This window comes from Nioella ostreopsis (genome assembly GCF_004000255.1).
GTDB classification, from domain to species: Bacteria; Pseudomonadota; Alphaproteobacteria; order Rhodobacterales; family Rhodobacteraceae; genus Nioella; species Nioella ostreopsis.
The window spans coordinates 448,574-502,060 of sequence record NZ_RCIQ01000001.1; the positions used below are offsets into that span (position 1 = coordinate 448,574).

56 protein-coding genes (1 of these 56 running past the window's edge) are annotated in these 53,487 nt (G+C 64.7%); 34 read left to right on the top strand and 22 right to left on the bottom strand.

What is annotated here, in order from left to right; all coding sequences use genetic code 11:
• The 4 genes from EP237_RS02300 to EP237_RS02315 all read left to right on the top strand — a co-directional run.
• Window positions 1-237, top strand: partial view of an RNA polymerase sigma factor gene (locus tag EP237_RS02300; protein WP_127557654.1) — the final stretch only. 348 nt of this gene lie to the left of the window's left edge; only the last 237 of its 585 coding nucleotides appear in the window; the start codon falls outside the window, past its left edge; its stop codon occupies window positions 235-237.
• A complete protein-coding gene (locus EP237_RS02305; RefSeq protein ID WP_127557656.1) occupies window positions 227-574 on the top strand; it encodes a hypothetical protein in 348 nt (115 codons plus the stop codon). Before EP237_RS02300 ends, EP237_RS02305 begins: the two co-directional genes overlap by 11 nt.
• A gap of 3 nt (window positions 575-577) precedes the next feature.
• Window positions 578-1,075 (top strand): periplasmic heavy metal sensor, encoded by a 498-nt coding sequence (locus tag EP237_RS02310; protein WP_127557658.1) that lies wholly within the window; start codon window positions 578-580, stop codon window positions 1,073-1,075.
• A gap of 226 nt (window positions 1,076-1,301) precedes the next feature.
• Entirely contained in the window at window positions 1,302-2,009 is a 708-nt protein-coding gene (locus tag EP237_RS02315) for an IS1595 family transposase (protein ID WP_127557660.1), read from the top strand.
• Window positions 2,010-2,175: 166 nt separating this feature from the next.
• Here EP237_RS02315 and EP237_RS02320 read toward each other — a convergent pair whose 3' ends face one another.
• The gene (locus EP237_RS02320) at window positions 2,176-3,543 is read right to left on the bottom strand and encodes a diguanylate cyclase domain-containing protein (protein ID WP_127557662.1); all 1,368 of its coding nucleotides are present in this window, start codon (window positions 3,541-3,543) and stop codon (window positions 2,176-2,178) included.
• Window positions 3,544-3,634: 91 nt separating this feature from the next.
• On the opposite strand from EP237_RS02320, the gene EP237_RS02325 reads away from it, so the two are divergent.
• The gene (locus EP237_RS02325) at window positions 3,635-3,913 is read left to right on the top strand and encodes a DUF3572 domain-containing protein (RefSeq protein WP_127557664.1); all 279 of its coding nucleotides are present in this window, start codon (window positions 3,635-3,637) and stop codon (window positions 3,911-3,913) included.
• Between the two features lie 11 nt (window positions 3,914-3,924).
• Here the strand turns inward: EP237_RS02325 and EP237_RS02330 are convergent, their stop codons facing one another.
• The gene (locus EP237_RS02330) at window positions 3,925-4,374 is read right to left on the bottom strand and encodes a MarR family winged helix-turn-helix transcriptional regulator (protein WP_127557666.1); all 450 of its coding nucleotides are present in this window, start codon (window positions 4,372-4,374) and stop codon (window positions 3,925-3,927) included.
• A 105-nt stretch (window positions 4,375-4,479) separates the two neighbouring features.
• On the opposite strand from EP237_RS02330, the gene EP237_RS02335 reads away from it, so the two are divergent.
• The 4 genes from EP237_RS02335 to EP237_RS02350 all read left to right on the top strand — a co-directional run bounded on the left by EP237_RS02335 (window position 4,480) and on the right by EP237_RS02350 (window position 8,542).
• On the top strand, window positions 4,480-5,199 hold the full coding sequence (locus tag EP237_RS02335; RefSeq protein ID WP_127557668.1) for an HAD family hydrolase: 720 nt from the start codon (window positions 4,480-4,482) through the stop codon (window positions 5,197-5,199).
• A 92-nt stretch (window positions 5,200-5,291) separates the two neighbouring features.
• Window positions 5,292-6,848, top strand: a complete 1,557-nt coding sequence (locus EP237_RS02340) for a trimethylamine methyltransferase family protein (RefSeq protein ID WP_127557670.1) — start codon at window positions 5,292-5,294, stop codon at window positions 6,846-6,848.
• A gap of 99 nt (window positions 6,849-6,947) precedes the next feature.
• A complete protein-coding gene (locus EP237_RS02345; RefSeq protein ID WP_127557672.1) occupies window positions 6,948-7,535 on the top strand; it encodes a heme NO-binding domain-containing protein in 588 nt (195 codons plus the stop codon).
• On the top strand, window positions 7,532-8,542 hold the full coding sequence (locus EP237_RS02350) for a GGDEF domain-containing protein (RefSeq protein ID WP_127557674.1): 1,011 nt from the start codon (window positions 7,532-7,534) through the stop codon (window positions 8,540-8,542). The genes EP237_RS02345 and EP237_RS02350 overlap by 4 nt, the downstream gene beginning before the upstream one ends.
• A gap of 54 nt (window positions 8,543-8,596) precedes the next feature.
• Here EP237_RS02350 and carB read toward each other — a convergent pair whose 3' ends face one another.
• A complete protein-coding gene (carB, locus tag EP237_RS02355) occupies window positions 8,597-11,938 on the bottom strand; it encodes a carbamoyl-phosphate synthase large subunit (RefSeq protein WP_127557676.1) in 3,342 nt (1,113 codons plus the stop codon).
• A 195-nt stretch (window positions 11,939-12,133) separates the two neighbouring features.
• Here carB and EP237_RS02360 point away from each other — a divergent pair, with 195 nt between their 5' ends.
• Window positions 12,134-13,264 (top strand): aminodeoxychorismate synthase component I, encoded by a 1,131-nt coding sequence (locus EP237_RS02360; protein WP_127557679.1) that lies wholly within the window; start codon window positions 12,134-12,136, stop codon window positions 13,262-13,264.
• Window positions 13,219-13,866 carry an aminotransferase class IV family protein gene (locus EP237_RS02365; RefSeq protein WP_240661452.1) on the top strand — a complete coding sequence of 216 codons (648 nt, stop codon included), beginning with the start codon at window positions 13,219-13,221 and terminating at the stop codon, window positions 13,864-13,866. Before EP237_RS02360 ends, EP237_RS02365 begins: the two co-directional genes overlap by 46 nt.
• Here EP237_RS02365 and EP237_RS02370 read toward each other — a convergent pair.
• Complete coding sequence (locus EP237_RS02370; protein WP_127557681.1) at window positions 13,851-15,047, bottom strand: SAM-dependent methyltransferase; 1,197 nt, start codon at window positions 15,045-15,047, stop codon at window positions 13,851-13,853. The two genes, EP237_RS02365 and EP237_RS02370, sit on opposite strands and share 16 nt — an antisense overlap.
• Before the next feature lie 198 nt (window positions 15,048-15,245).
• Between EP237_RS02370 and aspS the strand changes: the two genes are divergently transcribed.
• The 4 genes from aspS to EP237_RS02390 all read left to right on the top strand — a co-directional run bounded on the left by aspS (window position 15,246) and on the right by EP237_RS02390 (window position 20,538).
• Window positions 15,246-17,021: an aspartate--tRNA ligase gene (gene aspS / locus EP237_RS02375; RefSeq protein WP_127557683.1), complete on the top strand. Its 1,776-nt coding sequence runs from the start codon at window positions 15,246-15,248 to the stop codon at window positions 17,019-17,021.
• A 130-nt stretch (window positions 17,022-17,151) separates the two neighbouring features.
• Window positions 17,152-18,513, top strand: a complete 1,362-nt coding sequence (locus tag EP237_RS02380) for a DUF1800 domain-containing protein (RefSeq protein ID WP_127557685.1) — start codon at window positions 17,152-17,154, stop codon at window positions 18,511-18,513.
• Between the two features lie 4 nt (window positions 18,514-18,517).
• Complete coding sequence (locus tag EP237_RS02385; protein WP_127557687.1) at window positions 18,518-19,753, top strand: DUF1501 domain-containing protein; 1,236 nt, start codon at window positions 18,518-18,520, stop codon at window positions 19,751-19,753.
• A 65-nt stretch (window positions 19,754-19,818) separates the two neighbouring features.
• On the top strand, window positions 19,819-20,538 hold the full coding sequence (locus tag EP237_RS02390) for a GNAT family N-acetyltransferase (protein ID WP_127557689.1): 720 nt from the start codon (window positions 19,819-19,821) through the stop codon (window positions 20,536-20,538).
• On the opposite strand, the gene EP237_RS02395 is transcribed toward EP237_RS02390, so the two are convergent.
• Complete coding sequence (locus EP237_RS02395) at window positions 20,535-21,254, bottom strand: response regulator (RefSeq protein ID WP_127557691.1); 720 nt, start codon at window positions 21,252-21,254, stop codon at window positions 20,535-20,537. The genes EP237_RS02390 and EP237_RS02395 overlap by 4 nt on opposite strands.
• A 150-nt stretch (window positions 21,255-21,404) precedes the next feature.
• Here EP237_RS02395 and mce point away from each other — a divergent pair, with 150 nt between their 5' ends.
• Window positions 21,405-21,809: a methylmalonyl-CoA epimerase gene (gene mce / locus EP237_RS02400; RefSeq protein WP_071688526.1), complete on the top strand. Its 405-nt coding sequence runs from the start codon at window positions 21,405-21,407 to the stop codon at window positions 21,807-21,809.
• Window positions 21,809-22,087 (top strand): DUF1467 family protein, encoded by a 279-nt coding sequence (locus EP237_RS02405; RefSeq protein ID WP_127557693.1) that lies wholly within the window; start codon window positions 21,809-21,811, stop codon window positions 22,085-22,087. Before mce ends, EP237_RS02405 begins: the two co-directional genes overlap by 1 nt.
• Here EP237_RS02405 and EP237_RS02410 read toward each other — a convergent pair.
• The 3 genes from EP237_RS02410 to topA all read right to left on the bottom strand — a co-directional run bounded on the left by EP237_RS02410 (window position 22,059) and on the right by topA (window position 26,076).
• Window positions 22,059-22,763 (bottom strand): EI24 domain-containing protein, encoded by a 705-nt coding sequence (locus tag EP237_RS02410; RefSeq protein WP_127557696.1) that lies wholly within the window; start codon window positions 22,761-22,763, stop codon window positions 22,059-22,061. The genes EP237_RS02405 and EP237_RS02410 overlap by 29 nt on opposite strands.
• The gene (locus tag EP237_RS02415; RefSeq protein ID WP_420812497.1) at window positions 22,760-23,365 is read right to left on the bottom strand and encodes a nitroreductase family protein; all 606 of its coding nucleotides are present in this window, start codon (window positions 23,363-23,365) and stop codon (window positions 22,760-22,762) included. The genes EP237_RS02410 and EP237_RS02415 overlap by 4 nt, the downstream gene beginning before the upstream one ends.
• 110 nt (window positions 23,366-23,475) lie before the next feature.
• Window positions 23,476-26,076, bottom strand: a complete 2,601-nt coding sequence (gene topA / locus EP237_RS02420; protein ID WP_127557698.1) for a type I DNA topoisomerase — start codon at window positions 26,074-26,076, stop codon at window positions 23,476-23,478.
• 120 nt (window positions 26,077-26,196) lie between these two features.
• On the opposite strand from topA, the gene EP237_RS02425 reads away from it, so the two are divergent.
• Window positions 26,197-26,628, top strand: coding sequence for a hypothetical protein (locus tag EP237_RS02425; RefSeq protein WP_127557700.1), 432 nt, complete (start codon window positions 26,197-26,199; stop codon window positions 26,626-26,628).
• On the opposite strand, the gene dprA is transcribed toward EP237_RS02425, so the two are convergent.
• The 3 genes from dprA to tldD form a co-directional block, all read right to left on the bottom strand.
• On the bottom strand, window positions 26,595-27,788 hold the full coding sequence (dprA, locus tag EP237_RS02430; RefSeq protein WP_127557702.1) for a DNA-processing protein DprA: 1,194 nt from the start codon (window positions 27,786-27,788) through the stop codon (window positions 26,595-26,597). The two genes, EP237_RS02425 and dprA, sit on opposite strands and share 34 nt — an antisense overlap.
• A 44-nt stretch (window positions 27,789-27,832) precedes the next feature.
• Window positions 27,833-28,324, bottom strand: coding sequence for a GNAT family N-acetyltransferase (locus tag EP237_RS02435; RefSeq protein ID WP_127557704.1), 492 nt, complete (start codon window positions 28,322-28,324; stop codon window positions 27,833-27,835).
• Between the two features lie 85 nt (window positions 28,325-28,409).
• A complete protein-coding gene (gene tldD / locus EP237_RS02440) occupies window positions 28,410-29,834 on the bottom strand; it encodes a metalloprotease TldD (RefSeq protein WP_127557706.1) in 1,425 nt (474 codons plus the stop codon).
• 183 nt (window positions 29,835-30,017) lie between these two features.
• Here tldD and coxB point away from each other — a divergent pair, with 183 nt between their 5' ends.
• From coxB to EP237_RS02500, 12 genes are all read left to right on the top strand, one after another.
• Window positions 30,018-30,905, top strand: coding sequence for a cytochrome c oxidase subunit II (gene coxB, locus EP237_RS02445; RefSeq protein ID WP_127557708.1), 888 nt, complete (start codon window positions 30,018-30,020; stop codon window positions 30,903-30,905).
• Window positions 30,906-30,976: 71 nt separating this feature from the next.
• The gene (cyoE, locus tag EP237_RS02450) at window positions 30,977-31,915 is read left to right on the top strand and encodes a heme o synthase (protein WP_127557710.1); all 939 of its coding nucleotides are present in this window, start codon (window positions 30,977-30,979) and stop codon (window positions 31,913-31,915) included.
• Window position 31,916: 1 nt separating this feature from the next.
• The gene (locus tag EP237_RS02455; RefSeq protein ID WP_127557712.1) at window positions 31,917-32,111 is read left to right on the top strand and encodes a hypothetical protein; all 195 of its coding nucleotides are present in this window, start codon (window positions 31,917-31,919) and stop codon (window positions 32,109-32,111) included.
• The gene (locus EP237_RS02460) at window positions 32,108-32,683 is read left to right on the top strand and encodes a cytochrome c oxidase assembly protein (RefSeq protein WP_127557714.1); all 576 of its coding nucleotides are present in this window, start codon (window positions 32,108-32,110) and stop codon (window positions 32,681-32,683) included. The genes EP237_RS02455 and EP237_RS02460 overlap by 4 nt, the downstream gene beginning before the upstream one ends.
• A gap of 20 nt (window positions 32,684-32,703) precedes the next feature.
• Complete coding sequence (locus EP237_RS02465) at window positions 32,704-33,519, top strand: cytochrome c oxidase subunit 3 (RefSeq protein WP_127557716.1); 816 nt, start codon at window positions 32,704-32,706, stop codon at window positions 33,517-33,519.
• Window positions 33,520-33,663: 144 nt separating this feature from the next.
• Complete coding sequence (locus tag EP237_RS02470; RefSeq protein ID WP_127557718.1) at window positions 33,664-34,341, top strand: SURF1 family protein; 678 nt, start codon at window positions 33,664-33,666, stop codon at window positions 34,339-34,341.
• A gap of 16 nt (window positions 34,342-34,357) precedes the next feature.
• Complete coding sequence (gene thrC, locus EP237_RS02475; protein WP_127557720.1) at window positions 34,358-35,746, top strand: threonine synthase; 1,389 nt, start codon at window positions 34,358-34,360, stop codon at window positions 35,744-35,746.
• Entirely contained in the window at window positions 35,743-37,005 is a 1,263-nt protein-coding gene (locus EP237_RS02480) for a M16 family metallopeptidase (RefSeq protein WP_127557722.1), read from the top strand. The genes thrC and EP237_RS02480 overlap by 4 nt, the downstream gene beginning before the upstream one ends.
• Window positions 37,005-37,589: a GNAT family N-acetyltransferase gene (locus EP237_RS02485; RefSeq protein WP_127557724.1), complete on the top strand. Its 585-nt coding sequence runs from the start codon at window positions 37,005-37,007 to the stop codon at window positions 37,587-37,589. Before EP237_RS02480 ends, EP237_RS02485 begins: the two co-directional genes overlap by 1 nt.
• An 11-nt stretch (window positions 37,590-37,600) precedes the next feature.
• Window positions 37,601-38,134 (top strand): DUF1697 domain-containing protein, encoded by a 534-nt coding sequence (locus tag EP237_RS02490; protein ID WP_127557726.1) that lies wholly within the window; start codon window positions 37,601-37,603, stop codon window positions 38,132-38,134.
• Window positions 38,131-39,552 (top strand): FAD-binding oxidoreductase, encoded by a 1,422-nt coding sequence (locus EP237_RS02495; protein WP_127557728.1) that lies wholly within the window; start codon window positions 38,131-38,133, stop codon window positions 39,550-39,552. Before EP237_RS02490 ends, EP237_RS02495 begins: the two co-directional genes overlap by 4 nt.
• Before the next feature lie 245 nt (window positions 39,553-39,797).
• Window positions 39,798-40,574 (top strand): hypothetical protein, encoded by a 777-nt coding sequence (locus EP237_RS02500; protein ID WP_127557730.1) that lies wholly within the window; start codon window positions 39,798-39,800, stop codon window positions 40,572-40,574.
• Here the strand turns inward: EP237_RS02500 and EP237_RS02505 are convergent.
• From EP237_RS02505 to EP237_RS02515, 3 genes are all read right to left on the bottom strand, one after another.
• A complete protein-coding gene (locus EP237_RS02505) occupies window positions 40,571-41,110 on the bottom strand; it encodes an adenine phosphoribosyltransferase (protein WP_127557732.1) in 540 nt (179 codons plus the stop codon). The genes EP237_RS02500 and EP237_RS02505 overlap by 4 nt on opposite strands.
• A 79-nt stretch (window positions 41,111-41,189) precedes the next feature.
• On the bottom strand, window positions 41,190-41,858 hold the full coding sequence (locus EP237_RS02510) for a DUF2927 domain-containing protein (RefSeq protein ID WP_127557734.1): 669 nt from the start codon (window positions 41,856-41,858) through the stop codon (window positions 41,190-41,192).
• Window positions 41,859-41,948: 90 nt separating this feature from the next.
• Window positions 41,949-42,578 carry a LysE family translocator gene (locus EP237_RS02515; RefSeq protein ID WP_127557736.1) on the bottom strand — a complete coding sequence of 210 codons (630 nt, stop codon included), beginning with the start codon at window positions 42,576-42,578 and terminating at the stop codon, window positions 41,949-41,951.
• Between the two features lie 339 nt (window positions 42,579-42,917).
• Here EP237_RS02515 and EP237_RS23020 point away from each other — a divergent pair, with 339 nt between their 5' ends.
• Entirely contained in the window at window positions 42,918-43,076 is a 159-nt protein-coding gene (locus EP237_RS23020) for a hypothetical protein (protein ID WP_164744595.1), read from the top strand.
• 5 nt (window positions 43,077-43,081) lie between these two features.
• Here EP237_RS23020 and EP237_RS02520 read toward each other — a convergent pair whose 3' ends face one another.
• The 4 genes from EP237_RS02520 to EP237_RS02535 are packed head-to-tail and all read right to left on the bottom strand — an operon-like array spanning window position 43,082 to window position 47,076.
• Complete coding sequence (locus EP237_RS02520) at window positions 43,082-43,555, bottom strand: DUF2269 family protein (RefSeq protein WP_127557738.1); 474 nt, start codon at window positions 43,553-43,555, stop codon at window positions 43,082-43,084.
• Entirely contained in the window at window positions 43,555-44,838 is a 1,284-nt protein-coding gene (locus EP237_RS02525; RefSeq protein ID WP_127557740.1) for a DoxX-like family protein, read from the bottom strand. The genes EP237_RS02520 and EP237_RS02525 overlap by 1 nt, the downstream gene beginning before the upstream one ends.
• The gene (locus EP237_RS02530; protein WP_127557743.1) at window positions 44,835-45,704 is read right to left on the bottom strand and encodes an S-methyl-5'-thioadenosine phosphorylase; all 870 of its coding nucleotides are present in this window, start codon (window positions 45,702-45,704) and stop codon (window positions 44,835-44,837) included. The genes EP237_RS02525 and EP237_RS02530 overlap by 4 nt, the downstream gene beginning before the upstream one ends.
• Window positions 45,705-45,759: 55 nt before the next feature.
• A complete protein-coding gene (locus EP237_RS02535; protein WP_127557745.1) occupies window positions 45,760-47,076 on the bottom strand; it encodes a serine hydroxymethyltransferase in 1,317 nt (438 codons plus the stop codon).
• A 73-nt stretch (window positions 47,077-47,149) separates the two neighbouring features.
• On the opposite strand from EP237_RS02535, the gene EP237_RS02540 reads away from it, so the two are divergent.
• On the top strand, window positions 47,150-48,076 hold the full coding sequence (locus EP237_RS02540) for a LysR family transcriptional regulator (protein WP_240661454.1): 927 nt from the start codon (window positions 47,150-47,152) through the stop codon (window positions 48,074-48,076).
• Here EP237_RS02540 and EP237_RS02545 read toward each other — a convergent pair.
• Window positions 48,051-48,656, bottom strand: coding sequence for a flavin reductase family protein (locus EP237_RS02545; RefSeq protein ID WP_127557747.1), 606 nt, complete (start codon window positions 48,654-48,656; stop codon window positions 48,051-48,053). The genes EP237_RS02540 and EP237_RS02545 overlap by 26 nt on opposite strands.
• A gap of 85 nt (window positions 48,657-48,741) precedes the next feature.
• On the opposite strand from EP237_RS02545, the gene EP237_RS02550 reads away from it, so the two are divergent.
• Window positions 48,742-49,218 (top strand): GNAT family N-acetyltransferase, encoded by a 477-nt coding sequence (locus EP237_RS02550; RefSeq protein WP_127557749.1) that lies wholly within the window; start codon window positions 48,742-48,744, stop codon window positions 49,216-49,218.
• 139 nt (window positions 49,219-49,357) lie between these two features.
• Here the strand turns inward: EP237_RS02550 and EP237_RS02555 are convergent, their stop codons facing one another.
• On the bottom strand, window positions 49,358-50,284 hold the full coding sequence (locus EP237_RS02555) for a hypothetical protein (protein ID WP_127557751.1): 927 nt from the start codon (window positions 50,282-50,284) through the stop codon (window positions 49,358-49,360).
• 97 nt (window positions 50,285-50,381) lie between these two features.
• Complete coding sequence (gene ptsP / locus EP237_RS02560; protein ID WP_127557753.1) at window positions 50,382-52,625, bottom strand: phosphoenolpyruvate--protein phosphotransferase; 2,244 nt, start codon at window positions 52,623-52,625, stop codon at window positions 50,382-50,384.
• A 224-nt stretch (window positions 52,626-52,849) separates the two neighbouring features.
• Here ptsP and EP237_RS23025 point away from each other — a divergent pair, with 224 nt between their 5' ends.
• Window positions 52,850-53,020 carry a hypothetical protein gene (locus EP237_RS23025; RefSeq protein WP_164744596.1) on the top strand — a complete coding sequence of 57 codons (171 nt, stop codon included), beginning with the start codon at window positions 52,850-52,852 and terminating at the stop codon, window positions 53,018-53,020.
• Window positions 53,021-53,059: 39 nt separating this feature from the next.
• On the opposite strand, the gene EP237_RS02565 is transcribed toward EP237_RS23025, so the two are convergent.
• The coding region (locus EP237_RS02565; protein WP_127557755.1) for an ACT domain-containing protein at window positions 53,060-53,487 on the bottom strand (428 nt) is incomplete at its 5' end.

The following is a 53,487-nucleotide window of genomic DNA, read 5'->3' on the forward strand; positions in this document are numbered from 1 at the left end:
GAGGAACAACTGGTTCAGGCTGGCCGCATGGCGGCGCTCGATGCGGCGCTGGCCCGGCTGCCGGAACGGCAGCGCCAGGCGGTGGTGCTGCGCCATATCGAGGGGTTGTCGAACCCCGAAATCGCTGACGCGCTGGAGATCAGCGTCGAGGCCGTCGAAAGCCTGACCGCGCGCGGCAAACGCGCCCTGGCGCAGGCCCTGGCCGGACAGAAGGAGGCCCTAGGCTATGACACATGATCTGGATGATCTCTTTGCGGCGGCCCGTGGGGCCGAGGTGCCGGGCGACGATCTAGTGGCCCGGGTGCTGGCCGACGCGGCGGCCGTGCAGGCCGAGGTGGCGACGAGAGCCGCGCCTTCGGGGGGCGGTTGGATGTCGGGTCTGATGTCCGGGATAGGCGGCTGGTTCGGCGCGGGGAGCCTCGTGGCCGCCACCACGGCGGGACTTCTGATCGGATTCTACGCGCCGGACACCGTTGACACTGTTCTGGGCGGGCAATTGTCCGAACTGGGGCTGGTGACGCAGGACGATCTGATGCCGGGGCTGGCCTATCTGCTGCCCGGTGAAGGGGGATAAGAGATGACCGAACCCACCCAAGCCAAACCGCGCACGCGCCGGGGGATCAAGATTGCCCTGGGGCTGAGCCTCGCGGTCAACCTGCTGATCCTGGGCGCGGTTGGTGGGGCCATGCTGAACGGGCGGCCCGACGGGTCGATCCGCGATCGGATGGACCTTGTGCGGACTCTTGGGCTCGGCCCGCTTGGCCGGGCACTGGACCGGGAGGACCGCAGCCAGATCGTGGCCCGTGTGGGCCAGGACCGGGCGCAGGTGCGGGCAGAGCGCGAGGCGCTTTTGGCCGCGACCCTCGCTTTCGTGACGGCGGTGGAGGCCGATCCATTCGATCGCGAGGCCACCGCAGCGGCGCTCGCGCAGCAGCGCGACCATGTGCGCGGGTTGCAGGAGCGCGGGCATGGGGCGCTGATGGAACAGCTGGAACGGATGTCACCTGCCGCGCGGGCCGAATTTGCCGCCCGTTTGCGCCAGTCGCTTGAGCGTCATCGCAACGATCGCCGGTAACCCTTGCCGTTTCGCCGCCTGCCGGCGTCGACCCGGGAGCGTCCCGTCTCAACCCCCGGCTTGCGCCGGAGGCCTCGACGGGCCGCGTTGCCACGGACTCGTGGCACGGTCGGCTCTGCAGGGGGCGCGGGCAATGCGGGTGTGAGTGCGGGACGCCTCCGGCGGAGGTATTTTTGCCAGGGTCTATTCCAGCTGAGTAGTTCTGAGAGTATGCTAAGGTGCTCTTATGGCTCAGAAAAACCGATATCTGTTTCGGGGGAGAATTTCGGAGCGGAAATTCCGCGATCTTCTGCGGCTTTTCGCGCTCGATATCACCGCCGACCGGGCGGCGGTTCTGACCGGTTTGAACCACAAGACGGCGGCCACCCTCTATGGGCTTCTGAGGCGCAGGATGGCGGAGTTGGCGCAGCAGGACTGCCCCTTCCGCGGCCAGGTCGAGTTGGACGAAAGCTACTTCGGGCCGACCCGTCAGCGCGGCAAGCCCGGCCTCGGGAAGGGGCGTGGTGTGAGGGGCAAGGTGCCGGTCTTCGGCATCCGCGAACGGGGCGGGCGGGTGCATTGTCAGATCGTCAAAAACTGTTCGAAAACAACGCTCTTGGCCATCATTGAGGGGCGCGTGGAGATCTCGGCCGAGGTCGTCACCGACGGCTTCCGCAGCTATGACGGGCTGGTTGAAGCCGGCTTCAAGCGCCACCACAGGATCAACAAATACTGGCAGCGCGATCGCCCGGTCTTCTCCGAAAACGGCGTCCACATCAACGGCATCGAGAGCTTCTGGAGCTACGCCAAACGCCGCCACGCAAAGTTCAACGGGCTGAGAAAAACCAGCTTCCCAACCTTCCTCAAGGAAACCGAATTCCGCTTCAATACGCGCGAAAAGGACCTCTATAAGATCCTCCTCAGATCGTGCAGAATGAAACCGCTCAGACGCTGAGCTGGAATAGACCCTGGTGCCAAGATGAAAGGGGTGGCGCATCATGCCTGGCCCGGTCTAAGGCCGCGTTCGTTTCGGAGACCGGGTGCCTTGCTTTTTTGCGGCTACTTTCTTCGGGCGACTGTGATAGGCGACACCCTGCGCGTCCTGACTGTCTCGATCCGGGTCAGGCTGCCGAGGCCGAGAGCGTTACGAGATTTCGGCCGTCCGATTTGGACCCGTAGAGCGCCATGTCGGCTTTCTGGATCAGCTGTTCCGCCGGATCGCCGGATTGCTCCGTGATGGTCAGTCCGACGCTCATCGTGACGGCGATTGCGCGGGCCGGGCCGTCAATGCTGATCGGGCTGCCACCGATGGCCTCGCGCAGCCGTTCGGCGCAGTGCAGCGCCGTGGCGGCGTCGGTGTCCTGCAGGGCCACGAGGAATTCCTCACCTCCGAGGCGGGCCAGAAGATCCTGCGGGCGCAGCACCGCGCGCAGGCGCTTGGCCACCGATGACAGCACCGCGTCGCCCGCCGCGTGGCCATGGCGGTCATTCACGGCCTTGAAGTGATCGAGATCGAGCATCATCACCGCGACCCCGCGGCCCGGCTCCTGCAGCATCCGGTCGAGCCGCTTGAGCGCGTAGCGCCGGTTGTGCAGACCAGTGAGGCTGTCTGTCACGGCCAGTTCCAGACCCGCTTCGACGGTGGCGCGAAGCCGGTCGGACTGACGCTTGCGGCGCAACTGGGTCTGGATGCGGAGGGCCAGTTCCTCGGGGTCGATGGGATCGTAGAGGATGTCGCCAGCGCCGAGGTCCAGCGCCACGGCCCCGCGTTCGCTGTCATTGCGGGGCAGGACGGTCAGGGCTGCGGCATGGCGCGTCGCGGGGCGGGAGCGCAGGTCGGAGAGCAGGCGCAGCCCCTCATTGCGCATGGTGAGGTCAGCGGCGATCACGAAGACATCCGGGGCGCTGCCGGTGTCGCGGGCCTGAAGCACCCGTTCGCGCGGCATCACGAGCAGATGTTCGTTCAGCCGGGGATCCAGGGCACGTTTCCAGGCCAGGCCGGTGACCGCGTCGGGGGCGACCAGCGCCACCTTGCCCGGCGTTTCATAGGCCGGGGCGGGTTCCGCAAAGCCGAGCCCGGCATAGGACTCCTCTCGCAGGCGCAGTTCGCGCTGGATTTCATGGGCGCGCAGCAGCGACCGGACACGGGCCAGCAGCGTGACCTCGTCGACCGGCTTTGACAGGAAATCATCGGCGCCGTGCAGCAGCCCCTGCATCTTGCTGTCGCGGTCGGCCAGCGCGGTCACGAGGATCACGGGAATATCGGCGGTGTCGGGGTCGGACTTGAGCTGTTCGCAGACGCTGACCCCGCTGATGTCGGGCATCATCACGTCCAGCAGGATCAGGTCCGGCTGTTCCGATTTCGCCAGGCGCAGCGTGGCCTGCCCGCAATCGGCTTGCAGCACCGAATAGCAGGCCGCCGCCAGCTTGACCTTCATCACGATGCGATTTGTGGCCACATCGTCCACAACCAGTATGCGCCCTGTCATCCTATGCTCCGCCACTGTTTATCTCGGGGCTTTCTTCATCCATGCTCCCGAAAGGTTAACAAAGCCTTTAACAAGAGGGATTCGCGGGCATATGAATGCAACCCGGGCGGAAGAAGTTGCGCTTTTGGCGCTAGGCTGGCTGGTGGGAAACGATGACCTTCTGCCGGTCTTTCAGGGCGCCAGCGGAGTCTCGGCCGATGATCTGCGCGCAGGCGCACAAGACCCGGCATTCCTGGCATCTGTCCTTGATTTCCTGCTGATGGACGATGCCTGGGTGATCGCGGTCTGCGATCACCTGGGGGTGCCTTACGACACGCTTTACAAGGTCCGCCAGATGCTACCCGGCGGGGATTTGCCCAACTGGACCTGAGAAACCGGCAGTCAGTCGCTTCCGCCTTCGCCGGCACAAAGCTTTGCAAGCAGGCGTTTCAACTCGCTGCGTTCCGCGACGGTGAGCTTGGCGTTGAAGTGGTTCATGTTCTCGGAGCAGATCGGAACCGCCTGGATCATCCGGTCATATCCCGCGTCGGTCATGCTGACCTCGGTCATGCGCCGGTCTTCCTTGCCGATGGCACGGGTGATCAGCCCCTCGGTTTCCAGCGCGCGAAGGGCGCGGGATGTGGCGGTTCTGTCGATCCCGACAAAGGCCGCGATGTCAGAGGGGTTTTTCAGCCCCTCTTCCGCAACGGCCAGAAGGATGCACCAGCCAACCCGAGTCAGGGCGAACCGCCTCAGCCCTTCTTCGACCCTGCGTTCCACAAGTCGTGCTGCGTATGACGCATGGAAGCCGATGCTGTCATGCAACCCGTATTTCAATCGCTGTCCGTCCATGAAAGCCCCAGACAAAAAAACAGAGTGTCCGGCCAACTCCAAGACACTTCATGGTGGCAATTGCTTTTCCACCATGCAGTATTTCACTACTGAGGGAGGAATTCAATGATTTCGGCAATCCTATTCGACAAAGACGGCACGCTGTTCGATTTCCAGGTCAGTTGGTCGGCCTGGGCGATGACATTTCTGCGCGATGCGGCCTCGGGGGACGAGGCCCGCGCCGCGCATCTGGGGGCTGTTCTGGGCTTCGACTGGCATGCGGGGCGATTTCGCGAAGACAGCTGCGTGATAGCCGGGACCGATGATGATATCGTCTCGGCGCTGGAACCGGAGCTACCGGGCGTCAGCAGGGCCGAGCTGAAGATGAGAATCGCCCTCGCCGCCGCCGAGGCCCCGCAGAGCGAGGCGGTCCCGCTGGCCCCGTTTCTGGACGCGCTGAAGGCGCGGGGGTTGAAGGTGGGCGTGGCCACCAATGACACCGAAGCCACCGCGCGGGCCCATCTTGCGGCGGCGGATATACTCGACCGGTTCGATTTCATCAGCGGTGCCGATAGCGGTCATGGCGCAAAGCCGGGGCCGGGCATGTGCCTTGCCTTCGCCAATGCACTTGGCCTGTTGCCGGCTGAGGTGCTGATGGTCGGGGACAGCCTGCACGATCTTCATGCAGGCCGCGCGGCGGGGATGCGCACGCTCGGGGTGCTCACCGGAGTGGCCGGGGCCGAGGTTCTGGCGCCGCATGCGGACTATGTGCTGCCCGATATCGGTGGTCTCGAAAGGTTGCTGGATCCTGACAATCGCCTGAGGCCGACCGACCTCGCGTCTTAAACGACGCAAACGGAATCGGAATCCGTCGCTATCTGAAAACTGTGCGGGCGGGCGCTACGCCAATCTGGGGCCAACAGGATTGGAGAGCCCCGATGACCGAAGACGCCCCCCGCCGCCGCCGTGCCGGCGGACGCCGCGGCCACGCAGATCGTGCCGGACATGCCGCCATCGACCAGATGCCTTGGCGCCTGCCGATAAACCCCGACCGCCCGACCGAACCGATGCCGCCAGAGGGGGTTCAAGCGATCCACAAGGGCGCCATGCGCATCCTGTCGGAGATCGGGATCGAGTTCCTGAACCCGGTCGCACGCGACCATCTTGCCCGCGCCGGCTGCAAGGTCGAGGGCGAAAATGTCAGGATGGACGAGGATTTCGTGATGGAAATGGTGGCGCGCGCGCCCGACCAGTTTTCGATCACTCCGCGCAATCCCGACCGAAAACTGATTATCGGGGGCAATCACATTGTTTTCGGCAACGTGTCCTCGCCGCCCAATGCCTGGGACATGGATCGGGGCAAGAGATCGGGTGACTTCGAAACCTACAAGGAATTTCTGAAGCTTACCCAGTATTTCAACTGCATCCATTTCGCGGGCGGCTATGCGCCGGAGCCGGTGGATGTGCATGCCTCGGTCCGGCATCTGGAATGTCTTTATGAAAAGCTGACGCTCACCGACAAGGTGGCGCATGCCTATTCGCTCGGGAAAGAGCGGGTCGAGGACGTGATGGAAATGGTGCGCATCGCGGGCGGGTTGTCGGAGGAAGAGTTCCGCGCCACGCCGCGCATGTACACCAACATCAATTCGGTCTCGCCCCTGAAGCATGACTTCCCGATGCTGGAAGGCGCGATGATCCTCGCCGAGGCGGGGCAGGGGGTGGTGGTGACCCCCTTCACGCTGGCCGGTGCCATGGCCCCGGTCACCATGTCGGGCGCGGTCACGCTGAGCCTGGCCGAGGGGCTGGCCGCAATTGCGCTGCTGCAATTCATCGCGCCGGGCTGTCCGGTGGCGATCGGCACGTTTACCTCGAACGTGGACATGAAATCGGGCGCGCCGGCCTTTGGCACCCCGGAATACATGCGCGCCACCCAGATGACCGGCCAGATGGCCCGGTTCTACGGGCTGCCGATGCGCGCCAGCGGCGTCTGCGCGGCCAATGTGCCCGACGGGCAGGCGATGTGGGAAACCTGCCATTCCCTGTGGTCGGCGGTGCAGTCGGGGACCAACATGGTCTATCATGCGGCGGGCTGGCTGGAGGGCGGGCTGATCGCGAGCCCCGAGAAGTTCGTCATGGACTGTGAAGTGTTGCAGATGATCCAGCGCTATTTCGAGCCGCAGCTTTGGGCGACGGAAGACGAGGATATCGCCATCGACGCGATCCGCGAGGTGGGGCCGGGCGGGCATTACTTCGGCGTGCAGCACACGCAGGACCGCTATCAGAGCGCGTTCTATTCCCCCTTCGCCAGCGACTGGCGCAACTATGAGGCCTGGGAAGCGGATGGCGGCACCTGGACGGCGGAGCGGGCCAACAAAATCTACAAGAAGATCATCGCGGAATTCGAGGCACCGGCCATGGATGAGGCGGTGAAGGAGGAATTGCGGGCCTTCGTGGATCGGCGGATTGCCGAGGGCGGCGCGCCGACCGATTTCTGAGATCATGGCTCTTCCCGACCTCGGAGCGGGAGGGACACCTGTAACGGCTTCTTAACCTCTTGGGGCTAGACCTGAGCGGCAGTTGAAGGGAGCCTGAGAATGCATGGTCTTGTGAACCGTGCCCTGCAGGGGTTTTTGATCGACACCTATGGAGAGGTGACCTGGGACGAAGTGTTGAGCCAGGCCGCCCTGCCTGCGGGCGGGTTCGAATCCATGCTGCACTATGAGGATCGCCTGACCGGTGAGGTGATCCTCGCGGCCTCTGCCGTGTTGCACAAGGACCGTTGCACCCTGCTGGAAGATCTGGGCACCTACCTTCTGTCGCATCCAAACCAGGAAGGCCTGCGGCGCCTGATGCGCTTCGGCGGCGACACGTTCTTCGATTTCCTGCAATCGCTGGATGATCTTTCGGGCCGGGCGCGGCTGGCGCTGCCCGATCTCGATATGCCCGACCTGACGATCCAGCATGACAGCCATAACCGTTTCGTCCTGTCGGTCCGATGGGGGTTGCCCGGGGCGGGGTCGGTGTTTCTGGGGGCATTGCGGGCGATGGCCGATGACTACGGCGCGCTGGCCTTCTTCGAGGCGGAAGAGGGCGAGGATGGGGAAGAGCGCGTGGTGATCGACCTTGTCGATCAGTCCTTCGCCTCCGGGCGCAGCTTTACCCTCGGGGGACGGGTGGCATGATCCAAGATCGGGTCATCGGACTGTCGGGGACCGCGCTGGACCAGCTGATGCCCATGCATCTCTGGGTCGGCCCGTCAGGGCTGATCAACCGGGTTGGACCGACCCTGACGCGGATTGCAGCGCGGGATCTGCGGGGGCAGCCGCTGTTTGATGTCATCGACCTGCATCGCCCCCGATCCGCCCGAACGCTGGAGGCGCTTTTATCCCTGCAGGGCGCGCGGCTGACCCTGTGCCTGCGCTGCCGGCCCGATCTGCAATTCCGCGGCATCGTGGTGGGGTTGCCCGCCGGCGTGGGTGGGCTGATCCAGATGTCGCTCGGGTTGTCCTTTGCCAAGGCCGTGGATGATTGCGGATTGACGCTGAAGGATTTTTCGCCATGCGATCAAACGGTTGACCTGCTCTACCTGCGAGAAGCCAATGCCGCCATCGCCCGCGAATCCCGCAAGCTGACCGAACGGTTGCAACGCGCAAGGCAGGCTGCGGAACAGCAGGCCCTGACCGACACGCTGACGGGCCTGGCCAACCGGCGCGCGATGGATGCGGCCCTGCTGGCGCTGACCGAGGTGCCGGTGCCGCGCTTCGGGCTGATGCATCTGGATCTCGATTTCTTCAAGGAGGTGAATGACAGCCTCGGGCATGCGGCGGGCGACCATGTGCTGACCCATGTGGCCGATATCCTGCGCTCGGAAATTCGTAGCGGCGATATCGTGGCGCGCGTCGGCGGGGATGAGTTCGTGCTGCTGTTTCGTGATTGCGATGACCCCGACCTGTTGGAGGCCATCGGCGCGCGGCTGATTTCCCGGCTGGAGGAGCCGACGATCTTCGACGGTCAGCCTTGCCGTATCTCGGCCAGTGCCGGATCGGTCCTCGCCTCGCGCTATGATCACCCGACGCCGGACCGAATGCTGAATGACGCCGATGTCGCGCTCTATGCCTCGAAGAACCGGGGGCGGGCACAGCATACGCTCTATTCCGAAGATCTCCTGGCCCCGCTCCGGCCCAATTGAAACGGCCCGCATCCTGGAAGGTGCGGGCCGGTCATGGTCTTTGCAAAAGAGAGATCAGGCGGCGGGGTTGGCCTGCAGGCTTTGCACGTTCAGATCGCCCTCACGTGCGGCGCGCATGGCCAGCGCAGCGGAATGGGCTCCCGCGGCCGTGGTGAAATAGGGGATCTTGTCATAAAGCGCGACCGAGCGGATCTCGCGGCTGTCTTCCACCGCCTGCGCGCCTTCGGTCGTGTTCATGACCAGGTGAATCTCGCCATCCTTCAGCAGGTCAACGATATTCGGGCGGCCTTCATAGACCTTATTCACCGTCTCGCAGGCCAGCCCGTGGCCTTCCAGCCAGCCAGCGCTGCCGCGGGTGGCGACGAGGGTGAAGCCGAGATCGATCAGGATCTGCGCGGCCTCCAGCATCAGCGCGCCCTTGTCGGCATCCTTGATCGACAGGAAGACGCGGCCCTCCGTGGGCAGGATGGTCCCGGCGCCAAGCTGTGCCTTGAGGAAGGCGCGGGGGAAGGACACGTCCCAGCCCATGACCTCGCCGGTCGAACGCATCTCGGGGCCGAGGATCGTGTCGACGCCTGGGAAGCGGGCAAAGGGCAGCACGGCTTCTTTCACCGAGAACCATGGCATGTTCGGGTCGGCAAGGGTCATCGGATCGGCCTCGGGCAGGGTGCCGGGCTTGGCGTTCTCCGGGTAGGGCGCGCGCATCGGGAAGGTCGACAGCGGCTCGCCCGCCATCAGTCGCGCGGCGATCGAGGCGATGGCGCTGTCGGTGGCCTTGGCGACGAAGGGCACGGTCCGGCTGGCGCGTGGGTTCACCTCGATCAGGTAGACCTCGCCATCCTTCACCGCGAACTGCACGTTCATCAGGCCGACGACGTTCAAAGCGAGGGCCAGAGCATTGGTCTGCTCTTTGATGACGTCCAGCACGTCCGAGGACAGCGAATAGGGCGGCAGCGAACAGGCGGAGTCGCCGGAATGCACGCCCGCCTCTTCGATATGCTGCATGATGCCCGCGATATGCACGTCCTTGCCGTCGCAGAGCGCGTCCACGTCCAGCTCGGTCGCGCCATCGAGATAGCTGTCCAGAAGGACGGGGCTGTCCCCCGACACGACCACGGCTTCGCGGATGTAGCGGCGCAGGTGATCCATGTCGCGCACGATCTCCATGGCGCGGCCACCCAGAACGTAAGAGGGGCGGATCACGAGGGGGAAGCCGATGTCTTCGGCGATGGCCAGTGCCTGCTCGTCCGTCGAGGCGATGCCGTTATGCGGCTGCTTCAGCCCAAGCCGGTTCACCAGGTCCTGGAACCGCTCACGGTCTTCGGCAAGGTCGATGGCATCGGGCGAGGTGCCGAGGATCGGGATGCCCGCCTCGGACAGCGCATTGGCGAGTTTCAGCGGGGTTTGTCCACCGAACTGGACGATGACGCCATGCAGGGTACCGGCCTGCTGCTCGACGCGCAGGATCTCCATCACATGCTCGAAAGTCAGCGGCTCGAAATAGAGGCGATCCGAGGTGTCATAGTCGGTCGAGACGGTCTCGGGGTTGCAGTTGACCATGATGGTTTCATAGCCCGCGTCCGTCAGGGCGAAACAGGCGTGGCAGCAGCAATAGTCAAATTCGATGCCCTGCCCGATCCTGTTGGGTCCACCACCCAAAATCACGACTTTTCTGGCACTTGTGGGACGAGCTTCACATTCCGCTTCACCCATGACGCTGTGTTCATATGTTGAATACATGTAAGGCGTCTGCGCTTCGAATTCCGCGGCGCACGTGTCGATCCGCTTGAATTGCGCGGTCACGCCGAGGTTGATGCGAGCGCGGCGCACGTTGTCTTCATCCCGCCCGGTCAGCTTGGCAAGCCGGGCATCGGTAAAGCCCATCATCTTGACCCGGCGCAGGCCCTCTTCGGTCACCGGCAGGCCGTCGCGGCGGATCACCTCTTCGGCTTCGATGACTTCGCGGATGCGGGCCAGGAACCACGGATCGAAGGCGGTGATGGCCTGGATCTCGTCATCCGAGAAGCCGTGGCGCATGGCCTGGGCGATGACACGCAGCCGGTCCGGGGTCTGTTCCGACAGGGCCTTGGACACAGCCGCCTTGTCAGGGGCGCCGGGGATGGCGATCTCGTCAAAGCCGGTCAGGCCGGTTTCCATCGAAGCCAGCGCCTTTTGCACGGATTCATGGAAGCTGCGGCCGATGGACATGGCCTCGCCCACGGATTTCATCGCCGTCGTCAGGTAGGGTTTGGAGCCGGGGAACTTCTCGAACGCGAAACGCGGGATCTTGGTGACGACATAGTCGATGGTCGGCTCGAACGATGCGGGCGTGACCTTGGTGATGTCGTTGTCCAGCTCATCCAGCGTATAGCCCACGGCCAGTTTCGCGGCGATCTTGGCAATCGGGAAACCCGTGGCCTTGGAGGCCAGCGCCGAGGACCGCGACACGCGCGGGTTCATCTCGATCACCACCATGCGCCCGTCTTCGGGGTTCACCGCCCATTGCACGTTCGAGCCGCCGGTTTCGACCCCGATCTCGCGCAGCACGGCGATCGAGCCGTTGCGCATGATCTGGTATTCCTTGTCGGTCAGCGTCAGCGCCGGGGCCACGGTGATGGAATCGCCGGTATGGACCCCCATCGGGTCGACGTTTTCGATGGAACAGACGATGATGGCGTTGTCAGCGGTGTCGCGCACCACTTCCATCTCGTATTCCTTCCAGCCCAGAAGGCTTTCATCCACGAGGATCTGGTTCACCGGCGAGGCATCCATGCCCGAGCGGCAGAAATGGATGTAGTCTTCACGGTTATAGGCCACGCCGCCGCCGGTGCCGCCAAGCGTGTAGGCGGGGCGGATAATGGCTGGCAGGCCGATCTCCTCCAGTTCTTCCAGAGCCATCTGAACGCCCGCGTCCAGATCGGCCGCGCCATTTGCCTTCTTGGGGGCGGTGATGATGGTGGCCTTGGGGTTTTCCAGCCCGATCCGGTCCATTGCCTCGCGGAACAGCTTGCGGTCCTCTGCCATTTCGATGGCATCGCGCTTGGCGCCGATCATCTCGACGCCGAACTTGTCCAGCACGCCCATTTCTTCCAGCGCCAGCGAGGTGTTCAGACCGGTCTGCCCGCCCATGGTGGGCAGCAGCGCGTCGGGGCGTTCCTTTTCGATGATCTTGGCGACAACCTCGGGCGTGATCGGTTCGATATAGGTCGCGTCGGCAAGGCCCGGGTCGGTCATGATCGTGGCGGGGTTGGAATTGACCAGGATCACCCGGTAGCCTTCCTCGCGCAGGGCCTTGCAGGCCTGGGCCCCGGAATAGTCGAACTCGCAGGCCTGACCGATTACGATTGGCCCCGCTCCGATGATCATGATGGACTGGATATCGGTTCTTTTCGGCATGTCGTTTCCCCGGCAGCAGGCAAGACGCCGGTGCGATGGCACCGTGCGCAAATTGTCCTGCGTTATAGGGATGGAGACCCCGGGCGCAAGGGGGGTCTGGAATGAATCTCAATCTGTCGCGCCCGGGGGTGTCCGTCGGCGGCAATTGCGCCTATCTGAGGGCAAGCGGAATCAAGCCACGAGTCGACATCTGACATGCGCATCACCTTCGATCACGGGCCCGGGTCTGGCCGCAGAAAGTTCGAATCCCCCCGCGCGTTGATCATCGCGCGGGACGCAGGTGACGTGGCCGGGGCGCTGCAAGAGATGGAGCTTGCCCGTGCGGGCGGGGCATGGCTGGCGGGATATGCCAGCTATGAACTGGGATATGCGCTGGACCCAAGGCTCGCGCCGCTGATGCCCGAGGCGCGCAAGATGCCGTTGCTGTGTTTTGGCATATATGATCGACCGGAGCCCGCAACATCGGGGTCGCGCACGGTTCTGCGCCCGCGAAACATTGCCCTCCGCTGGAGTGCCGCGCGTTACGCGCAGGCCTTCGAGCGGCTTCATGATCTGATCGGGGCGGGCGACCTCTATCAGGCCAACCTGACCTTTCCGATTGACCTCGATCTGGCGGGCTATTCCGCGGCCTCGCTTTACGAGGGGCTCAGCGACGGGCAGCCCGTGGGTCACGGCGCGTTGATCGAACAGATGGATGGCCCCGATATTCTCAGCCGCTCGCCTGAACTGTTCTTTCGCACGGACAGCGCGGGTCGCATCCAGACCCGGCCGATGAAGGGCACGCAACCCCGGTCTGCCGACCCTGTCGAGGATGCCGCGCGGCGCGATTTCCTGACGCATGATGAAAAGAACCTCGCGGAAAACCTGATGATCGTGGACCTGCTGAGGAACGATATCAGCCGCGTCTGCGTGGCCGGCAGCGTGCGCGTGCCGGAACTGTTCACCGTGGAAAGCTACGCGACCGTTCACCAGATGGTGTCGCTGATCGAGGGGCAATTGCGAGATCGCACAGGGCTGGCCGACATCCTGCGCGCCCTGCATCCCTGCGGGTCGGTGACCGGCGCGCCGAAGATCCGTGCGATGGAGGTGATCCGCGACCTGGAGCCATGGCCGAGGGACATTTACTGCGGTGCCATCGGGTGGGCCGCGCCCGACGGTCGGTCCGAATTCAGCGTCGCGATCCGCACGCTCATTCGCGACAAGACCGGACACGCGGTTCTGAATGTGGGTGGTGGCGTGGTCTGGGATTCGACGGCCGCATCGGAATACGAGGAGGCGCTGTGGAAAGCCCGTTTCCTGAGCCGGTTCCAGCCGGAACCCGCCTGATCGAAACCTTCGGCTGGTGGCCGGGAGAAGGGGCAAGGCGGCTCGACCGGCACCTTGCCCGCATAGGGCGCAGTGCCGGTGCGTTTGGCTTTCCCTTCGATCTGGATGCCGCGCGGGAATGGGTCGCAGGGCTGACCGGGCAGGGGGCCTTGCGCTGTCGCCTGACGCTTGGGGCGGGTGGGGATATGAAGCTTGCCGCTGTTTCTCTTCCGCCTGCCCCGGACAGGGCGTGGCGCGTGGCGATCCACCCGGAGCGGCTGCGGTCGGATGACCCCTGGCTGGGGCACAAGACCACGAACCGGGCGCTGTATGACCGGGCGCGGGCGGCGTTGCCGGAGGGTGTTGACGAGCTTCTCTTCCTCAATGAACACGGCGAGGTTTGTGAAGGGACGATCACCAATGTCTTCGTGACGCTGGAGGATGGTCACCGGATCACGCCGCCCCGGTCCTCCGGCCTGCTGCCGGGCATCCTGCGCGAGGAGATGCTGGAACGGGGGGAGGTGGAGGAAAGCCCTGTCACCCTCGACACGATGCGCAGCGCCCGCGCGATTTCCCTCGGCAATTCCCTGCGCGGAGAGATCGCGGCTCAGCTGCTCATATAGTCCCGGGTCAGGGGAACGGCCTCCTGTTGGCGTGCAAGTTGCATCTGGAACACGCATTGCTTGGCATGGCGGAACGACATTTCGCTGGCCTTGAGGTAGTAGCGCCACATCCGCACGAAGCGCGCATCGTAGAGCCGCTCTGCCTCCTCCGCGCGGGCCATGAACCGGTCATACCAGTGGCGCAGGGTTTCCGCGTAGTGCAAGCGCCAGACCTCCACATCCGTGGGGTAGAGCCCCGATGCCTCCACCGCCGCCGACATTTCCGACAGGGCGGGCACGTAGCCGCCGGGGAAGATATACTTGGTGATCCACGGGCTGGTGCTGCCCGGCGGTGTCGCGCGTCCGATCGTGTGGATCAGCGCCACGCCATCCGGGGTCAGCCGGTCGCGCACCGTGTCGAAATAGTCCCGGTAGTGGGGCACGCCCACATGTTCGAACATCCCGACGGACACGATCCGGTCGAACTGTCCGGTAACGGCGCGGTAATCCTTCAACTCAAAGCGCACCTTGTCGGCCATCCCTGCCGCCTCCGCCCGCGCGCGGGACCAGTCCAGCTGTTCGGTGGACAGCGTCACGCCCAGAACCTCGACCCCGAAATCCTGTGCCAGTGTCAGGGCCAGTCCACCCCAGCCCGAGCCGATCTCGAACACCCGCATGCCGGGTTCGAGGCAGAGCTTTTTCGCGATGTGGGCTTTCTTGGCGGCCTGTGCCTCTTCCAGTGTCATATCCGGGCGGGCGAAATAGGCGCAGGAATATTGCCGGTCCGCGTCAAGGAAGAGGTCATAGAGCGCTGCCGACAGATCATAATGATGGGCGACATTGGCCCGCGCCTTGCTGGCCGGGTTCCATTGATCCAGCCTGCGCCGCGCCAGCCGCGTGGTCTGGATCGTCTTGCGCCACCACAGATCGCCCGACTGCGTCACATTCATCGCCAGAAACGCGTGCAGCCCGTCCAGATCGTCACCCTCAATGGTGATGCGCCCCTCCATGAAGCCTTCACCCAAGGTCATATCCGGCGCGGTGATGATCCCACGCGCCACGCCCTCGTCGTGAAAGCGCAGACCAACATCAGGCCCCGGCCCGCCCTCATATCGGCTGACCCTGCCATCGGGATGCGTGATTTCCAGCGCGCCGGTCTTGACGAACCCGCGCAGCATTCCGTCCAACAGCTTGTCCCACATCGCCCTCAAAACCCCCGTTTCATCAGGTCGCGCGTGTCACAATCCGTGGGCTATTCTGCCAAATCCCGCGAAAAAGGGAAGATTTCGCAGCGAAACCGCCCCAGGCCCGGCAAAGCACCGCCGGGTCGGCCTTGACTTCCCGGCGCGCAGAAGGTGTATCGGCACAGTCGAAATTCCACCCCCGAAGGGACATCCGTGATGCATGCTTTCCGCAGCCATACCTGCGCCGAACTGACCAAGGAAAACGTGGGCCAGACCGTGCGTCTGTCGGGCTGGGTCCACCGGGTACGCGACCACGGCGGCATCCTGTTCATCGACCTGCGCGACCATTTCGGCGTGACGCAGGTGCTGGCCGATCCTGACAGCGCAGCCTTTGCCGATGTCGAAAAGGTGCGGTCCGAATGGTGTATCCGCATTGATGGCGAGGTGAAGGCCCGCGACCCTGAACTGATCAACCCCAAGATCCCCACGGGCGAGGTTGAGGTTTTCGTGCGCGCGCTGGAGGTTCTGGGCGCGTCCGAGGAACTGCCGCTGATGGTCTTCGGCGATCAGGAATACCCGGAAGAAACCCGCCTGCGCTACCGCTTCCTCGACCTGCGCCGCGAGAAGATGCAGAAGAACATGAAGCTGCGCTCGGACGTGGTGCGGTCCATCCGCCAGCGGATGTGGGACAAGGAGTTCAACGAATTCCAGACGCCGATCATTACCGCCTCCAGCCCCGAAGGCGCGCGCGACTTCCTCGTGCCCTCGCGCCTGCATCCGGGCAAATTCTACGCCCTGCCGCAGGCCCCGCAGCAGTTCAAGCAGCTGCTGATGGTCTCTGGCTTCGACAAGTATTTCCAGATCGCGCCCTGTTTCCGCGACGAAGATCCGCGCGCCGACCGCAGCCCCACCGATTTCTATCAGCTCGACATGGAGATGTCGTTTGTCACCCAACAGGACGTGTTCAACACGATCCAACCGGTGATCGAGGGCGTGTTCGAGGAGTTTGGCGGTGGCCACAAGGTCGACAAGCACTGGCCGCAGATCAGCTACAAGGACGCGGCGCTGTGGTACGGCACCGACAAGCCGGACCTTCGTAACCCGATCAAGATGCAGGACGTAAGCGAACATTTCGCGGGCTCCGGCTTTGCCATCTTCGCCAAGATCCTCGAACAGGACGGCACCCAGATCCGCGCGATCCCTGCGCCCAAGGGCGGCAGCCGCAAGTTCTGCGACCGCATGAACAAGTTCGCGCAGGAACAGGGTCTGCCGGGGATGGGCTACATCTTCTGGCGCGACGGCGAGGACGGCATGGAAGCCGCCGGGCCGCTGGCCAAGAACATCGGCCCCGAACGGACCGAGGCCATTCGCCAGCAGTTGAAACTGGGAAAGGGCGACGCGGCCTTCTTCCTTGGCGGCAAGCCCGATGCGTTCGAGGCTGTGGCGGGCCGCGCGCGCACCGTCATCGGCAACGAATTGGGCCTGACGGAGCAAAACCGCTTCGCCTTCGCCTGGATCGTCGACTTCCCGATGTACGAGGCTGACGAGGAAACCGGCAAGGTCGATTTCAGCCACAACCCGTTTTCCATGCCGCAGGGCGGGATGGAGGCGCTTCAGGGCGACCCGCTCGACGTGCTCGGCTACCAGTATGACCTCGCCTGCAACGGCTATGAACTGGTGTCGGGCGCGATCCGGAACCACAAGCCGGAAATCATGTTCAAGGCGTTCGAGCTGGCGGGCTATGGCGAAGAAGAGGTGCGCAAGCGCTTTGGCGGCATGGTCAACGCGTTCCAGTATGGCGCGCCCCCGCATGGTGGCTGCGCGGCGGGCATCGACCGCATCGTGATGCTGCTGGCCGATGAGGCCAATATCCGCGAGGTCATGCTCTTCCCGATGAATCAGCGGGCCGAAGACCTGATGATGAACGCCCCGTCCGAGCCGATGGCCGATCAGCTGATGGAACTGGGCCTGCGCGTCATCCCGCAGGACTGACATTCGCCCATGGCGACAAAGAGGCCCGGCATATCCCCGCCGGGCCTTTTACATTTGTTCATTCCGGGCTTTGGCGGGGGCGCGAAGCAGGCTATCTTTCGGACATGGATACCCCGTTTGCCTTTTGCCCATGACCTCCCCGAACACCCTTGCCGCGATTCGCTTTGGCACCGGCCTGCGCTCGGGGTTTCCGGCGGTCGCACCCGAGGCGATGCTGGCCGCGCTGTCAGAGCCCGACCGGATGGTCACGGCTTTCCCGCTCGACAGCTATGAGACCCGTGCGGCCTTTCGGATCGAATACACCCGCCTTCAGCGCGCGCGAAACGACAGCGAAGAGGCTGAAGCGGCGTTTCGTGATATACGCGACGCGCTCAATCGCGAGGTGCTGAACCAGATGGCCGTGACCCTTGCCCGCGGCGTGGCCGATCCCCACGGGCTGCGCGAACGGCTGGTCTGGTTCTGGGCCGATCACTTCACCACCGTCGGCGGCCGTGGTTTCATGCGCGGGGCCATTGCCGCCTATATCGACGAGACGATCCGCCCCCATGTGGCGGGCCGGTTCGGCGATATGCTGGAGACCGCGATCCTGCATCCGGTGATGGTGCTCTATCTCGATCAGGAACGGTCCTTTGGGCCCAATTCCGTAACCGGTCAGCGGCGTGGGGCCAGCCTCAACGAAAACCTCGCGCGGGAATTGCTGGAACTGCACACGGTCGGGGCGGATGGCGGCTATTCCCAGGACGATGTGCGGCAGATGGCGGAACTTCTGACCGGGCTTGGCGTCACGCGGGACGGCGCACTGGCCTTCCGGCCCAACAATGCCGAACCGGGGGCAGAGACGGTGATGGGCAACAGCTATGGCGGTGACGGTCAGGCCCGACTGGCCGATATCCGCGCCGCGCTGCATGATCTGGCGATCAGGCCAGAGACCGCCACCCATATCAGCCGCAAACTGGCCGACCACTTCCTGTCCGACGCGCCCGATCCGGGGCTGGTGGCGGATATGCAGGCGGTCTGGCTGGAGACTGGCGGCGATCTGGCGGCGGTGACGGCGACCCTGTTGGCCCATCCCGCCGCCATGACGCCGGGGCCGGGGCGCGTGAAACAGCCGCTGCACTTCCTCGCATCGGCCCTGCGCGCGCTTGAGGTGCCGCCAGAGGGCCTGATCCGCGCGCCGTTGCACCGGCTCAGGAACCTTGCGGCGCGTCCGATGGCGGCCATGGGGCAGGGCTGGCAGAACGCGTCGGGCCCGGACGGGTATTTCGACGACGATGCGGAATGGATCGGACCACAGACGCTGGCCGCGCGCATTGCATGGTGCATGACCGTCCCGTCAGAGCTGCGCCCGCAATTGCCGGACCCGCGCGCCTTTGCCCGCGATGCGCTTGGCGATGCCGCCCCGCCGGACCTGCTGCGGGCCGCAGCCCGCGCCGAAAGCCGGATCGAAGGCGTCGGGCTGGTGCTGGCTTCGCCCGCGTTTCAGAGGAGTTGAGCCGATGTCCCGACTGACCCGCCGCGACCTGCTGCTGCGCGCCTCGGCCATTGGCTGTTCGGCGGCGGCCAGCCCGCTGATGACTCCGGTGGCCTTTGCCTCTGCCCCGACCGACAACCGGCTGGTGGTGATCATCCTGCGCGGAGCGATGGACGGGCTGGACCTCGTGCAGCCCTATGGCGACCCGGATTTCTCCGGCTATCGACCCGATTTCGCCATCGGGCCCGCTGCGGGCGCGCATGATCTCGACGGGTTCTTTGCCCTGCATGCCGGGCTCGGCGACCTGATGCCGCTCTGGCAGGCCGGAGAGCTTGGCTTCGCGCATGCGGTCTCCACCCCCTATCGCAACCAGCGCAGCCATTTCGACGGGCAGGATCTGCTGGAGGCGGGCACCGGGGCCGAGACGGTCGGGCGTTCCTACGAGGATGGCTGGCTGAACCGGCTGGTGCAGACCTTGCCCGGCGCCACGCGGGAAACGGCCCTTGCCGTGGGCCGCGAGGAGGCGCTGATCCTGCGGGGGGCTGCGCCGTCGGTGGCATGGTCGCCGGCCTCGCGGCTTGGGTTGTCTCCGGCAACGGCGGATCTTTTGGGGATGCTCTACCACGATGATCCCCTGTTCCGGGAAGCCTTTGAAGATGCGGAATTTTATTCCGACCTTCTGCATGGCTCTTTCGATGGCGGGGACATGGAGGAAGGCGAGATGATGGAGGCGATGGCGGAAAGCATCGCCGCCTCCAACCGCTCTGTCACGGCCCGGTCCCTGGCCAGTTTCGCCGCCGAACGGCTGCGTGAGGATGCAAGGATCGCCAGTTTCTCGCTTGGCGGGTGGGACACGCATCGTGGGCAGGTGAACCGGATGGGCGGGGCGTTGCGGCATCTGTCCAGCGCGATATCGGAGCTGCGCAGCGGGCTCGGCCCCGATTGGGATCGGACGGTGGTGCTGGCAATGACCGAGTTCGGGCGCACGGTCCGCCAGAACGGCTCGGCGGGCACCGATCATGGCACCGGCAGCGCGTTGGTGATGGCCGGGGGGGCCATTCGCGGGGGCCGGATAGTGGGCGATTGGCCGGGTCTGGGGCAGGGCAACCTGTTTGCAGATCGTGACCTGATGCCCACCCGCGATGTGCGCGCCTATGCGGCATGGGCGATGGCGGGGCTCTTCGGCACCGACCGGGCGGCGCTGGAGGGGCAGATTTTTCCGGGGATCGATCTCGGCCCGGACCCCGGCCTTTTGCGCTGAACCGCTTGCACTTTGCGGCGCGCTCGCCTTTTCTGTGGCGTGAGGTCACGGATCTGGGGCGCGGCATGTCAGACACGAAATTCGGAGCCAAACTGCTCGGTTGGACCGCGCCGCCGCGTCCGTCTATGGCCCCTTTGGAAGGGCGCTTTGCCCGGCTCGTGCGGCTCGACGCCGATGCCCACGCCGCCGACCTGCACCGGGCCAACTCCGCCGACAGCGCGATCTGGGATTACCTGCCCTATGGCCCGTTTTCCTCGGCCGCCGCCTATCACCGCTGGATCCGCCAGATCACCGCCGGGGACGACCCGCTGTTTTACGCCATCCAATCCCGCGAAACAGGACAGTTCGGGGGCGTTGCGAGCTATCTCAGGATCACGCCGGACGTGGGCATCATCGAAGTGGGGCACATCAATTTCTCGCCCGAGCTTCAGCGGACGCGGGCCGCGACCGAGGCGCTCTTCCTGATGATGGAATGGGTGTTCGAGGCGGGCTATCGGAGGTTCGAGTGGAAATGCGACGCGCTGAACATGCCCTCGCGCCGGGCGGCGCAGCGGCTCGGCTTCAGCTATGAGGGCATTTTCCGGCAGGCCACCATCGTCAAGGGGCGCAATCGGGATACGGCCTGGTTTGCCTGTATCGACAAGGAATGGCCTGCGCTGCGCGAAGCGTTTCAGGCATGGTTGTCGCCATCCAATTTCCGGGCGGATGGAACCCAGAAGGAGGCCCTGTCCGATCTGACGAGGCTGGTGCGCGCCGGGTCCGATCCTGCATTGATCGATCGCTAGACCGCTTCCATCCCCGCCACCCGGTCGGCCAGCAGGGCGCGCAGATTGGCCCGGTCCGCATGGGCCAGATGGACCGGCAGGGCGCGGGCGGTTTCCAGCAGGCCCACATCGCCGGCGCTGCGGGCGATGCCCAACAGGAAGCGCCGCATGTAGTCCGCGGGCAGTCCGTCCTGGTTGAGCAGGTCGAGCGCATGGGTCAGATCATCCCTGAGGGCCAGCCGGTCGGGGCAGAGGGTCTGCGTGTCCACGGCACGTGGGCCGCGCGGCTGCATCTCGGGCGGAAGGTGCTTCAATATCTCGGTCTGGAAGGCGTTGAGACTGTCCACCGGTTTCGGCAGGAACCCGTCTGCCCCGGCGTTCCTGGCAGCCCGCGCTGCGGCCTCCCGTTCGGCCCCCGATGTGGCCAACAGGACCGGTACCCGCGGGCTGGTGCGGTGCATTTCGTCGATGAGGCTGAGCCCGGACCCGTCCGGCAGGCCCAGATCGACGATGGCCACGCTTGGCCGGTAGGTGTTCAGGTGACGATGCGCCGAGGCGAGGCAATCGGCCCGCCTGATCCGCGCGCCGGAGCGCAGGCACATCAGGCGCAGCGCCTCTGACGCGAAGCGGCTGTCTTCGACAACCAGAACGGTCAGCCCGGCAAGCGGGCGGTCTGCCGTCGGTATCGGGTGGTAAAACGGGATCTCCTCATCCGGTCTGCGAGTGTCGGTGTCCATGTCCAAAAGCCCCCAAGGCGATTCTGACACCCATTAGACCCGCCCAAGGTTGACAGAGGGTTAACGGCAGGGGCGCGGCGAAGGGCCGCTTGCCAACCCCCCACCCTCGGCCCCATATGCAGCGCAAGCGAGAGACAAAGGAGTGATGACATGATCGGACGGCTGAACCATGTGGCGATTGCGGTGCCAGACCTGGAGGCGGCAGCGGCGCAATACCGCGACACGCTCGGGGCGAAGGTGAACCCTCCCCAGGATGAGCCCGACCACGGCGTGACAGTGGTGTTCATTGAACTGCCCAACACCAAGATCGAACTGCTCTACCCGCTTGGCGACAACAGCCCGATCAACGGATTCCTCGAAAAGAACCCGTCGGGCGGCATCCACCATATCTGCTATGAGGTCGAGGATATCCTGGCGGCCCGCGACCAGCTGAAAGCCTCGGGCGCGCGGGTTCTGGGCAGCGGAGAACCCAAGATCGGCGCCCATGGCAAGCCGGTCCTGTTCCTGCATCCGAAAGACTTCACCGGCACTCTCGTTGAACTGGAACAGGTCTGATGGGCTGGTTTACCTCTCTCGTCCTCTTGGCGGTCGTCTGGTTCATGACGCTCTTCATCGTGCTGCCGCTGCGCCTGAAAACCCAAGGGGACACGGGCAATATCGTGCCCGGCACGCCCGCCTCCGCGCCGGACAATATCCAGATCAAGCGCAAGTTCCTGATCACCACTCTGGTGGCGCTGCCGATCTGGGCCGTGCTGGTGGCGCTGATCCTGTCGGGTCGCATCACCGTCGATAGTTTCGATCTGTTTACCCTGTTCGGGGGGCAGCTCGACTGAGCCGATGATAGAGATGCGTGAAGGTGGCTGCGCCCAAGATCGGGACCAAGAGGTTCACGACCGGGATCGTCAGCGGTACGGCCATCAGCACGCCTGCGGCGAAAATCTGGGTGCGGTTGCGTTTGCGAAATCGCGCCGCCCCCGCCGCGTCATTGCGGCGTAGCGCCACGAGCTGCGCGTATTCCCGGCCCAGAAGCACGCCGTTGATGACCCAGAACAGGATCGGCGCAATGGGGGCGAAGAGAATATAAGCAATCATCGCCACGAGGTTGACGCCGATCACCACGCCCAGAAAACGGACGGCGTCCAGCAGCCCTTCGGCAATGCCAACCTGGCGGGCGGCCGGCAGGCCCGGATAGTGGCGGTCCTCTACCGCGTCGGCGATCTGTTCCAGGAAAATGCCGATAAAGGCCGAGGCCACGGGCACCATCAGGAAGATCGAGGCGACCAGCATGACCGGGATCACCGCCCAGGACAGGGCCGCGTCGATGCCGCCGATCTCTCCGATCCAGGGCAGGGTCAGCGTGTCGGGGACCAGCCAGCCGATCGCTGTGGCGAAGACCCAGTAGATACCCACCAGCAGCGCCACGGTCAGCGCCAGCCCCATCAGCAGAACACGCAGAAAACGCGGATCGGACAATTGCCGGACCGCTTTCAGGAAATCGTTAAAAATCATTCACTTACCCAAGTGGTAATGGCAGAGAGGTCTGGGCGGGGTCGCTCTGGCGGCACATTGGTCTCAGTCCCCAGATGGATGAAACCGGCGACAAACTCTTGGTCCGCCAGCCCCAGCCCTTCACTCAGGAACGGCCGGTCGAAAGCCATCCAGCCGGTCAGCCAATTGGCCCCCCATCCGGCGGCAAGCCCTGCATTGATCAGGGCGAGGCAGACAGCCCCGGCGCTTAGCACCTGTTCGACCTCGGGCACCTTGTCCGAGGCTTTCGGGCTGGCGACGACGGCCACCACCAAATGCGCATCTTCAAAGGCGCGGGCGGATTTTTCCAGCTTTTCCGGCTCGAGTCCGGCATCCGCACCCCGGTCCCGCGTCAGGCCCGCCAGCCGCAGGTTGGCCCCCCGTTCCAGCACGATGAAGCGCCAGGGCTCCAGCTTGCCGTGATCGGGTGTGCGCGCGGCGGCGGTCAGCAGGGTGTCCACCGTTGCGCGATCCGGAACCGGGGTGGTCAGCGTCTTTGCGGGGCGTGACCGGCGGGTCAGCAGGAAGTCGAGCACCTCGGGGCGGGGCGAGAGCGGGGCGATATCGGGCATGTCGGCTTTCATCTGGAACGGGTCCCAGACATGTCGGCAAAGCCGGGGCAGAGTTCAACCCTTGCGCGCGGCCCGCCGCCGGATTTTCGCAAAAAGGGGGCGGTGCCGCCCCCGTCAGCGGATCACTTCGATGCCTTCTTGCGGGCGGGCTTCTTCTTGCCGCCCTTGGCCTCGCGTTCGACGATCAGCTCAATGGCCATTTCCATGGTCACATCCTCGGGCTTCACGTCCTTGGGAATGGTGGCGTTCACCTTTTCCCATTTCACGTATGGCCCGTAGCGGCCCTCCATCACGTTCACCGCGCCGCCCCGATCCGGGTAGTCGCCCAGTTCCTTCAGCGGTGCGACCGCCGTGCGGCCCCGGCCCGGCCCGCGAGATCGCTTCTCGGCCAGAAGTTCCACCGCCCGGTTCATGCCGATCTCGAACACGTCATTGGGCTCGCGCAGATTGGCATAGGTGGGCTTGTCGGCATCCGCCGCCGTATGCATCACGTAAGGGCCGAAGCGTCCGAAATTGGCGCTGATCATGTTGCCGTCTTCCGGGTGCGGGCCGATTTCGCGCGGCAGGCTGAGCAGCGTCAGCGCCTTGTCCAGATCCATTGCATCGGCCGACCAGCCCTTGGGCAGCGAGGCGCGCGGCGGCTTCTTGTTCTCTTCGCTGGCCTCGCCCTTCTGTACGTAAGGCCCGAACCGGCCAGAGCGCAGTGTGACGGCCTCGCCCTCGTCATAGCCAAGCACCTTGTCGCCCGCCTGTGCGTCGGCATCACCGCCGATCGGGCGGGTATAGCGGCATTCGGGGTAGCGGGAACAGCCGACGAAACCGCCGGTGCGCGAGGTTTTCAGATGCAGGCTGCCTTCGCCGCAAAGCGGGCACTGGCGCGGGTCGGTGCCATCTTCACGGGGCGGGTAAAGCTGCGGGGCCAACGCCTCGTCGAGTTTATCCAGCACCTCGGTGATGCGCAGTTCGGATGTTTCGGCGATGGCCGCGGAAAAATCGCGCCAGAACTTCGCCAGCACCTGCTTGTAGTCCAGATCGCCGGCCGAGATTTCATCGAGTTCCTCTTCCAACTCTGCGGTAAATTCATACCCCACATATTTGCGGAAGAAGTTCAGCAGGAAGATCGTGACAATCCGGCCCTTGTCCTCCGGGAACAGGCGGTTTTTGTCTTTCCGCACATATTCACGGTCCTGGATCGTGGTGATGACCGAGGCATAGGTGGAGGGCCGCCCGATGCCGAGCTCCTCCATCTTTTTCACAAGCGTCGCCTCGGTATAGCGTGGGGGCGGCTGCGTGAAATGCTGCTGGCCCAGAATAGCGCCATCGTCCGAGATCAGCGCCTTGCCATCCGTCGTCAGGCGGGCATGTTCCTCGGCCATCGCGCGGCCAACCTTTTTGAGTTTGTCGCCCTGAGAGATCTGCGGCAGGCGGCGGTCCTCATCAGAGGCGGCATCGTCGTCGCGGCCTTCCTCATAGACCTTCATAAACCCGTCAAACATCACCACCTGACCGGTGGCGCGCAGCACGACCTGATCGTCATCGCTGCTGATATCGACCGTGGTGCGTTCCAGCCGCGCGGCCTCCATCTGGCTGGCGATCGTGCGCTTCCAAATGAGGTCATAGAGCTTTTTCTGATCCGCCTCGGACACGCGCAGGCTGGCCGGATCCTTCGACATGTCCGTGGGGCGGATACATTCGTGGGCTTCCTGCGCGTTCTTGGCCTTGTTCTTGTAGATGCGGGGGGAGGAGGGCAGGTAGTCCGCCCCGTAGCGGTCCTTGATCGCATCGCGGGCGGCGGCCACGGCTTCGGGTGCCATGTCGATCCCGTCGGTCCGCATATAGGTGATGTGACCCGCTTCATAGAGCCGCTGCGCCGCGTTCATCGTCTGGCGCGCGCCGAAGCCGAATTTGCGGCTGGCCTCCTGCTGCAGGGTCGAGGTCATGAAGGGGGCAGAGGGGTTGCGTGTCGAGGGCTTGGCTTCGACCGAAGCGACGCTGAGTGCCCGCGACGACACCGCCTGCACGGCCATGGTCGCGGCGGCCTGGTTGTCCAGGTCGTATCGGTCCAGCTTCTTGCCACCAAGCGTGGTCAACCGCGCTTCGAAGGTCTGGCCGCGCGGGGTTTCCAGCACGGCGCGTACCGACCAGTATTCGCGGGCGGTGAAAGCCTCGATCTCCATCTCGCGTTCGACGATCAGCCGCAGGCAAACCGACTGCACCCGGCCCGCCGACCGCGCGCCGGGCAGCTTGCGCCACAGGACCGGGCTCAGCTTGAAACCCACCAGATAGTCGAGCGCGCGGCGGGCCAGATAGGCCTCGACCAGCGGTTCATCCACCTGACGCGGGTTCTTCATTGCCTCGGTCACGGCGGCTTTGGTGATCGCGTTGAAGACGACGCGGCTGACCTCGGTCGTTTTCTTGATCGCGCGGCGCTTGGTCAGCGCCTGTTGCAGGTGCCACGAAATTGCCTCTCCCTCGCGGTCGGGGTCGGTCGCGAGAATGAGCGTGTCGTCGGTTTTCAGCGCGTCGGCGATGGCTTTCACATGCTTCTTAGAGTCGTTTCCGACCTCCCACAGCATCTCGAAATCGTGGTCCGGGTCGACCGATCCATCCTTGGGCGGCAGGTCGCGGACATGCCCGTAGGAGGCCAGCACGGTGAAGTTATCCCCGAGATATTTGTTGATTGTCTTGGCTTTAGCCGGGGACTCGACGACGACGACTGGCATTCAAAATGACCTCTGGGCAGCGGATAATGGGTGGCGCGGGAACATGTGTCGCTCTGGCAGGGCTTGTCAATGCGCTATCGGAAAAAGACAATGCGGCCATTCAACCGAAGGATTTTGTGCATGAGGTTTCTTCTGTCCTGCGTTCTTGGCCTCTGCCTTTTGACGGTGGCCCATGCCGACCCGGTCGAGCCGCCGCGCGGCAGCGCCCTGCGCGCCGAGTTGCTGGATACGATCCGCCGCGATGTGGAGCCGCGCTTTGGCGGGCCGGTCGAATTTGTGGTGGATGTTTTGCTGGTTCAGGACAGGCGGGCCATCGCCAACCTGACCGCGCAACACCCCGGAGGCGCACCGATTGATCTGACAACGACACCGCTGGTCACCGTCGAGGGCATTCCGCCCGACCTGATCGACGGGCCGACAGTGCAGGCTTACCTGTATCGACCCGGCACCTATTGGCAGATCGTGGAATATTCCATCGGCGCCACGGATGCCTGGTGGTGGGGATGGGATTGCCGCAATTACGGGGATTTCTTTCCCGAACCGCTGTGCTGAGCGGCCAGGGAAATCAGCCCGCCGGGCTGGCGCTGGACTGCCCCTTCCAGTTCCATCCGGGACAGCACGGCGGCGGCCTCGAACGGGCTCATACCCAGATCGCGCAGCAATTGGTCCTCCGCCACAGGGGTGGGGCCGAGCTGTGACAGGATGCGGGAATTGAGCGCCGCCCGGTCGCGCCAGTCTCGTTCGGGCTGTTTGGGTAGTTCCGGAATCTCCGCAAGCGGCAGGTGGGGCTGGCGGGCGCGTTTCTCTGCCGGCCCGATGGCCTCGATCACGTCCTCGGCGCCGCGCACCAAGGTGGCCCCGTCGCGCAGCAGCATGTTGCAGCCAGAGGCGCGGGTGTCCATCGGGTGGCCTGGGACGGCCAGCACCTCCCGCCCCTGATCGAGCGCGTTGCGGGCCGTGATCAGCGAGCCGGACCGCGCCGCCGCCTCCACCACGATCACGGCGCGGGCAAGGCCCGACACGATACGGTTTCGCTGCGGGAAATGACGCGCCTGCGGATCCAGCCCGAACGGCTGTTCGGACAGGCGCAGGCCCTGTTTTGCGATCTCATGCGCCAGATCGCTGTTTTCCGCGGGGTAAAGCACATCGAGCCCCCCCGCCTGAACCGCAATGGTCCCATTTTTCAGGGCCGCGTGATGGGCCAGCGCGTCGATACCACGGGCGAGGCCAGAGACGATGACAAACCCCGCCTCCGCCAGGTCCCCCGCCAGCTTGCGCGCCATGCGGCTGCCGAGGGACGATGCATTGCGGGTGCCGACCATGGCCAGCATCGGGCGATCCAGCAGACGCGTGTCGCCGAGAGCCCAGAGGATCGGCGGCGCATCGGCGCAGTCGGCCAGGTCGGCGGGATAGCCCGGATCGCCAAGGCTGAGCAGGCGCGCGCCCATCCGGCGGGCGGCCTTCGCTTCGGCCAGTGCGGCGGATTCGGAGAACACCTCGTATGCGTCGACGCCCGCCTGTTTCGCAACCTCCGGCAAGGCGGCAAGGGCCGCTTCCGCGCTGCCATGTTCTGCCAGCAGCCGCCGGAAGGTGGCAGGCCCGACCCGGCGCGACCGGATCAGGCGCAGCCGCGCCAGCCTGTCGGCATTATCCGCCGAGGGGCCGGGGCGATAGGCGGTGGCCGCCTCGAAAAACCCTGTATCATGATCCATCCACATGAGTCGGAAGGCTAGGCGGCAAGGGGTTAACAGGCGGTTTACGGGTCGAGAGTCACGCGTTTTGCAAAGAACCGCAGTTTCAGGCGGAAGGGTCCGGCAGAGCTGTCCACCTCGGCCTCGCCCGCGCCGGTCTCTTCCCAGCCCTGTCGCGCGTAGAACCGTGCCGCGCGGTCGTTCCCGATCCCGATATCGAGCCGCGCCAGCCCGACCCCACGCGCCGCCAGCCGCGTCTCGCCATCGGCCAGCAACCGGGCGGCCAGCCCGTTCGAACGGGCTTCCGGCGCCACGTATAGCTGGTAGATCTCATCATCGCGGATCGCACAGAAGCCGAGGGCGGGATCGTCACCCGCCATGATCGTGTCGGGCAGCAGGGCGACAAGACGCCGGGCAAAGTCTTCCTCCGTCCTGAGGGCCGTCAGGGCGGGCGGAGTGTAGGCGGCATGGGCCTCATGCCAGCCTGCGTGCCACAGCCGGGCCAGCGCCGGAACATCCTCGGCGCGTGCGGGGCGCAGCGGGGGCAGGGACGTCATGCGGCTGTCTTCACCTTGCAAGGATGTGATGCCAGGCCATAGCCCGCACGCCTGAGTGTCATCATCGTCCTGCCCGCAAATGGCCTCATGCCGCCGAACCGCCCACGGTCAACCCGCCGATCAGCAGGGTCGGCTGGCCCACGCCCACGGGCACCCACTGACCCGCCTTTCCGCAGGTCCCCATGCCGGGATCGAGCGCCATGTCATTGCCGATGGCGCGGATCTGGTTCAGCGCCGTGGCGCCGTCCCCGATCAGCGTGGCACCCTTGACCGGCGCGCCGACCTTGCCGTTTTGCACCCGGTAAGCCTCGGTGCAGCTGAACACGAATTTGCCATTGGTGATATCGACCTGACCACCGCCAAAGCCCACGGCATAGATGCCGTCCTTGAGGCTTGCCACGATATCGCCGGGGTCGGTGTCACCGCCCAACATATAGGTATTGGTCATGCGCGGCATGGGGGCGTGGGAATGGCTTTCGCGGCGGCCATTGCCGGTGGCGGGGACGCCCATCAGCCGGGCGTTCTGCCGGTCCTGCATGAAACCCACAAGGATGCCGTCCTCAATGAGCGTGGTCTTGGAACTTGGCGTGCCTTCATCATCAACAGTAATCGACCCGCGCCGGTCGGGGATGGTGCCGTCATCGAGCACGGTCACCCCCTTGGCCGCGACCTGTTTGCCCATCAGACCGGCGAAGGCGGAACTCTTCTTGCGGTTGAAGTCGCCTTCCAGCCCGTGGCCCACGGCCTCGTGCAGCAGGATGCCCGGCCAGCCAGGGCCGAGCGCCACGTCCATGATGCCCGCCGGGGCGGGAACAGCCCCGAGGTTGACCACGGCGATGCGCAACGCCTCGCGCGCAAGCGCTTGCCAATTGGTCAGGTCCAGCCAGTCGCCAAGCTCCACCCGGCCGCCGCCGCCCGCATTGCCGGATTCGCGGCGACCGTTTTCCTCGACGATGACCGAGACATTGACGCGGATCATCGGGCGCGCGTCAGAGACATGCACCGCGTCCGGGCGCAGGATCTCGACCTCCTGGTGCGAGGCGGCAAGGCTGACGGAGACCTGCACAACACGCGGATCCAGCCCGCGCGCATAGGCGTCGACCTCTTTCAGAATGTCGAGCTTGGCCCCGAATCCCGCCCCCGCCATCGGGTCCGCATCGGTATAGAGACGGCGATTCGTGGCCTGCGGCGCATCGGCCCAGGTGCCGCCACCGTCGCCCACGGCCAGACGGGCGGTTTCGGACGCGCGGCGCAGCGCGGCCTCGGAGATGTCGGTGGAATGGGCGTAGCCCGCGACCTCGCCGCGCACGGCGCGCAGGCCGAAGCCCTCGGAGGCGTCATAACTCGCGGTTTTCACCCGACCATCGTCGAACAGCAGCATTTCCGAGCGTTTGCGCTCCAGAAACAGTTCCCCGTCATCGGCCCCGTCGGTGGCGGCGCGCAATATCGACAGGGCCGCGTCCTTGTCGAGCTGGGTCTCGAAGGGGCTGAAGGCAGCGCTTTGGGTCATGAGGGAAGGGACCTTTCCAAGCCGAAAATGATCTGTGTCAACCAAAACCGGACAATCAACGAGGTGAGACATTTTTCACCACTGTCTTGTCACGATCCCATCTATATGGTTCTACAGCAGATAGACGCAACGGGGGTGAGCGTGGCCGATCCGGCCGGTCCCCGCAAGGACAGGACGATAAGAATGCAACTTCTCAAGAAGCTGAACGGCCTCTGGGCCGGTATTGGTGCAACATTCGCCGCTGGCATGGCTGCCGCGCAAACCGCACCCGAGGGACTGGAAATCATCGGCGCGCCCACCCCGGGCGGCACCGGATGGCAACCCGCAGCCACCAGCCTGGCCGAGCAGATCCATTTCCTGAATGGCATGCTGCTCTACATCATCGCGGCGATCTGTATCTTCGTGCTGGCCCTGCTGGTCTGGGTCATCCTGCGTTACAACGCCCGGTCCAACCCGACCCCGGCGACTTTCAGCCACAACACCCCCATCGAGGTGACCTGGACGCTGGTGCCGCTTGGCATCCTCGTTTTCATCGGGGCCTTCTCGCTGCCGGTCCTGTTCAACCAGCAGGAGATTCCGGAAGGCGACGTGGTGATCAAGGCGACCGGCCATCAGTGGTACTGGAGCTATGAATACCCCGGCACCGATATCGACTTCGCAAGCTACATGCTGACCCGCGAAGAGCTGGAAGAGCATGGCTACAGCCAGGATGAATACCTGCTGGCCACCGACACCGCCGTCGTGGTGCCGACGGGTCAGACCATCGTGATGCAGGTGACCGCCTCTGACGTGATCCACAGCTGGACGATCCCCTCCTTCGGTGTGAAGCAGGATGGCGTTCCGGGCCGTCTGGCGGAACTTTGGTTCGAGGTCGATGAAGGCAACGAAGGCATCTATTTTGGCCAGTGTTCCGAACTCTGCGGCCTGAACCACGCCTTCATGCCGATCACCGTCATGGCCGTGACCACCGAGGAATACGAGGCGTGGCTTGCCGGCGGCGGCACTGATTTCGCGTCGCTGATGGATGGCTCCATCGCCGGTGATATCGAACTGGCTTCGGCCGAAGACTAAGCTAAATCACTGGTCACGGGCGGCCCTGTCCCCGTCCGTGATCAATCCCAATCCAGCGACACAGGCCCGAAATGAGCGATTTTACCGCGAATACCAGCAGCACCCCGCAAGAGGCGCAGTTCGGCGATTATATCGCCCTGCTCAAGCCGCGCGTGATGTCGCTTGTCGTGTTCACGGCCTTCGTGGGGCTGATGGTCGCGCCTGTGTCTGTGCCGCCGGTCGATGCCTTTACGGCGATCCTGTTCATTGCCCTTGGCGGCGGTGCGTCCGGCGCGCTGAACATGTGGTATGACCGCGACATCGACCAGGTGATGAAGCGCACGCAGTCGCGCCCGATCCCTTCGGGCCGCGTGGCCCCCGGCGAGGCGTTGAGCCTTGGGCTCTGGCTGTCGGCGCTGTCCGTGGTGATGCTGGGTCTTGCGGCCAACTGGTTTGCGGCTGCCTTCCTGGCCTTCACGATCTTCTTCTATGCGGTTGTCTACACGGTCTGGCTCAAGCGCTGGACGCCGCAGAACATCGTGATCGGCGGCGCTGCAGGGGCCTTCCCCCCGATGATCGGATGGGCCGTGGCAACGGGTGGCGTTTCAATCGAATCCGTTCTGATGTTCGCGCTGATCTTCATGTGGACGCCGCCCCATTTCTGGGCCTTGGCGCTGTTCATGAAATCCGACTATGACGAGGCCAAGGTGCCGATGCTGACCGTGACCCATGGCCGGCCCCACACCCGCAAGATGGTCCTCGTCTACACGCTCCTGCTGGCCCCCGTTGCCATCGCCACCGGCCTCACCTCCATTGGCGGCCCGGTCTACATGGCCGCTGCCGTGGTGCTGAACATCCTGTTCGTGAAGGGTGGCTACGATATCTGGAAGCGCACTGAGGCACAGGCGCTGGAAGACGACTACAAGACCGAGAAAAAGGTCTTCCGGTTCTCGCTGCTCTATCTTTTCCTGCATTTCGGCGCGTTGCTGGCCGAGGCCGGGCTGAGCAGCTTCGGGTTGGGGGGCTGGTAAGATGCCGATCACCGAGACCCACGAAATTCACAAGCGCCGCTTTGGCCGCAATCTGGGCGTCGCCCTGACGCTTCTGGGGTTTGTCGCCATCGTCTTCATGCTGACCATGTCCAAGATCCGCAATGGCGGTTCGGTCGAGGCGTTCGATCATTCGGTGCGCCCGTCGATCACGCAAAGCGAGGGGGAAAGCCAATGACCAATCAGCCAACTCCGAACTACAGCAAGACCGTGTGGAAGCTGGTCGGTGTCGTCAGCTTCATGCTCGCGCTCGGCTTCGCCTCCGTGCCGCTTTACGATCTGTTCTGCCGCGTCACCGGGTTCGGCGGCACCACATCGGTGTCTGAAACCGGCAGTGATGTGATACTCGACCAGACCATCCTGATCCGCTTCGACGCGTCGCTCGATCACAATATGGAATGGGAGTTTGAAGCGCCCTCCGAGCCGATGGAAATCCGCATCGGCGAAACCGGCATGGCCTTCTACACCGCCTATAACCCCACCGACCGGCCGATTGCCGGAACGGCGGCCTATAACGTCACGCCCTATGTGGCGGGCGGCTATTTCTCCAAGATCGCGTGTTTCTGCTTTACCGAGCAGATCCTCGACCCCGGTGAACGGGTCGAGATGCCCGTGACCTTCTATGTGGACCCCGCGATCGTCGACGATCCGGAAGCCAGCCACATCCCCGCAATAACCTTGTCCTATACGTTCTACGAAACGGACTTGCCCGAAGACGAATACGCCGCGCTAGATGGCGACAGTGAGTGACCACGGAAGGACCGCACAAAATGGCCCACGCTAAAAACCACGACTATCATATTCTCACGCCTTCGATTTACCCGTTTCTGGGGGCCATCGCCGCATTTCTGATGCTCTCGGGCGCGGTTCTCTGGATCTCGGGCAGCGGCCCGTGGCTCTTTGCCATCGGCTTCATTGGTGTTCTCTACGTCATGTTCGGCTGGTGGAAGGACATGGTCGCCGAGGGCAATGGCGGTGTCGATCACACGCCTGTCGTGCGGATCGGCCTGCGCTATGGCTTCATCCTGTTCATCATTTCCGAGGTGATGTTCTTCCTCGCGTGGTTCTGGGCGTTCTTCAAGCACACCCTCTACCCGATGAGTGAGTATGAGGGCTCCACCTATGTGACCCCCGACATTCACGTGGTTGACGCGTTCCACCTGCCGCTGATGAACACGCTGGTCCTGTTGTTGTCCGGCTGTGCCGTGACCTGGGCCCACCACGCGCTTGTGCATGAAAACAACCGCAAGGACCTGATCTGGGGCCTGGCCATCGGGATCATCCTCGGCCTCTTCTTCACCGCCCTCCAGGCGTATGAATACTGGGAACTGATCGCTCATGAAGGTTGGAGCTTCGGTGGCGACCGCTTCTACGGCACGTTCTTCATGGCCACCGGGTTCCACGGTCTTCACGTGATCATCGGGACGATCTTCCTTGCCGTCTGCCTGTTCCGCGCCATCGCCGGCGACTTCACGCCCGAGCGTCACGCAGGGTTCGAGGCCGCCGCATGGTACTGGCACTTCGTGGACGTCGTCTGGCTGTTCCTGTTCTTCGCCGTCTACATCTGGGGTCAGTCGACCCTGTGATTTCGGGCCGCCTGTGCGGGGCGGCCTTGCATGTCCGGCGCGCCTGCAGTCTCGCCAGGACATCTTGCGAACGGGCAATGATGCCAAGTAACGAAGCAAAGGGCCGGCCACGGGGTCGGCCTTTTCCTGTGAGGGACGCAGAGAATGAAACGGGTGATCTTGCCTTTGCTGTTCGGGGTGGTGGGCTGCGCCATCCTGCTCAAGCTCGGCTTCTGGCAGGTGGACAGGCTGGCCTGGAAACAGGCGCTGCTGGCCGATATCGACGCGCGGATTGTGGCCGCGCCCGTGGGCCTGCCTGACACCCCGACCGAGGACCGGGACCAGTTCCTGCCGGTGGCCGTGTCCGGCATGATCGGGGAGGGAGAGATTACCATCCTCGCCTCGCTTCGCAATGCCGGGCCGGTCTTTCGCATCATCCGTGATTTCGAAACCGAGGACGGGCGGCGCATCCTGATCGACATGGGCTTCGTGCCCGAAACCGAGCGCGAAACGCCTCGCGCGGGCAATGTCCCCGCCGATCTGGTTGGCAATCTGCACTGGCCCGATGAAATCGGCAATCAGACCCCCGCACCTGATCTGGACGCCGGGATCTGGTTTGCCCGAGATATCCCGGCCATGGCCGAGACCCTGAATACCGAACCCGTCCTGCTGGTTTTGCGCGATCCGCCGCAAATTGACCTCGGCGTGACGCCCTTCCCCGTGGACAGCGGCGCGATTCCGAATGACCACTTGTCCTACGCGATCACCTGGTTTCTGCTGGCAGCCGTGTGGTTGGGGATGACACTCTACCTTGTCTGGCGTATCAGCAGGCGAGCGAACTGAAGGCACTGAATTACCCATGCGTTATGTCTCGACCAGGGGCGCGGCCCCGGACCTGAGTTTTGAAGAAGCGATGCTGACCGGGCTGGCCCGCGACGGGGGGCTCTACGTGCCTGCCGAGATCCCGGCGATGAGCCATGCCGACATCGCCGCGCTGGCAGGGCTGAGCTATGAAGAGGTCGCCTTTCGCGTCATGCGCCCCTTCATCGGCGATGCCTTCACCGACGCCGAATTCGCCGACATCATCGCCAAGGCCTATGCAGGCTTCGGCCACGCCGCGCGCGCGCCCCTGGTGCAGCTTGCGCCCAACCATTTCCTGCTGGAGCTGTTCCACGGCCCGACGCTGGCCTTCAAGGATTTCGCCATGCAGCTGATCGGTCAGCTGTTCCAGGCGTCTCTCAGCCGCTCCGGCAAGCGTGTGACCATCGTCGGCGCGACCTCGGGCGATACCGGATCCGCGGCGATGGAGGCGTTCCGGGGCCTCGACAATGTGGATGTCTTCATCCTCTTCCCCCATGGCCGCGTCAGCGACGTGCAGCGCCGCCAGATGACCACGGTGAGCGAATCCAATGCCCATGCCCTCGCCCTGACCGGTGATTTCGACGATTGCCAGGCGCGGCTGAAGGACATGTTCAACGACCACGCCTTCCGCGACGAGGTGCATCTTGCGGGCGTCAACTCGATCAACTGGGCGCGGGTTCTGGCGCAGGTCGTATACTATTTCACGGCAGCCGTGTCCCTCGGTGCGCCGCATCGCGCGGTCAGCTTCACTGTGCCCACGGGCAATTTCGGCGACATTTTCGCAGGCTACATCGCCAAACGCATGGGGTTGCCGATTGAGAAGCTCGTCATCGCCACCAACCAGAACGACATTCTGCACCGGGCGATTGCGGGCGGGGCCTATGAAACCCATGGCGTCACGCCCTCGATCAGCCCCTCGATGGATATTCAGGTGTCCTCCAACTTCGAACGGGCGCTGTTCGATGTCTACGACCGCGACGGCGGGGCCGTGGCGCAGCTGATGGAAGAATTGAAGACGCAGGGTGGGTTCAAGATTTCCCAAGGCGCGCTGGAACGGCTGCGGGGGCTTTTTGCCTCTGGCCGTTGCTCGGAAGAGGAAACCCTCGCCATGATCGCCCGTGCGAATGCGGAAATGGGCGAGCTTCTGTGCCCGCACAGCGCCGTCGGCGTCCATGTCGCGCAGGACCATCTGGGCGCCACGCCGATGATCACGCTGGCTACAGCCCATCCGGCGAAATTCCCCGATGCGGTGGAACAGGCCAGCGGTATCCGCCCCGGCCTGCCCGCGCGCATGGCAGACCTCTTCGACCGGGAAGAGCGCGTGACCCGCGTGGAAAACGACCTCGCCTCGCTACAGGCCCTCGTGAGGAAGGAGCGCGCCGCTTGACCGTGCAACTTCATACCCTCGCCAATGGCCTGCGCGTGGTGACCGAGTACATGCCGTCGCTGCAATCGGCGGCGATCGGCATCTGGGTCAATGCGGGCGGGCGGCATGAACTGCCCGAACAGAACGGCATTGCCCATTTCCTCGAACATATGGCCTTCAAGGGCACCAAGCGGCGCAGCGCGCTGCAGATCGCCGAGGAAATCGAGGATGTGGGCGGCTATATCAACGCCTATACCAGCCGCGAGGTGACGGCCTATTATGCCCGCGTCCTGAAAGACGACGTGCCGCTGGCGATGGATCTGATTTCCGACATCCTGCTGAACCCGGTCTTCGACCCTCGCGAGATCGAGGTTGAACGCGGCGTGATCCTGCAGGAAATCGGGCAGGCGCTCGATACGCCCGACGACATCATCTTCGACTGGCTGCAGGAAGTGGCCTATCCCGAACAGCCCCTTGGCCGGACCATCCTTGGCCCGGTGGAGCGGGTGAAGGCCTTCGACAAGCCTGACCTGCAACGCTTCGTGGCGGAACATTACGGGCCGGGGCAGATGATCCTGTCTGCCGCCGGGGCCGTGGACCATGAGGAGATTGTGCGTCTGGCAGAGGCCGCCTTCGGCCACCTGCCCGCCGTCAAGGTCTCCACCGCGCTGCCCGGCGTCTTCCATGGCGGCGAGCGGCGGGAAGTCAAACAGCTGGAACAGGCGCATTTCACGCTGGCGCTGGAGGCCCCCGGCTACCGGTCCGACGATATCTACACCGCGCAGATCTACGCCACCGCACTTGGCGGCGGCATGTCCTCGCGGCTTTTCCAGGAGATCCGCGAAAAGCGGGGGCTGTGCTACACGATTTTCAGCCAGGTCGGGGCCTATGACGACACGGGGCTGATGACGATCTATGCGGGCACTGGCGGCGAGGATCTGGCGGCGCTGTCGGACCTCACCATCGAAGAGGTGCGCCGGTCCGTTGACGGGTTGACCGAAGCGGAAATCGACCGCGCCCGCGCGCAGATGAAGGCCGGCATGCTGATGGGTCTGGAAAGCCCCTCGGCGCGGGCCGAGCGGCTGGCGCGACTGGTCGCGATCTGGGACCGGGTGCCGCCGCTTCAGGAAAGCATCGACCGGATCGACGCCGTGGACCGCGCCGCCGTGCGTGCGCATGCGGCGTCCCTTGTCGGCTCGGGTCGGGCCGCCATGGCGCTTTATGGCCCCGTGGACCGTGGCCCCCGCGTTGCCGAATTGGTGGAGCGTCTGGCCGCCTGATGATTGCCCGCAAGAAGAGACTCCGCATTGAAACCGAGCGCATGAGCCTGCGCCTTCCGGTTCATTCGGATTATCGGGCCTGGGCCAGCTTGCGAGACCATTCCGCAGACTTCCTGCAACCCTGGGAACCCACCTGGGCCGCCGATCATCTGACGCGCAAGAGCTTCACCAACCGGGTCTACTGGGCGCAACGGTCCATGGGCAATGGCAGCGCGGTGCCACTGTTTCTGATCCGCCGGACCGATGACGCGCTTGTCGGGGCGATCACGCTGGACAATATCCGTCGCGGGCCGGCACAGGCGGGCACACTTGGCTACTGGATCGGCGCACCGTTTCAACGCCACGGCTATATGCTGGAGGCCATTCAGGCCGTCGCCCATTATGCCTTCCGCGATCTGGATATCAGCCGGTTGGAAGCTGCCTGCCTGCCCGAAAACGCGCCGTCGCGCGGGGTATTGGAGAAGGCTGGGTTCAAGTATGAAGGTGTCGCGCAAAGCTATCTGCAGATCAACGGGCGCTGGCGCAATCATGTGCTCTACGCCATGCTGAGGAATGACAGGCGCGGACGGTCCGACGCGGGGTAAAGGAGGCGGCGATGACGCGCTGTGTGGCTCTGCTGCGAGGGGTCAATGTGGGTGGCAGGAACAGGTTGCCCATGGCCGACTGGCGGGCGCTGCTGGAAACGCGCGGCTATCGCGATCTGGCCACCTATATCCAAAGCGGAAATGCGGTATTCGAGGCCGAGGACACACCGGAAACGGTGCAGGCGCAGATCACCGGCGACATCGCGGCCCGGTTCGGATTTGCCCCCGGCTGTTGCGTTCTGACGGCGGAGGATCTGGACAAGGCCCTGGCCGCCAATCCTTTCCCCGAGGCCGTTGATACCCCCAAGACGCTGCATCTGGTTTTCCTGCGTGGCGAGGCTGCGCTGGACGAGGCGGCGGCAGAGACCCTTTGCACGGCACAGGAGCAGTTTCGCATGGGGCAGGGGGTGTTCTACCTTTACACGCCGAACGGCTATGGCCGGTCCAAACTGGCAGAAGGGCTGAACCGGGTGCTGAAGGCGGATCTTCTGACCGCGCGCAACCTGTCCAGCTGCCTCAAGCTGCAGGGGATGGCACGAGCATGACCCAGCTTAGCCCCGCCGATGCTGCCTTTATCGCCCGACTTGCCGCCGATCTGCCCGAGGGTGTGCTGAGCGACGTGGAGCCGCGCTACCTGGCCGAACCCCGTGGCCTCTATCACGGTCAGGCCATGGCGCTCGCCCGACCGCGCAACACCGAGGAGGTCGCAACGCTGGTCCGCCACGCGGCCGCCGCGCGCGTTCCCGTTGTGCCCTACGGCGGCGGCACCGGGCTGGTTGCCGGGCAGGTGGCGTGGGATGGCCCCGCGCCACTGGTGATCAGCCTCGAACGGATGACGGCCACGCGCGGGCTGGACCCGCTGGCAGGCACCTTGACGGTCGAGGCCGGTGCGATCCTGGCCGATGTTCAGGCGGTGGCGGAGGGGGCGGGAAAGCTCTTCCCCCTGTCGCTCGCCAGCGAAGGATCTGCCCGGATCGGCGGGCTGCTGTCGACCAATGCGGGTGGCGTCAACGTGCTGCGCTATGGCAATGCCCGCGATCTGGTTCTGGGTGTCGAGGCCGTCTTGCCCACGGGCGAGGTGCTGCACGGGCTGAAGGGGCTGCGCAAGGACAACCTCGGCTATGACCTGCGCCATCTGCTGATCGGGGCGGAGGGCACACTTGGCATCATCACCGCCGCCTGCCTGCGGCTGGTGCCGCGCCCTGCCGATCAGGCCACCGCGCTGATGGTGGTGGACAGCCCCGCCGACGCGCTGCGCCTTCTGGATTTGGCGCGTGATCTGGTGGGGGATGGGCTGTCGGCGTTCGAGCTGATTGCCCGCGCCGGGCTGGAGTTTCTCGACGAGGTCGGGCCGGAGATCCGCCAGCCCTTCGCCGAGAAGCCCGCCTGGATGTGCCTAATCGACCTGGGCTTGCCGAAAGGCCAGTGCGCGGGCGAGGCGTTGCTGGCGCTCTTTGAGGCTGCTGCCGGGGCCGGGTTGGTGCAGGACGGGCTGATTTCTCAATCCGAGACGCAGCGGCAGGACTTCTGGGCGATCCGGGAATCGATTCCGGAGGCCAACAAGCGGGTCGGGGCAATCTCCAGCCACGATATTTCCGTGCCCATTGGCGCGATCCCGGACTTTCTTGCGCAAGGCCGGCAGAGCGTGGCGCATCTGGGGCCGGTGCGCATCAATGCCTTCGGTCATCTTGGGGACGGGAACCTTCACTACAACGTTTTCCCACCCAGGGGAGAGGCGCGTGAAGACTGGCTCGACCGGCGAGAAGAGGTCAAGGGGCTGATCCACGACCTTGTGCATCGGATGGGCGGCTCGGTCTCGGCCGAACATGGGGTCGGGCGGCTGAAAGTGGGCGATCTGGAACGCTATGGCGACCCGGCCAGCCTTGCGGCGATGCGGGCGATCAAGGCGGCGCTGGACCCTGTCGGCATCATGAATCCCGGCGCGGTCTTACGCGCCGATTAAGCCCCTGAAAGGGGTGACGCCCCGCCGGGGGTGACGGGGCGTCTTGGGGTCTTGAGTTAGCAAGCAACAATGTTCGTGAGTGACGAACAGCTCCTTTCTAACCGGTCAATGGTTAAGCAATCGTAAAGCGTCCGACATTTTTCACGGGATGCGCAGCTCCGGATTTGCGTCAGATCAAGGCGGATTTCCGGGCCGTGCGGCTAGGCTGAGGGAACACAGGCTGCAACGGACAAGGGATAGCCTCGATGGCGCGGGTGCCGCGAAATGTCATAACCGTTTCCCCGCCGAACCTGGACAGAACCGGGTTTCTAAGCCTTGAGCAGGGTCTTGCCGGGCCGGATCTGCCGACCGGGCGTGACTGGCTGATTGACCGGCTGACCGAGGGACTTCAGGTGCGCATGCTGCGCCCTCCCTTGCGTGGATTCATCGAGTTCATTCCGGGGCGCGCCACATGGCGCCCGATCCGGGAGGCGGACCAATCGGTGGTGATCGAATGTCTGCGGGTCGATGCGACAGCCGGGCGGAGCGTGGGCATCGGGGCGCTCTTGCGCGTCGCCGAGGATTGGGCGCGCTACTATGGCTTCTCCTCGCTTTTGATGCTGCTCCGCAACACGGACGATCCGGACATGCGCGCGGAGCTGCGCCGCCAGAGCTACCAGGTGGTCGATCAGACGATTGGCGGGATGCAGCTTTGGGGGCTGGTCCTGCAGGGGCCGGTGGCGCTGCCCTTGCTGCCGCAGGACTGGCGAAGCAGGGCAGCACAATTGGGGCCGGGGCTGGTGATCCAGACTCTGGGACATGGCGACCGCAATCGGAGCCGTGCCGAGGACCTGCTGACCCTGGGTGGCGAGGCCGGGCTCCTGTCGCGGCTGGACCATATCCGCACGGCCGAACAGGCCCGCACGCGGCTGGCGTGCCCCGATGCCATGTCCTGTGTGGCCCTGGAGGGGGAACTGGTCGGCAACAGCGATTGGTCTGTGATGCAACTCTGGCAGGAGATCCGCCGGCGCAAGCGGCTCTAGTCGCCCTCGAAGGCGCATAGCGTATGGACGGACATGCCCATGGCCTCCAGCCGTTTGCGCCCGCCCAGATCCGGCAGGTCCACAACGAAAGCGGTGCCCACCACCTGCGCGCCCAACCGTTCGATCAGCTTGATTCCGGCCTCTGCCGTGCCGCCCGTGGCCAACAGGTCGTCGACCAGCAGCACGGTTTCCCCCGGTTGCAGGCAGTCGTCATGGATTTCGACCGTCGCGCTGGCATATTCCAGCGTGTAGTCCTGTTCGATCGTCTTGCCCGGCAGCTTGCCCTTCTTGCGGATCGGCACGAAGCCCACGGAAAGCTGATGCGCCACCGCGCCGCCCAGGATGAAACCCCGCGCCTCCAGCCCTGCCACCTTGTCGATGCGCCGCCCGACGAAGGGCGCCAGAAGTTGGTCGATAGCCAGCCGAAAGCCGCGCGGATCGAGGAACAGCGTCGTCACATCGCGGAACATGATGCCTTCATGGGGGAAGTCCGGGATCGTGCGGATATAGTCCGCGACCACCTTTTGATCGAGCATCTGAGCGGGCCTTTCATGGCTAGGGGTCAGCGCGTCCCAACATAGCGGCCAGCGGGGCAGGGCGCAGCCCTTTTCGCGGTCACAACCGCGGGTAATGTCGCCGCAGGGCCTCGGCATCCTGCCCGCGCAGCCAGACCACGGCATTGGAGTTCTCGTTGAAGATCGAGTCCGGGTAGGCGGGCGACTGGATGTCCGTGGGCAGGCCAAGCGACTGCACCAGTTCTTCTAGGACCACGCTGGCGACCTCTCGCCGCTGGATGTCGCGTGAAATGGCGATTGCCGCTTCCTGGATCTCCCCGCCACGCGACCGGATCGCCACGCGCCCGATGGACAGCTCTGAGCCGTCCAGCTCGGCGTTGCCGGTGCCCGCGATGATACCGTCTTGCGGCGTGTCCAGCAGGTAGAGCGATATGTCGGGCTCGCCCTCGTAGATGCGTTCCAGTACCAGATAGGCCCCGGCGGCGTTGATCTGCGCAATCGCCCGGTCGATGGCCTCATCCACAAGGCCGAGCTTGTAGGTCGGAAAGCCCGGGTCGATCTGCGCGATGCCCACGGTCAGCGAGACGCGCCGTTCCTCGGACCAACGGATCTCGGGCTTGCCGCAGGGGCCACCGGGTGGGGCGGCGCAGGCCACCAGCCGGTAGAAGGCTTCATCGGACAGGCGGCGCGGCACGGTGATGAACTCCTGCGCCACGGCCATGGTGGGCAGGACAATAAGGGCCGCAAGAAGGGTCAGGCGCAGGCTCATGGGCAAAGGGATGCCGCAAGTCGATCGTTCGGGCAAGCGACGCCGATACGATCTCTTTGACGCTGTTGCGGCGCGGACTCGCCCTTTTGGTCAGGCGGCGCGGCGCAGACTGGCGGTCAGCACGCCCATGCCGATCAGCGTCACCCCGCCCGCGCGGGTCAGCCAGGCGATGGTGCCAGGCCGGGCGATGCGGCTGCGCAACTGATCGGCCAGCAGCGCATAGGCCAGCGCATTGAGGGCGGCCAGCGTCACGAAGGTGGCGATCAGGATAGCGAATTGCGGGATCAACGGCTGCTCGGGGCGCAGGAACTGGGGGACGAAGGCGATGAAAAAGGCGATGGATTTCGGATTGAGCGCCGTGACCGCTGCGTTATGGCCAAAGACCCGCGCGGGCGTGATCCGGTGGGTTTCCGGCAATTCGGTCAGGGTTGCGCCCCCCGCCGAGCGGATCAGCTTGATCCCGAGCCAGATCAGGTAGACCGCGCCCACCCATTTCAGCGCCGTGAACAGCGTGGCTGAGGCCAGCACCAGCGCACCAAGCCCCAGAAGCGAGGCCGTCATCGCGATGAAATCCCCAAGCGCCACCCCGCTGGCCGAGGCAACGGCGACCTTGCGCCCCTGGCTCAGCGCATAGGACAGCACCAGCAAGACCGTCGGGCCGGGAATGATCAGAAGGGCGGTAGAGGCGGCGACAAAGGCCAGCCAGAGATCGAGGGACATGGGACAGCTCGCATTGGGGTGGTCCGGTTCAGCAATCCCCGGCCCGCTGCAAGAGTCAAGACGGGCGCCGCCATGGTCCGGCAGCGCCCGCATGGGAGGAGAGCTGGATCAGCTCTTGGATTCGTTGAAATAGCGATAGAGGGATCGCGGCAGCCAGTTCAGATGCGGTTTGCGCCAGTTCATCTGGTCCTTGCACAGGATCTCTCGGGCTTGAAGAAGGTTCATAGGGACAATCCTTTTTCTTGTTATTAACGTTTTCAGCGCGCTAAGATCGCGATGACTGCATATGCTTTGTATATACATTGCATAGACAAAAATCAAGAGGGACGGTGGGGACGCGTGCCAAAAAACAAAGACAAGAAGAAGGACAGTCAGTTGATCCTGCGGCTCGACAAGGATGAGCGGGATGAATTCGTCGCCCTTTGCAAAGAGATGGACACAAGCGCGGCGCGCGAAATCCGGCATTTCATCCGCCGGTTCATCAAGGACAACAGCTAGGTCGCTTACCAAAGCGCCGGGCGCGACACCATCAGCCAAAAGACCCCCGCCAACGCCGCGAAGGCGGGCCAGCCAAGCGCGAACCAGATGCGGTAGAGACGGCGTGCGTCGTCGGGCAGGGGCGCGCCCGTGGCCAGTGCCGCGCCCGCCAGGTCACGAATGCGGATTTGCAGGTGCACCACCGGCGCCCAACAGATGAACGCCAGCACGTAGAGCGCGTAGGTTGCCAACAACCAAGGCTCCACAAACGAATAGCCGGCGATGTAGATCAGCCACAGCCCGGTCAGCGGCTGAGCGATGCCCGCTGGCGTGGTGAACAGCCAATCGGCCCAGACCACGCCGGAGGCCACGGAATGCACCGTCTCCACCTTGCCTGTCCGCATCGCCCAGACCATCTGGAACGCGGTGCCGATCCCGGTGCCGAACAGAACAGTGGATGACAGGATATGCAGCCAGAGGGCCAGAAGGTAGGGGTCCATCAGCGTTCTTCCTCCAGCACGAGGAAGAGCCAGATCAGCATCAGGATCGGCAGGTTCTTCAGCAGCCCGCCAAGCGGCAGCAGCCACAGGTCCGGCGACAGCACCGTGAAGGCCGCTGTGTAGGCCACGACCAGCCCCAGTTGCAGCCAGCCAAGCAGTTTCAGCCGCCACGCCGCCGCCAAAAGCACCGCCAACGCCAGATCCGCCACCCCGCCCGCCCGCGCCAGCACGATCAGCACCGGGTCCGACAGCATGCCCTCGGGGATCATCGGCAGGAAGCTTTGCGATGGCAGGAAGAGGCCCAACAGCCCCGAGACCAGCCAAAGCAGGATCAGCACCAGCCGAAGCGCAGGTTTCATCAGGTAGAGCCGTGCGTGCCACAGATCGGCGGTGCCAGCGGGGCGGGCGGCCATGAACCGGGAAAATCCACGCGGATGCGCGGCTTCGGGCAGGCGCTCCAGCAGCGGCGCCTCCTGCGCCTCCACACCAGTGGCCAACTGGTCCAAAGCGGTGGTGGAAATCGGCCCGAAACTCAGCACATCCCCCACCCGCGCCAGCCCGCGCGCCAGAACCCGTGGCATCCGTAGCAGGGGCACCGGGCGCAGCCCCAGCCACCGCCGCATGGACTGCAACATTTGGGCCTGCGTCACCCGTTCCGGCCCGCCGATCTCATGCGCGCCGGGGCCGGGGCGATCCGCCAGACAGGCCAGGATGACCTTCGCCAGATCGGTGGCATGGATCGGGTTGAACACCTGCTCGCCCTTGCCCACCACGGGCGTCACCAGCGGCAACGCCGCCAGCCCTCGTGCCAGGGCCGAACCGCCATAGGCGCTGTCGGCCAGCACCAAACCGGGCCGCAGGTTGGTGACGCGGTGCCGGTCCGCCAGCGCCTCGCCCTGCCGCCGATAAAGCGCAAAGGGCGTCTCCGCCTCCAACCCCACGGCAGAGATCAGCAGCGCCCGGCAGCCTTCCGGCATTGCTTGATAGACGGCCTTGGGGGCCAGCACATGCACGCCCTGAAACGCGTCCTCGCTGCCGGTCAGCAACCCCGCCGCGTTTACCACATATTGGCAGCCCTTCAGATGCGGGGCCCAGAAGGCGGGGTCATGAGTTTCGGGGCGGCTCAGATCGGCGGCAATGGTCTCGAACCCCATCTGGTCGAGCGCCCGCACCCGCCGGGCGGAGGCCAGCACTGTCCAGCCTTCGGCGCGCAGGTGAAAGGCGATGTGGCGGCCGATGAACCCATCCGCCCCCAGAAGCAGGATTTTTCGCGCGCGGCTCACAGCACCCGGCCAGCGATGGCGGACAGCTTCTCCACCATCGCCGGATCGCGTTTGTCCGGCGCGGTCAGGATCGCATACTCCAATGCCCGGTCGCAGCCATGCGGGCAGAGCGTGCGGTCGGTCCCCAGAAGCGCGGGCAACCTGCCCACCAACGCCTTGGCCTTCCCGGCATTTCCCGTCAGCGTGGCGATGATCTGGCCGATATCGACCTCTCCATGATCGGGATGCCAGCTGTCATAGTCGGTGATCATGGCGACGGAGGCATAGCAAAGCTCCGCCTCGCGGGCCAGTTTCGCCTCGGGCATGTTGGTCATGCCGATCACATCGCAGCCCCAGCTTTCTCGATACATCTTCGATTCCGCCAGGCTGCTGAATTGCGGACCTTCCATCGCCAGATAGGTGCCGCCGTCATGCACGGTGATGCCCGCATCGATGGCCGCCGTCACGCAGGCCGCACCAAGCCGCGGGCAGGTCGGGTGCGCCACGCTGACATGGCCCACAAGCCCCGGGCCGAAAAAGGTTTTTTCCCGCGCGAAGGTGCGGTCGATGAACTGGTCCACGACCACGAAATCACCCGGCGCCATTTCCTCGCGGAACGACCCGCAGGCGGACACGCTGATCACGTCGGTCACGCCCATGCGCTTCAGCGCGTCGATATTGGCCCGATAGGGCACGGTGGAGGGCGTATGCACATGGCCGCGCCCGTGGCGGGGCAGGAAGACCATCTTCACCCCGTCGAGCACGCCGGTCAGAAGCTGATCGGACGGCGTCCCGAAGGGGCTTTCCACCGTCACCCATTCCGCACCCTCCAGCCCCTCGATCTCGTAGACGCCCGAGCCGCCGATTACCCCGATCACCGTGTCCATGAATGCCCCCGTCACTGGTCTGTCGGGGGCACCCTAGCGGCGTGGGGCTTCGGTCTCAATTCACGAAATGCAGCCGGTCGAAGCTTTGCCGCCAGTCCGAGACCTCAGCGGCGAGGGATGCCGGATCATTGGACCGCAATGCCCGAGAAATAAGCGCCGCCAGACGCGGCGCATCCTCTGCCGTCATGCCCCACCGGACCAGTTCCGGCGTGCCGATGCGCAGCCCGTTCATGTCGCCCTCGACCGGGGCAATCGGCAGCCCGATGCCACAGGCCAGGAACCCCGCCTGCCGCAGCGTCTTGGATGCTGCCTGCCCGCCGCCGAAGCCCTTGGCCTCGATAGCGAACTGGTGCGAGTGCGTGTAGCCGCCCGCGCCCCGGAAGACGGGCAGGCCCTCTCCTGCCAGCGCCTCGGCCAGCGCCTGCGCCATGCGGATCATCTCGCCCGCATAGGCCCGGCCATGGTCGCGCCAGTCCAGCAGGGTGACGGCCAGCGCCGCCGATTTGGCCACGTCGAAATTCGCGGTCATGCCGGGGAAGGCGATGTGATCGAGCTTTTCGGCCAGATCGGCCTCGTTCGTCACGATCAGCCCGCCCGCGGGGCCACCGAGGCTCTTGTAGGTCGACATCGTCATCAGATGCGCGCCTTCGGCCAGCGGGTCTTTCCACGCCTTGCCCGCGATGATCCCGCATTGATGGGCCGCGTCGAAAAGGAGTTTCGCGCCCACCTCGTCCGCCACCTTGCGGACCTCGGCCACCGGGTGTTCGAAGAGGTTGAGGCTCGCCCCGATCGTAATGAGCCTGGGGTTTTCCGCCAGCGCCAGTTTGCGCAAGCCGTCGACGTCCACTGTATAGCCATCCGCATGGACCGGCGCGGGCAGGATGCGCAACCCGTAGAGTCCGGCACAGCCCAGTTCATGGTGCGTGACATGGCCCCCCACGGCGGCGGGCGGGGCGATGATCGTGTCGCCCGGCTTGCAGGTCGCCATGAAGGCGTAGAGGTTGGAAATCGCGCCCGAGGGCACCCGGATTTCGGCGTATTTCGCGTTGAAGACCTCGGCTGCAAGCTCCGCCGCGATAACTTCGATTTCCTCGATCGCCTCCAGCCCCATTTCATACTTGTCGCCGGGATAGCCAAGCGACGGGCGGCTGCCCATGCCGCTGGCCAGAAGCGCCTCGGCCTTTGGGTTCATCACGTTAGTGGCGGGGTTGAGGTTGAAGCAGTCGCGTTCATGGATGTGGCGGTTGGCCTCGGCCAGGGCCTCGATCCGGGCGCTGATTGCGCTGCTGTCTTCGGTGGCGGTGTGGGTGGCGATGCGCTGGATCAGGTCTTCGCAGGCGTCGGGCACCCAAGCGCGGCGGGCGAGTGTCATGTGGGGTCTCCTCATCTGGTTGCGCCGATCATGCGGGCCAAGGGGGTGACAGGGCAAACCAGATTTCCTATTCTTGAGTTTAGAAAAACTAGGGGTAGTTGAAATAGCTGTTGCGCCACCGCGCCCGAAAGGGCCTGCTCTCAATGCGTTACGCGCGTTTGAAGCCGCCGCGCGGCTTGGCTCTTTCGCGGCGGCGGCGGAGGAATTGTCGGTGACGCCCGGCGCGATTTCCCAGCATATCAAGGCGGTGGAGGCCTGGTCGGGCGTGGCCCTGTTCCGTCGTCGCGCGCAGGGGGTGGAACTGACCGAGGCCGGGCGGCAGGTGGCCCCAGTGCTGGCGGGGGCGTTCGATGGGATCGGCGAGGCGACGCGGATGATCCGCGAAATGAAACCCCGCGCCACGCTGACGATCGCGGCGCTGCCGAGCGTGGCGCAGCTCTGGCTCTATCCCCGGCTGGCCGCGATCCGGGCGGCCTTGCCGGGGGTGCGGCTGTCGATCACGGCGCTGGAGAGCCCGCCAAACCTGCGGCGGGATCTTTTCGACCTGAGCCTTTTTCCGCGCGACGCGGGAGACTGCCCCGAGGGGGTGGCGCTGGCCCCCGACGAGATTTTCCCGGTCGCGTCCCCGAAGGTGGCGGCGCGGGTGCGATCCGCGGGCGATCTTGGCACCGAAACCTTACTGAATGATGAAAGCTGGTCCTCCGACTGGCCCGATTGGGCCGCGAAAGAGGGCGTTGCCTTGCCCGACCTCGCCGATGCGCCGCGCTTTTCGCTCTACAGCCTTGCGGTGGCGGAGGCCGAGGCGGGGGCGGGCGTTCTGATGGGGCATGGCTTCCTGCTGGAACGCCAAATGGCTGAGGGAACACTTGTCCCCCTATATACGCGCCGCCACCCGACGGGCCGCGTTCTGATGCTGGACAGGCCAGCGCGGGCCAAGGGTGACCTCGCCCGGCTTATCGCCTTGTTATCAGGCGCTATTCCTGAGGCCGCTTCAGGCTGAACAGCTCCGTCACCCGGGTGAAATCCCGATATCCGAGCCGCCCCACAGGCTGGAAGGTCCGCACGTCGAATATGCCGTCGACAAGGCAATCGTCGCGCATGTGAATGCCGATCACCTCGCCGAACACGACCGTATTCGCCTCGCCCTCGATCTTCACGATCTGGGTCAGGCGGCATTCCATATTGGCGGGCGCGGCGGCGACGCGGGGACAGTCGATCATCTTGCACTCGGCCTTTTCGATCCCCGCATCGGTGAACTCGTCCACCCCCTTGTCCCAGGGGCCGGAGGTCTGGTTCATCACCTGCGCCATCTCGTAAGCCACGACATTCACACAGAAAACCCCGGTCTCGACGATATTGGCGACGCTGTCTTTCACGCCATCCCGGTCATGCTTTCCGGAGGTGCAGGAAAACATCACCTGCGGCGGGGTATAGGCCACGCCGTTGAAGAAGGAATAGGGGGCGAGATTGTCGTAACCCTCTGACGATCTTGTGGAAATCCAGCCGATGGGGCGCGGCGTGATCAGCGCGTTGAACGGGTTGTGGGGCAGGCCGTGGCCGTTCTTGGGTTCATAGAACATCGCGCAATCCTTGTTGATCCGTTTGGCAACGACCTAGCGCCGTGCTAGGGCCGGTTCCAGAAGAAAATCGGGACGGATCGGGCGGGTGTACCAGTTCGGGCAGGAAAATTCGGAAGACCATTGGGAGGTCGAGGCGCTGTACGACCTGTGCTTTGCACCGGGGCGCGAGGCGCTGTCCTCCTACCGGCTGCGCGATGGTGTGCCGCCGGTGGCGCGGCTCTGCCGGGTGGCGCGTGATCCCGAAAATATCCTAGCAGGCGCAATACGTTACTGGCCGGTGCATGTAGGGGCGCAGGACGCGTTGCTGCTTGGTCCCGTTGCCGTGCATCCGACCCGTCAGGGAGAAGGGTTGGGCGGCGCGCTGATGCAGGATAGCCTGTCGATCGCCTGGGACCTCGGCTGGCCACGGGTGCTGCTGGTCGGGGATGCGCCCTATTACAGCCGCTTCGGGTTTTCCCGGCTGGAGGGGGTGGAAATGCCGCCACCCACCAACCCTGACCGCGTTCTGGGGATCGGGGATTGGGACGGGATCACCGGGCCCGTGACGGCCTGGACGGGCTGAAAAAAGGGGGGCGCCCCCCGTACACCCCTTGTGCACCCCCCGTACACCGGGCGTGCAGACAAAACGGGGACTCCGCCGATGCTGCCGAAACGGAAAAAGGGCGGGATGACCCGCCCTCTTGTTGGGATGTGCAGTGAGATTACCGGCTGGCCGTCCAGTTATAGGTGCCGCCTGACCATGTGAACGTACCGGTGATCTGGTTGCCGTTGACCCGACCGGTATAGGTCTGCGTGACATTGGGCCGCTCGAAATAGAGCTGACCGGTCGCGGCATTGTAGGAGACGTCGGTGATCGGCTCCTGGCTGCCGAAGTTGATATTGCCGGTCAGCGTGCTGCCGCCGATCGGGGTGATGGTCAGCGTGCCCCGATACCCGTTGGCATTGATATTCCACGTCCCCGCTACGTTGACTCCGGGGGTGCCGGTGCCGGTGCCGGTCGTCGGGGGCTGCGGCTGACCCGTGCCGCCGCCCGCATAGCCGCTGCCGGAGCCATAGTTCGAATAGGGGTTGGAGCAGTCGGCGGTATCCGTGCCCCAGGCGCAGTAGCCAAGCCCGTTGGGCTCGTCGCAATCGCCATCATTTGTGTAGGGGCAGGGGTTCATCAGACCGCCGCCGCCGCCCGTGACGGGGGGCGTGTAGCCACCGCCACCCCCGGAATAGCCGCTGCCGGATCCGTAGTTGGAATAGGGGCTGGAACAATCTGCGGTATCCGTGCCCCAGGCACAGAGGCCAAGCCCGTTGGGTTCGTCGCAATCGCCGTCATTAGTGTAGGGGCAGGGGTTCATCAGCCCGCCAGAGGAGACCGGCGGCGTATAGCCACCGCTGCCGGGAGGGATGTAGCGCCCGCTGCCGAAATTGGAGTAGGGGTTGGAGCAGTCGGCGGTATCGGTGCCCCAGGCGCAATAGCCAAGCCCGTTGGGCTCGTCGCAATCGCCGTCATTGGTATAGGGACAGGGGTTCATCTGGGCCTGGGCCGGGGATGACATCGACAGGATCGTCACACCCAGAACGGTCAGGAATGCACGGGGCGCGGTCGCCCAGACAGGCTTGGTCTCTATCCTCTGCATGGTCTTTCTCCTCATAGGCACGATTGCAATGAGGATACGCAATAGTTGGCATATGCAAATTGATCTCGGTCAATACCGCCGATTGCACCCTGTGCGGTCAGCCCACCCGCTTCAGCCAGTCCATCACCGCAGGCCGCACCGATTGCGCGCCCTGGGCCTGGGCCTCGTTGATGATGGCACGTGCCTCGCGCAGATCCACGCGCCTGAGCAGGGATTTCACCGGCCCGATGGATGCGGGCCGCATGGACAGCGCCCTCAGCCCCATGGCGGCGAAACACAGCGCCTCCACCGGGCGGCCTGCATCCTCGCCGCAGAAGCTGAGCGGTGTGCCGGTGTCGGTGCAGCGGTCGACGATCTGGCCGAGGAAGGTCAGGAAGCTGACATTGAGCGTATCGTAGCGCCTGCGCACCCGTTCGTTTTCGCGGTCGGCGGCGAAGAAGAACTGTTTCAGGTCATTGCCGCCGATCGAGATGAAATCGGCCATCTCGAAAAACTGCCGGGGCGCGAAGGCCAGCGAGGGCGTTTCCAGCATTGCGCCGATTTCGACGCTTTCGGGCAACGGGTGGCCAAGCGCCGCCTCACGGTCCAGTTCGCGCAGCAGATGGTCACGGGCGGCGGTGAATTCCTCGAATTGGGCGATGAAGGGGAACATCACGGTCAGGGGCCTGCCATTCGCGGCCCGGATCAGCGCCTGAAGCTGCATGCGCATGACGCCGGGCTTGTCCAGCCCCAGCCGGATCGCCCGCCACCCGAGCGCCGGGTTGGGCTCGTCCTGCGGTTTCATATAGGGCAGCACCTTGTCCGACCCGATATCAAGCGTGCGGAAGCAAACCCGCTTGCCGCCCGCCGCATCCATCACGCGCGCATAGAGTGCGGCCAGTTCGCCCCGCTTGGGGACCGTGCTGCGGGTCAGGAATTGCAGTTCGGTTCGAAACAGGCCCACGCCTTCCGCCCCGGAAGAGGGCAGCGAGGGCAGGTCGGCCATCAGGCCCGCATTCATGGTCAGCGCAATATGCGCGCCGTCCAGCGTCTCGGCGGGCTTGTCGCGGATCGAGGCGTAGCGTTCCTGCGCCGCCGTGCGCATGGCGATCTTGTCGCGGAAGGCGTTGGCGACGGTTTCCTCGGGGCGCAGGTGAACCACCCCTGCATCGCCATCGACAAGGATCGTGTCGCCGTTCAGCGCCTCTTGCGTGATCCGCCCCGCATGGACGATCAGCGGAATGGCCAGCGCGCGGGCGACAATGGCGGCGTGACTCGCGACGGAGCCTTCCTCCAGCACCACACCGCGTAGCGAGCGGCCGTAGTCCAGCAGTTCGGCAGGGCCGATATTGCGCGCCACCAGAACCGGATTTTCCGGCATCTGCGCGCCAGTGTCGGCCCCCTGACCGGTCAGCTGCCGCAGCAGGCGGTTGGACAGGTCGTCGAGGTCATGAAGGCGTTCACGCAGATACGCGTCGGGCACCGTCTGCATCCTTGCGCGGGCGGTGGATTGTTCCTTTTCGACGGCGGCCTCGGCAGACAGGCCGCGTTCGATGTCTTCCTCCATCCGCCGCATCCAGCCACGGGAATTGGCGAACATGCGATAGGCCTGTAGCACCTCGATCTGTTCGGCATCGCCCTTGGGGGCGTTGGACAGCATCTGGTCGACCGACATGCGCAGCTTGTCCACCGCCTCGTTCAGGCGCTTGCGTTCCTCGGCGGGGTCGTCGGCAATCGGGTTGGTGATCACCACGCGCGGTTCGTGCAGCCAGACCTTGCCCTCGGCCGCGCCTTCCTGCCCGATGCCGCCATGGAACACGACCGATTGCTGGTGGCGGGCGGACATCGCCTCGCCCTCGCCCACGAAGGCGCCAAGCTCGGTCATCTCGGCAAGCACCATGGCCACGACCTCTATGGCGTAAAGCTCGTCATCGGTGAAGCTGCGGGCCTCTTTCGACTGGATGACCAGCACGCCCAGTTTCTCGCCAAGCCGCTGGATGGGCACGCCAAGGAAGGAGGTGAACGCCTCCTCCCCGGTTTCGGGCATGTAGCGGAAGCCGGGTTCGGCGGGGGCATTGTCGGTGTTGACGGGGCGCATGCGGCTGGCGACGCGGCCCACAAGGCCCTCGCCCACACGCAGGCGCGTGACGTGCACGGCTTCCTGCGCGAGGCCCTCGGTGGCGCAAAGCTCCAGCGTGATGGCATCGCGGAACAGGTAGATCGAGCACACCTCACAGCCAAGCGAATCGGCAATGATATGGGTGATCCGGTCCAGCCGTTCCTGACCGGCGCCGGCCTCGGCCAGCGTCGCCTGCAAGCGGCGCAGGAGCTTGCGGCTCTCGGTTTCTGTCCTTTCGGGCATCTTGCCTTATCCCTGGATCCCTGTCGGGCGTTCTGCCCCCAATTCAGCAATAGCGCGCGGGGCGGGGGCGGCGCAACGTAAGAGAGGTTAATCCGGCACATCTTACGGCAATCGGCGGATTGTTGTGCGATTGGCACGGATATTCACGTGGATGCGAGAGTTTTTGAACCCGATGCCGTGGTCATCCGACCCATGGATATCAAGCCGATTGCTGGAGATCAGACATGAAAACCATTACCCTCATCGCCGCCCTGAGCATCGCGTTGCCGATGGCCCTGACCTCACCTGCAATCGCTGATACAAGCAACGTCAGTGGTTTGGACCTTGGATCTAGCCGTGTGATGCAGCCCGGTGGACGCAATGTTAGCGGAATGGATCTCGGATCGGGGAGGTAACCCCCCCGGATCGACTCGCGCGCTGCCAGCGGGCGTAGCTTAGCCCGCCTTTTCCAGCTCAAACGCGTCGTGGAGCGCCTGAACGGCCAGTTCCATGTATTTGCGGTCGATGAGGACCGAGACCTTGATCTCGGAGGTGGTGATCACCTTGATATTGATGTTCTCGTCGCGCAGGGCCTGGAACATGCGGGCGGCCACACCGGCGTGGCTGCGCATGCCGATGCCGACGATCGAGACCTTGGCGACATTGGTGTCGGAGATCAGATCGTGGAAGTTGATCTCGCCCCGCTCTTTCGCGGCATTCATCGCCGCCTCTGCCCGCGCCACCTGGTTGGTGGGGCAGGAGAAGGTCATGTCGGTGCGGCCCTCTTCCGAGATGTTCTGCACGATCATGCCCACGTTCACCCCCGCCTCGGCCAGAGTCGCCTGCAAGCGGCGCAGTAGCTTGCGGCTCTCGGTTTCTGTCC

Bases quoted from the DNA above. Each gene is read 5' to 3' on its own strand.
- EP237_RS02305 (WP_127557656.1), top strand. From the start codon at position 227: ATGACACATGATCTGGATGATCTCTTTGCGGCGGCCCGTGGGGCCGAG.
- EP237_RS02310 (WP_127557658.1), top strand. From the start codon at position 578: ATGACCGAACCCACCCAAGCCAAACCGCGCACGCGCCGGGGGATCAAG.
- EP237_RS02315 (WP_127557660.1), top strand. From the start codon at position 1,302: ATGGCTCAGAAAAACCGATATCTGTTTCGGGGGAGAATTTCGGAGCGG.
- EP237_RS02320 (WP_127557662.1), bottom strand. From the start codon at position 3,543: ATGACAGGGCGCATACTGGTTGTGGACGATGTGGCCACAAATCGCATC.
- EP237_RS02325 (WP_127557664.1), top strand. From the start codon at position 3,635: ATGAATGCAACCCGGGCGGAAGAAGTTGCGCTTTTGGCGCTAGGCTGG.
- EP237_RS02330 (WP_127557666.1), bottom strand. From the start codon at position 4,374: ATGGACGGACAGCGATTGAAATACGGGTTGCATGACAGCATCGGCTTC.
- EP237_RS02335 (WP_127557668.1), top strand. From the start codon at position 4,480: ATGATTTCGGCAATCCTATTCGACAAAGACGGCACGCTGTTCGATTTC.
- EP237_RS02340 (WP_127557670.1), top strand. From the start codon at position 5,292: ATGACCGAAGACGCCCCCCGCCGCCGCCGTGCCGGCGGACGCCGCGGC.
- EP237_RS02345 (WP_127557672.1), top strand. From the start codon at position 6,948: ATGCATGGTCTTGTGAACCGTGCCCTGCAGGGGTTTTTGATCGACACC.
- EP237_RS02350 (WP_127557674.1), top strand. From the start codon at position 7,532: ATGATCCAAGATCGGGTCATCGGACTGTCGGGGACCGCGCTGGACCAG.
- carB (WP_127557676.1), bottom strand. From the start codon at position 11,938: ATGCCGAAAAGAACCGATATCCAGTCCATCATGATCATCGGAGCGGGG.
- EP237_RS02360 (WP_127557679.1), top strand. From the start codon at position 12,134: ATGCGCATCACCTTCGATCACGGGCCCGGGTCTGGCCGCAGAAAGTTC.
- EP237_RS02370 (WP_127557681.1), bottom strand. From the start codon at position 15,047: ATGTGGGACAAGCTGTTGGACGGAATGCTGCGCGGGTTCGTCAAGACC.
- aspS (WP_127557683.1), top strand. From the start codon at position 15,246: ATGCATGCTTTCCGCAGCCATACCTGCGCCGAACTGACCAAGGAAAAC.
- EP237_RS02380 (WP_127557685.1), top strand. From the start codon at position 17,152: ATGACCTCCCCGAACACCCTTGCCGCGATTCGCTTTGGCACCGGCCTG.
- EP237_RS02385 (WP_127557687.1), top strand. From the start codon at position 18,518: ATGTCCCGACTGACCCGCCGCGACCTGCTGCTGCGCGCCTCGGCCATT.
- EP237_RS02390 (WP_127557689.1), top strand. From the start codon at position 19,819: ATGTCAGACACGAAATTCGGAGCCAAACTGCTCGGTTGGACCGCGCCG.
- EP237_RS02395 (WP_127557691.1), bottom strand. From the start codon at position 21,254: ATGGACACCGACACTCGCAGACCGGATGAGGAGATCCCGTTTTACCAC.
- mce (WP_071688526.1), top strand. From the start codon at position 21,405: ATGATCGGACGGCTGAACCATGTGGCGATTGCGGTGCCAGACCTGGAG.
- EP237_RS02405 (WP_127557693.1), top strand. From the start codon at position 21,809: ATGGGCTGGTTTACCTCTCTCGTCCTCTTGGCGGTCGTCTGGTTCATG.
- EP237_RS02410 (WP_127557696.1), bottom strand. From the start codon at position 22,763: ATGATTTTTAACGATTTCCTGAAAGCGGTCCGGCAATTGTCCGATCCG.
- EP237_RS02415 (WP_420812497.1), bottom strand. From the start codon at position 23,365: ATGAAAGCCGACATGCCCGATATCGCCCCGCTCTCGCCCCGCCCCGAG.
- topA (WP_127557698.1), bottom strand. From the start codon at position 26,076: ATGCCAGTCGTCGTCGTCGAGTCCCCGGCTAAAGCCAAGACAATCAAC.
- EP237_RS02425 (WP_127557700.1), top strand. From the start codon at position 26,197: ATGAGGTTTCTTCTGTCCTGCGTTCTTGGCCTCTGCCTTTTGACGGTG.
- dprA (WP_127557702.1), bottom strand. From the start codon at position 27,788: ATGGATCATGATACAGGGTTTTTCGAGGCGGCCACCGCCTATCGCCCC.
- EP237_RS02435 (WP_127557704.1), bottom strand. From the start codon at position 28,324: ATGACGTCCCTGCCCCCGCTGCGCCCCGCACGCGCCGAGGATGTTCCG.
- tldD (WP_127557706.1), bottom strand. From the start codon at position 29,834: ATGACCCAAAGCGCTGCCTTCAGCCCCTTCGAGACCCAGCTCGACAAG.
- coxB (WP_127557708.1), top strand. From the start codon at position 30,018: ATGCAACTTCTCAAGAAGCTGAACGGCCTCTGGGCCGGTATTGGTGCA.
- cyoE (WP_127557710.1), top strand. From the start codon at position 30,977: ATGAGCGATTTTACCGCGAATACCAGCAGCACCCCGCAAGAGGCGCAG.
- EP237_RS02455 (WP_127557712.1), top strand. From the start codon at position 31,917: ATGCCGATCACCGAGACCCACGAAATTCACAAGCGCCGCTTTGGCCGC.
- EP237_RS02460 (WP_127557714.1), top strand. From the start codon at position 32,108: ATGACCAATCAGCCAACTCCGAACTACAGCAAGACCGTGTGGAAGCTG.
- EP237_RS02465 (WP_127557716.1), top strand. From the start codon at position 32,704: ATGGCCCACGCTAAAAACCACGACTATCATATTCTCACGCCTTCGATT.
- EP237_RS02470 (WP_127557718.1), top strand. From the start codon at position 33,664: ATGAAACGGGTGATCTTGCCTTTGCTGTTCGGGGTGGTGGGCTGCGCC.
- thrC (WP_127557720.1), top strand. From the start codon at position 34,358: ATGCGTTATGTCTCGACCAGGGGCGCGGCCCCGGACCTGAGTTTTGAA.
- EP237_RS02485 (WP_127557724.1), top strand. From the start codon at position 37,005: ATGATTGCCCGCAAGAAGAGACTCCGCATTGAAACCGAGCGCATGAGC.
- EP237_RS02490 (WP_127557726.1), top strand. From the start codon at position 37,601: ATGACGCGCTGTGTGGCTCTGCTGCGAGGGGTCAATGTGGGTGGCAGG.
- EP237_RS02495 (WP_127557728.1), top strand. From the start codon at position 38,131: ATGACCCAGCTTAGCCCCGCCGATGCTGCCTTTATCGCCCGACTTGCC.
- EP237_RS02500 (WP_127557730.1), top strand. From the start codon at position 39,798: ATGGCGCGGGTGCCGCGAAATGTCATAACCGTTTCCCCGCCGAACCTG.
- EP237_RS02505 (WP_127557732.1), bottom strand. From the start codon at position 41,110: ATGCTCGATCAAAAGGTGGTCGCGGACTATATCCGCACGATCCCGGAC.
- EP237_RS02510 (WP_127557734.1), bottom strand. From the start codon at position 41,858: ATGAGCCTGCGCCTGACCCTTCTTGCGGCCCTTATTGTCCTGCCCACC.
- EP237_RS02515 (WP_127557736.1), bottom strand. From the start codon at position 42,578: ATGTCCCTCGATCTCTGGCTGGCCTTTGTCGCCGCCTCTACCGCCCTT.
- EP237_RS02520 (WP_127557738.1), bottom strand. From the start codon at position 43,555: ATGGACCCCTACCTTCTGGCCCTCTGGCTGCATATCCTGTCATCCACT.
- EP237_RS02530 (WP_127557743.1), bottom strand. From the start codon at position 45,704: ATGGACACGGTGATCGGGGTAATCGGCGGCTCGGGCGTCTACGAGATC.
- EP237_RS02535 (WP_127557745.1), bottom strand. From the start codon at position 47,076: ATGACACTCGCCCGCCGCGCTTGGGTGCCCGACGCCTGCGAAGACCTG.
- EP237_RS02545 (WP_127557747.1), bottom strand. From the start codon at position 48,656: ATGTTCTATGAACCCAAGAACGGCCACGGCCTGCCCCACAACCCGTTC.
- EP237_RS02555 (WP_127557751.1), bottom strand. From the start codon at position 50,284: ATGCAGAGGATAGAGACCAAGCCTGTCTGGGCGACCGCGCCCCGTGCA.
- ptsP (WP_127557753.1), bottom strand. From the start codon at position 52,625: ATGCCCGAAAGGACAGAAACCGAGAGCCGCAAGCTCCTGCGCCGCTTG.
- EP237_RS23025 (WP_164744596.1), top strand. From the start codon at position 52,850: ATGAAAACCATTACCCTCATCGCCGCCCTGAGCATCGCGTTGCCGATG.